This is a genomic window from Alistipes sp. (assembly GCF_048465575.1).
Taxonomy (GTDB): Bacteria; Bacteroidota; Bacteroidia; order Bacteroidales; family Rikenellaceae; genus Alistipes.
Genome location: NZ_DBFWLG010000022.1, coordinates 1 through 56,274, shown reverse-complemented (window position 1 = coordinate 56,274; position 56,274 = coordinate 1). Strand labels below are relative to the sequence as shown.

Sequence of the window (56,274 nt, the reverse complement as noted above, 5' to 3'; positions counted from 1 at the left end):
CCCTTGTGGCGGATATAGACCCCCTCGATTCCCCTGAAAGGGCCGTCCGTAATCCGCACGCGGTCGCCGCTGCTCAGGTCGACCGCTTCGGGCGGTACGATTTCGACATGCTCGTTCAGCGTGGCTACGACGGCGATAAAGTCCTGCATCTCGCGCTCGGGAATCACGGTAGGGGTGTTGGTCTCGCGGTTCATGATGTAGCGGATCGGCAGCGCCGATTCGCTTTTGATGCGTTTCAGTTCCCCGGCCGATGTGCGCACGAAGATCAGGTTGTGTACCAGCGGTTCCCACACTTTGCGCGAGGTGCCGTTGTAAGTCCGTACGGCCGTATGCATCGGGATGTAATTCTCGATGCCGATGCCGTCCAGATAGCTCTTTACCAGCATTTCCCGGCTGTACGTTACACGGATGGCAAACCACGCCTGGCTCTTGTCGGATCGTTCTATTATGGACATTCCCTGGGGACACCGCCGCTAAAGAGCGGCAGTCGATATTGTTGAAATCGTATGTGAATCCATCTCACGCGCATCCCTACGATAGGGCCTGCGCACCCTCTTCTATCGCACGCAAAGGTAGTAAAAATTCCGAAGCAGCCTTCGGCTCCGCCATTCGGACTCTACTCCAAAACGTCCGGGGTGTAAACAAAAAAGGACATAAAAAGGGCTGACAATGTCTCTTTTGCGCCTCTTTATGTCTTGTTTGCATGGAATTGCACCAAGGGTGCTTTCTCCCGTTTGCAGTACAAAGATAGCTATTTATTTCAAAAATAAAAACGAAAAGGGAGATTTCGTCTCTTTTTATCGACCGTAACGATCATTTTCCGAATGCCGCCCTCGCCGGAACGGTCCGAATCGTGTAAGAACCGGTCCTTTCAACTGTTGCAACCGGACGGAGGGTGCTGCCGCACGCATACAAAAAATCATTTGCCGCAGTTTTTCGCACGGTTTACCTTGCCCGGAATTCCTACATTGTACCTATCTTTGTTGGGAAACCAATACTTATGTAAAAGATGAAATACCTGCTGACTCTTTTCTTGGCTGCCGCAGCCCTCGCGGCACGGGCCGGACAGACATTTCCCGACGGCACGGCCGTCGATCCCTGGTTCGACGCATGCGTGAAGATCGATCCCGCGGCGTTGGGCGAACAATTCGTCGTAACGGATTATGGCGTGGTGCGCGACAGTACGCTTATCCAGACCCGAGCCTTGCAGGCCGTGATCGACCGCGCGGCCGAACGGGGTGGGGTAGTCGTGATTCCCGAGGGCGTCTACCTCACCGGGTCGCTCTTCTTCAAACCGGGAACCCACCTGCGCGTGCTCGAGGGCGGCGTCTTGAAAGGCAGCGACGAAATCTCGAACTTCCCGATCGTCGACACCCGCATCGAGGGCCAGTCGCTCAAATACTTTGCCGCCCTGATCAATGCGGACAGCGTGGACGGCTTCACCATTTCGGGCGCAGGTGCGATCGACGGCAATGGCGAACGTTACTGGCGTTCGTTCTGGCTGCGCCGCAAAGTCATCCCCAAATGCACCAACATGGACGAATTGCGGCCCCGGCTGGTTTACATTTCCAATTCACGGAACGTGCATCTGGAGGGCGTGACGCTTCGCAATTCGCCGTTCTGGACCACGCACATCTACCGTTCGGAGTTCGTGCGGCTGTCGGGGCTGCGGATTCTCGCGCCGTTCGAACCGGTCAAGGCGCCCAGTTCCGATGCCATCGACCTGGACGTTTGCTCCAATGTCCACATCAGGGGGTGCTACCTCTCGGTGAACGACGACGCCGTGGCGCTCAAAGGGGGCAAAGGTCCCTGGGCGGACACCGAACCCGGGAACGGGGGCAATTACAACATCGTCATCGAAGATTGCACCTACGGCAAGTGCCACAGTGCGCTGACCTGCGGCAGCGAGTCGGTGCACAACCGCAACATCGTGCTGCGCCGCTGCACGGTAGACGGCGCCAACCGCCTGCTGTGGCTCAAGATGCGCCCGGATACGCCGCAGAATTACGAATATATCCTGGTCGAGGATATTACCGGAAACGTCGGTTCGTTTCTGTTCGTGAAGCCCTGGTCGCAGTTCTTCGACCTTAAAGGCCGCCCGGACAGGCCCATGTCCTACTCCTCGCACGTGACGATGCGCAACATCGACCTCGATTGCGAGACGTTCTTCAACGTCCGCCGGGCCGAAGATCAGTACCTGCTGTCCGATTTTCGGTTCGAAAACCTGACGATTCGTGCCCGTGACACGACCTGCCGCCGCGATTACGTCCGCAATTTCGAGTGGAAGAACGTGGACGTGTCGCCCCGGCCTTGAAACCCGTGGTCGAGTGGCAATAAAAAACAGAGGTAATCGACCGATTGCCTCTGTTTTTCGTGAACCCGCTGGGGCTCGAACCCAGGACCCCAACATTAAAAGTGTTGTGCTCTACCTGCTGAGCTACGGATTCTCCGTGTACCAATCGGAATTTCTCCGTTTTGGTGGTGCAAATGTACGGATTATATTTTAATTTCCAACATCCGGACCGGAATTTTTAACCCATCCGCCGATTTTTTGCGGCCAGGGTCCTGCCAAACGATTCGGGTGCTTCCGCGGTTGAATTTGCAGTTGCGGGATTTTATTGCTAATTTTACTCAGCGAATTTTCCCTAAACCGATCCGACCATGCGTACGTTAGCTCTTTCGATCGCCTTTATACTCTTCATTGGCACCGTAACTGCCCAGTCCACCGCGACCCTCGACCAGCTGGCCAGTAAAATCGAAAGTCTGGAAACCAAATTCGAATCCTTGAGAGGGCGTGACGCAGGCCCGTATAATCCCTATTATCAAACCAGCGTCGACGACTTGGCGAAAAAGACTGACGAGCTGCAAACCAAACTCGACCGGTTTTCGGGCAGTTCCTACTCCTCCTACGGCACGGGCAGCCTTTCGGACCTCTCGAAAAAGTACGACGAATTGAGACGCAAGGTCGAAAGCCTTTCGGGCAGTTCGTATGGTACGCCCAGCCTTTCCGACCTCTCGCGGAGGGTCGAACAGCTGGAGCGCAAGGTGAACGAAACATCGTCGCTCGGATCGAATCTCCGCAGTCTGGAGGATAAAGTCCGCTCGCTGGAAAGCAAGGTTCGCAGTCTCTAATCGAAAGTCCGATAAAGGATGATTTGGGATTGCCGAAATAATGTCTAATTTTGTATCCCAAACGAATCAAATTTCAAAACGATATGAAAGCATTAATTATCGGTGCCGGAGGTGTCGGAACGGTGGTAACCCAGAAGATCGCCGCCGATCCCGTCTTCACGGACGTGATGCTGGCCAGCCGCACCAAATCCAAATGCGACGCCGTAGCCGCTGCAATCGGAGGCAACCGCGTGAAGATCGCCGAGGTCGATGCCGACAATGTGGCTGAATTGTGCGAACTGTTCAGCGCGTTCCGACCCGACATCGTGGTCAACGTGGCTCTCCCTTACCAGGACCTCACGATCATGGACGCCTGCCTGGAGTGCGGCTGCAACTACCTCGATACGGCCAACTACGAACCCAAGGACGAGGCGCATTTCGAATATTCGTGGCAGTGGGCCTACCAGGACCGCTTCCAGGCGGCCGGGCTGACGGCCATTCTCGGCTGCGGCTTCGATCCCGGCGTCACGGCGATCTTCACGGCCTATGCCGCGAAGCACCATTTCGACGAAATTCACTACCTCGACATCGTCGACTGCAACGCCGGCAACCACGGCATGGCTTTCGCCACCAATTTCAACCCCGAGATCAACATCCGCGAGGTGACGCAGAAAGGGCGCTACTACGAGGACGGCCGCTGGGTGGTCACCGAGCCGCACGAGATTCACAAGCCCCTCAACTATCCCTGCATCGGCGAGCGCGAGTCGTATGTGATCTACCACGAGGAGCTCGAATCGCTGGTGAAGAATTACCCGACGATCAAGCGTGCCCGCTTCTGGATGACCTTCGGCCAGGAGTACCTTACGCACCTGCGCGTGATCCAGAACATCGGCATGGCGCGCATCGACCCGATCATCTACAACGGGGTCGAGATCGTGCCCATTCAATTCCTCAAGGCCGTGCTGCCCGATCCCAAGTCGCTGGGCGCCAACTACCACGGTCAAACCTCGATCGGCTGCCGCATCCGCGGCATCAAGGACGGCAGGGAGCGCACCTATTATATTTATAACAACTGCGACCACGAAGAGGCTTTCCGCCAGACCGGCACGCAGGCCGTCAGCTTCACGACGGGCGTTCCGGCGGCTTTAGGGGCTTCCATGTGGGCCAAGGGGCTGTGGCGCGGCGCCGGGGTCTTCAACGTCGAGGAGTTCGACCCCGATCCGTTCCTGGCGGAATTGGGCAAGCAGGGACTGCCGTGGGTCGAAGAGTTCGACATCGACCTGGAGGTGTAGTTTTTCCTCGCACGCAATGCTGCGGACCGTTAAGAGCGGTCCGCTTTTTTTGCGGCCCCATCATTAAAGAATCGGATCTACGAATTTTCCGTAGATCTTTCCGGATCGCAGCCATTCCAAGTCGATCTGGGGATAGTGTTCGTGAATAAGCCGAGCCAGTTCCAAGGGGATGGGATCGTTGCTCCGTGCAACCCGGTAAAGTTCCCCTGAATCGGGAAGACCCAGGCGGCGTGCCAGTGCTACGGGGCCGAGACCCGCGGCACGCATGACGAACGAAAGACGGGCCGCAGCGGTTTCGTAACTCTCGCTGATGGTAAACAAATATTTGGGACGATTCATAAAATACGAACGCGGACTAATGTTACTCATTCTACAAAAGGCTCTGGTAAGGCCCCGCTAAAAACAAGCACATATAGCCCGCGCCGTAATGACGTAGGAGATACACACCCTGTGCCATCCGGCGCGAGCTGCGCCGCAAAGGCAGGATATGCGCTCGACCGAGTCAACAATTTACCAGATTCCAGCACGGTCAAGTCAACCCGCTCCTGCGGATTGCACGGCAAAGATAGCAAATTAGTCTGTCAATCCAAAACATGCGGTCGGGCAATCGCTGTCGGGGTAAGTATAAATACCTATTTCTGCGAAATCCCGCCTGCGGCAAGGCGGTTTTAGCAATGATTTTGTTAATTTTGCAACGTTTTGAACTCCATCCGCTTCGGCGACCGTTCCGCTTGCCGCAGCCAATTTGAACGACTGAACTTTGAAAGCTGAAATACTTGGCAGACTGCCCTCCCCGTGCTATGTGCTCGACGAGGCGTTGCTCGACCGGAATCTGGAGACGATCGACCGCGTGCGCCGCGAGTCGGGGGCCGAGATCATCGTGGCGCTGAAAGCCTGCGCCATGTGGAGCATCTTCCCCGAATTGGCCCGCCACTCCGACGGTGCTACGGCCTCTTCCGCCGCCGAGGCCCGCCTCGTGCTGGAGGAGTTCGGCCGCCCGGCCCACACCTATGCCCCCGTCTATACCGACCGCAATATCGACGAGATCGTGCGGTGCAGCGACCACATCACGTTCAACTCCCTGGCGCAGTTCGAACGTTTCGGACAAAAGGCCCTTATCAACGGCATCTCGTGCGGTCTGCGAATCAACCCCGGCTATTCACCCGTCGAAACCGACCTCTACAACCCCTGCGTCGCCGGTTCTCGTTTGGGAATCACCGCGGAGCAGTTGGGTGAACTGCCCGCAGGCATCGAGGGGCTGCATTTCCACGTACTGTGCGAATCGCGGCCCGAGCATCTGCGGCTGGCGCTGGAAGCCGTCGAGCGCCGTTTCGGAAAGTACCTCGACCGCATCGAATGGCTCAATATGGGCGGCGGCCACCTGATGACCCATGCCGATTACGACTGCGACGCGCTTATCGCCGTATTGCGGGAGTTCCGCGCGCGGCATCCGCACCTGCGGCTCATCCTCGAACCCGGCAGCGCCTTTACCTGGCGGACGGGTTACCTGGTCTCGACCGTCGAAGACATCGTGGAGAACGGCGGGGTGCATACGGCGATGCTCGACGTTTCGTTCGCCTGTCACATGCCCGACTGCCTCGAGATGCCCTACAAACCCGCCATCGTGGGTGCGCACGAACCCGCCCCGGGCGAGAAGCGCTGGCGCATGGGCGGCACGAGCTGCCTGGCGGGCGACTACTGTGGTGACTGGGCTTTCGACCACGAACTGCGGGTGGGGGAGCGCATCGTATTCGAGGACATGATCCACTACACGATGGTCAAAACCACGATGTTCAACGGCGTGCAGCACCCCGCGATCGTCATCGTGCGCCGTGACGGGCGCATCGACCTCATCCGCGAATTCGGCTACGAGGATTTCCGCAACCGCATGTCATAGACTATTACACTCAAACACAGATAGATGAAAGATTTTACACCCTCAGCCTACACTCTCGAATGCGTCGCCACGGGGCGCGAGTTCGCCGACGAAGGCTGGACCCTCGAAGACCGCATGTGCAAAACCCCCTCGCTCGTCCGGACCCGTTATGCGAAGAAACAACTCGACGTAAAGCCGGCTGAATACGGACTCTACCGCTTTGCGGACTGGTTACCCGTGCGGCGGATGCTCACGGGCTCGTCCGCACCGGTCACCTACCGCAGCAAGGGGCTGGGCAAACACCTGGGACTGGAGAACCTCTGGATCACGTTCAACGGCTACTATCCGGCCATCGGTGCCACGATGACCACCTGCTCGTTCAAGGAGACCGAGGCCTATTCGGTCTGCGCACGCGCTGCGGCGGACGAAGAGCGCGTGCTGGTGGTGGCTTCGGCCGGCAACACGGCCCGCGCATTCGCCAAGGTCTGCTCCGACAACCACATCCGCCTGCTGCTCTCGGTGCCTTACGACAACATCGAGGCGCTGTGGTTCGACCAGCCGCTCAACCCCTGCGTGAAGCTGATTTCGTGCGAAAAGGGGGGAGACTATTTCGACGCGATTCACCTTTCGAACATCGCCCTGAAGGGTCCGGGATTCTATGCCGAGGGCGGAGCGAAGAATGTCGCCCGCCGCGACGGCATGGCCACGACGGCCCTCTCGGCCGTGACGACCATCGGCCGCATTCCCGACTACTATTTCCAGGCCGTCGGCAGCGGCACGGGCGCCATCGCAGCCTGGGAGGCCAACATGCGATTGATCGAAGACGGGCGTTTCGGTACGAACACCATGAAACTGATGGTCTCGCAGAACGCGCCGTTCGTTCCCATGTTCGACGCCTGGCGTGCCAATTCGCGCAAGATGCTCCCTTACGACGACGACAAGGCCCGCCGCGACGCCGAGATCATCGACGCCAAGGTACTCTCGAACCGCCGTCCTCCGTATGGACTCGCCGGCGGGTTGTACGACGCCTTGAAAGCTACCGATGGAGAGGTCTTCGCCGCCACGAACGCCCAGGCCCGCAAGGCCCGCAAACTCTTTCACGAGTTGGAGGGGGTCGATATTTACTCGGCCGCGGGCATTGCCACCGCTTCGCTGATCAAGGCCGTGACCGACGGACGGGTCGGGAAAGACGCCACCGTCATGCTCAACATCACGGGCGGCGGCGAGGAGCATTTCAAGGAGGGAAAGGAGCTGTGGTACCTCAAGCCGAGCCACGTCTTTCCGCTCGAACCCGATGTGGACGACGTGGTGGCTAAGGTCGAAGCACTGTTTAACTGATCCTTCAAATACAAGGGCTTATGAAAAAGATTCTGATCTTGCTGGCTGCGTCGTTCGCGGCCGCAGCAGGAAACTCGCAGGAGCTTCCGACCCATCGGTTTGCCGATGCGGTCAACCATTTTCGCATGGACCACGACAAGGGAAGCTACGAGCGCTACCGGCCCGACCAGTTCCGCGAGATCGCCGACAACATCGTTGCCTACCAGAATGCCGACGGAGGCTGGCCGAAGAATATCGACATGCTTGCCAAGCTCGACCCCGACTCCGTCAAGCAGGCGCTCGCGCCGTTCCGCCGCAAGAGCACGCTCGACAATTCGAACGTCTACACGCAGGCCGAATTTCTCTCGAACGTCTGGTCCCTTACCCGGGACACGACGTACAGCGGCTCGGCGCGCCGCGCTTTCGAATACATGCTCTCGACGCAGTACCCCAACGGCGGCTGGCGCGGCTGGGACGTGGATGCCGTGACGTTCAACGACGGAGTGATGGAGGGTGTGCTCGACACGTGGCTCGACGTGCTGGAGGGCAACCCGATCTATGCGTGGGTGGACGATGTGCTGAAGGCCCGTATCCGGACCTCGTTCGATCGCGGCATCGAAACCGTGCTTAAATGCCAGTATGTTCAGTATGGCGTCAAGACTGTCTGGCCGCAGCAGAGCGACCATGAGACGCTTCAGCCCTGCAAGGCCCGATCGTACGAATTTCCGTCTCTGTCGGCGGGCGAAAGCGCCGGATTGGTGATGCTGCTCATGCGGATCGAGAATCCGTCGCCCGAGGTGGTCGAAGCCGTTAAATCCGCCGTCGCGTGGTTCGAACGATCAAAGATCACGGGCAAGAAGATCGTAACGGTCTCCGTACCCGAGGGGCTGGAGGAGGACCGCAGCATCAAGCGCGACCGCCTGCTGGTCGATGATGCGGAGGCTGCGCCCATCTGGGCGCGCTTCTACGAGCTGGAGACCAACCGCCCGTTCATGTCCACGCGCGAGGGCAAGATCGTCTACAACCTCTGCGAGGTCCCGGCCGAACGGCGCACCGGCTACGCCTGGTATGGCGGCTGGGGCAACAAGGTGCTGAAAAAGTATCCCTCATGGTTGCGTAAAGTCGAGAAAAAAAGCGGCAAATAGTCCGAATTTACTATCTTTGCAGCGGTTTGGAAGAAGGCATGCAGCCGGACCTCTCCAAACCGCTTTTTTATTAATTAATTATTCAAGACAAGATGAAAAGCATCAGAACAAACCGGATTCCCTGTTTTCGCCGGTGGTGCCGCAAGGGCTGGGCAGCCTTTGCGAGTCTGCACCGCTGCGTGATGATCGGAGTCCTCCCGTTCACGATGTCCATTCTCTTGCTCACGACGCAAGGCGCATCGGCGCAGGCTTCCGACACCGCGGCCGTCCTCAGGACGCTGCGTATCGACGAAGTCGGCGTTTCGGGGACTCAAACCTCCCCGTCGCAGAACGCCTTGTCGCACACCCCGCTTTTCGACCGGAAAGCACAGACTGCGGAGCCCGTCCAGACACTGGAAGCCGCTCTGCGTCTGGCACCTCAGGTCGATCTGCGGGAGCGCGGGAGCAAGGGCACACAGGCGGACATCTCCATTCGGGGAGGCTCTTTCGACCAAACCATGATTCTATTGAACGGCATCGACTTCACGGATGCCCGCACGGGGCACCAGTCCCACTCGCTGCCCGTTGATCTGGACTGCATCTCGGGCGTCGAATTGCTCGACGGCGTGCCGGGCGTGGGCGCTTACGCGGGGGCGGTGAATATCCGCACGGCGCCGCTGCGGCCGCGTTACCTGCGCTTCGAGGGCGCCGGCGGCCAGCACGGCTACGCCTATGCGAACCTCTCGGGTGCCGTTACGACGGAGCGCCTTTCGGTGCTTGCCGCGGCTTCGTACCGCCGCAGCGACGGCTACATGCACAACACCGATTTTACCACGTACAACGCTTTCGTCCGCGCCTCGTACGAGACCGTTCGGGCCGGCTATTTCGACTTTCAGGCCGGGTATCAGGACCGCGCATTCGGCTCCAACGGATTCTATGCCGCCTACAACCCCGACCAATGGGAGCGTACCTCCACGGCCCTCGCATCGCTGCGCTGGCAGGGCGGGGCGGGGCGCTTCTCGTTCGGAGCTTCGGCGAGCTACCGCAAGAACTTCGACCGCTACGACTGGACGCGCGGTGAAGCCATGAACCGACATGTCACGGACAACGCGGGTGTCCGGGCATGGGCCGACTGCGACTGGACGGGCGGCGTGACCACCCTTGGCGGTGATTATGCGTTCAATCACATTTTCAGCACCAACCTCGGCGAACCGCTCCCGCATCCGCATGGCCGCTACACCCACGCCACCTCCCGCCATACGGGCAACCTCTGGCTGCGGCACGTCAAGCGCTGGGGAAGGTTGTCCGTGACGGCGTCCGGGGGCCTGAGCCTTACCTCCTATGGCAGTTCGGTCCTGTGGAACCTGGCGGGCGAATACACACCCGTCGACGGGCTGCATCTGGAAGCCGGCGTGTCGCAGTCGATGCGCCTTCCGACCTTCACGGACCTCTATTACACCTCCCCGGCGCAGATCAATAACCTCGATCTTGGACCCGAGCGGGCCATTACGGGGCGTCTCGGAGCCGCGTATGCAAAAAACCGCTGGAATGTCTCGCTGTTGACCTACTACCGGGCCGGGCGCGACGTGATCGACTGGGTTTTGCGCGAGGATATGGAGGGCAAATGGCACTCCGAGCAGTCCAGCCGGCTCAACACTTACGGCCTGGAGCTGACTGGCGGCTACTCTTCTGGCGCGGGATTCCTGCGGCGCCTGACGCTCTCGTATGCCTATGTTACCACCAGCCGCAACGAGGAGGTGATTGCCCGCAGTGCCATGGATTTCATGCGGCACAAGGCCGCCCTTGCCGTGGAGTTCCGCTTCCTCAGGCGCATGTCGCTCGCGCTCACCGGGTCGGTCTCGGACCGCAACGGCAGTTACACGCACTATCCCGTGTCGGGCGATTCGTCCGTGAGCGAGGTGCGCGATTATGCACCTTACCTGTTGCTCGACGGACGCCTTGCGTGGGAGAAGGGCATCTGCCGTCTCTATGTCGATGCCACGAACATCACCGACACCAGCTACTGCGACCTGGGCGGTATCCGCCTGCCGGGTGCCTGGGTCGTCGCAGGCGTCACGTTGACCATCGGCAGGTAAAACTTTTATCCGGCTGCATTCGGCCCGCTGCATAACCTGCGGCGGGCTTTCTGTTTTTTTTATTAGGGCGGTTTTCCCGTTACGATTTATCGCTGATCTGAGAAAAAATCGCTATATTTGAAGCATAAGAATCCAATAGATAACCCATATGGAGAAAAGAATCGTAGAATGCGTGCCCAATTTCAGCGAGGGGCGCGACCGGAACGTCATCCGGCAGATCACTGACGCCATCGAGACTTCGGGCGGCGTGAAGCTGCTCGACGTGGATCCCGGCGAGGCTACCAACCGTACTGTCGTTACGTTCGTCGGCGAGCCCGAAGCGGTTGTGGAGGCCGCTTTTCAGGGCGTAAAGCGGGCCGCCGAGCTGATCGACATGCGCAGCCACAAGGGGGCGCATCCCCGCATGGGCGCCACCGATGTGCTGCCGCTGATTCCCATTGCAGGCATCACGCTCGAGGAGTGTGCCGCCCTGGCCCGTACACTGGCCCAACGCATTGCAGACGAGTTGCGCATCCCGACCTACTGCTACGAAGCCGCCGCGTTTACGCCCCAGCGGCGCAACCTGGCCGTCTGCCGGGCGGGCGAGTATGAGGCGCTGCCCGAAAAGCTGGCGCACCGGGAGTCGGCTCCCGATTTCGGTGCGCGGCCCTTCGACGAGGGCGTGGCCCGTACGGGTGCCACGACCGTCGGCGCCAGGGACTTTCTGATCGCTGTCAATTTCAACCTCAACACCACCTCTACGCGCCGGGCCAACGCCATTGCGTTCGACGTGCGCGAAAAGGGGCGTCCGGTCCGCGAAGGCAATCCCGTAACGGGGAAGATCGTCAAGGATGTCTCCGGAAATCCGGTCATGCAGCCCGGGACGCTCAAAGCTACAAAAGCCATCGGCTGGTTTATCGAGGAGTACGGCATCGCCCAGGTCTCGATGAATATCACCGACATTGCCACTACACCGCTGCACGCGGCTTTCGACGAGGTGTGCCGCAAGGCCGACGCCCGCGGCGTTCGGGTCACGGGCACCGAGATCGTGGGGCTTGTTCCCAAACGGGCGCTGCTCGATGCGGGACGCTATTTTCTGGGGAAGCAGCACCGCTCGACGGGTATCGCCGAGGAGGAGATCGTCCGCATCGCCGTCAAGTCGATGGGGCTCGACGATCTGAAACCGTTCAAACCCGAGGAGAAGGTGATCGAATACCTGCTGGAAGCGGAAGATCGAAGGAAGCGGCTTATCGACATGACCTGCAAGGATTTTGCCGCAGAGACGGCCAGCGAATCGCCCGCCCCCGGCGGCGGCTCGATCGCGGCCTACATGGGGGCTCTGGGCGCGGCTTTGGGTGCGATGGTCGCCAACCTTTCGGCGCACAAGGCCGGCTGGGACGACCGCTGGGAGGAGTTCTCGGACTGGGCCGAAAAGGGCCAGAGGCTGCTTGCGGAACTGCTGCATCTGGTGGATGAGGACACGGAGGCTTTCAACCGCATCATGGCCGTATTCGCCATGCCCAAAACCACCGACGAGGAGAAAGCCGCCCGCGGTGCGGCTCTCGAAGCGGCCACCCTCTATGCCACCGAGGTGCCGCTGCGGACGATGAAGGCCGCTTCGAAAGTATTTGAAATCGTGCGGACAATGGCCTCGGAGGGTAACCCAAATTCGGTGTCGGATGCAGGAGTGGGCGCTTTGGCGGCCCGCAGCGCCGTGCTGGGGGCTTTGCTGAACGTGAAGATCAATGCCGCCGGGCTGAAAGACCGTGCCAAAGCGGAAGCGCTTGTTGCCGAGGCGAATGCCCTTGCGGAGGACGCCGTGCGGCTCGAACGGGAGGTGCTGGAGATCGTCGAACAAAAAATAGGATAGATATGACACTGACCGAATTTCAGAACGACATCCGCGCAGGTATTCCCGATCGGCTGCCTGCCGCCAAAGCCTACGACAAACAGATCAACCATGCTCCCAAACGCAAGAGCGTCCTTTCGGACGAGGAGCGGGCGCTGGCGCTGCGAAACGCCCTGCGTTACTTTCCCGCCAAACATCACGCCGTGCTGGCCCGGGAGTTTGCCGAGGAGCTGCGCAAGTACGGGCGCATCTACATGTACCGCCTGCGTCCCGATTACGACATGTACGCCCGGCCCATCGACCACTATCCGGCCCGGTGCCGTCAGGCTGCGGCCATCATGTTGATGATCCAGAATAACCTCGACCCGAAAGTGGCGCAGCATCCGCACGAACTGATTACATACGGGGGCAACGGCGCCGTGTTCCAGAACTGGGCGCAGTATCGACTGACCATGCAATACCTGTCGGAGATGACCGACCAACAGACCCTTGCCATGTATTCGGGTCATCCGCTGGGACTGTTCCCTTCGCATCCCGACGCGCCGCGCGTGGTGGTTACCAACGGCATGGTGATCCCGAACTATTCGAAGCCGGACGACTGGGAGCGCCTGAACGCCCTGGGGGTGTCGCAGTATGGGCAGATGACCGCCGGGTCCTACATGTATATCGGTCCGCAGGGCATCGTCCACGGCACGACCATCACGGTGATGAACGCTGCGCGCAAACGCTTCACCGACGGCCGCACCGATCCGCGCGGCATGTTGTTCGTCACCTCGGGTCTGGGCGGCATGTCCGGAGCGCAGCCCAAGGCCGGAAATATCTCGGGTGTAGTTTCAGTTACGGCCGAGATCAATCCCAAGGCAGCTCGGAAACGTTACGAGCAGGGGTGGGTCGACGAACTGCACGAGTCGCTCGACGAACTCATTCCGCGCATCCGCCGGGCCGTAGCGGACAAGGAGGTCGTCTCGCTGGCCTATGTGGGCAATGTCGTGGACCTCTGGGAGCGGCTGGCCGCTGAGCAGATTCCAGTGGATTTGGGTTCCGACCAGACCTCGCTGCACAACCCCTGGGCGGGCGGCTACTATCCCGTCGGCTTGAGTTACGAGGCTTCGAACAAGATGATGGCCGAGGAGCCGGTGCGTTTCCGCGAGTGCGTGCAGGAGTCGCTGCGCCGCCAGGTGGACGCCATCAACAAATTGACCGCCGCGGGCATGTATTTCTTCGATTACGGCAATGCGTTCCTTCTGGAGGCCTCGCGCGCTGGGGCCGCCGTGATGGGCGAGGGCGGACGTTTCCGCTATCCCTCTTACGTGCAGGACATCATGGGCCCCATGTTCTTCGATTACGGCTTCGGGCCGTTCCGCTGGGTCTGCACCTCGGGCCGTGCGGAGGACCTCGAAACCACCGACCGCCTGGCCGCCGAAGCGCTGGAGGAGATTCGCCGAACCGCTCCCGACGAAATCCGGGGACAGCTGGACGACAACATCCACTGGATACGCGAAGCGGGCCGCAACCGCCTCGTCGTCGGCTCGCAGGCCCGCATTCTCTATGCCGACGCCGAGGGACGCACGAAGATCGCGCAGGCTTTCAACCGTGCCATCGCCGACGGCCGCATCTCGGCGCCCGTGGTGCTGGGGCGCGACCACCACGACGTGTCGGGCACCGATTCGCCCTACCGCGAAACGTCGAACATCTACGACGGTTCTTCCCGGACGGCCGACATGGCCATTCAGAACGTCATCGGCGATGCGTTCCGCGGTGCGACGTGGGTTTCGATCCACAACGGCGGCGGCGTGGGCTGGGGCGAGGTCATCAACGGCGGCTTCGGCATGATGATCGACGGCTCCGGGGATTCCGACCGCCGCATCCGCGACATGTTGTTCTGGGACGTCAACAACGGCATTGCCCGCCGCAGCTGGGCCCGCAACGAGGGCGCCTTGTCGGCCATTCGGCGCGAAATGGAACGCACGCCCGGCCTGCGGGTCACGCTGCCCAACGCGGCAGACGACGAAATTGTCAGGAAAGCCCTCGAAGAGTAGCTATAATTGTTAATTATGAAATTTGAATTGTGAATTGTATGGAACCTCACCATATCACGGCGGACCACCTTTCGATAGACCGTGTCCGCGAAATCCTCGAACGCCGACTGTCGCTTGTTTTGAGCGAAGACGCCCGCGAGCGCATCGTTCGCTGCCGCGAGTACCTCGACCGCAAGATGGAGAATCCCGAGCGGCCCATCTACGGCATCACCACCGGCTTCGGCTCGTTGTGCAATATCTCCGTCGACCGCGACCGGCTGGCGCAGTTGCAGAAAAATCTGGTCATGTCCCACGCCTGCGGCACGGGCGAGCGCGTCCCGTCGGAGATCGTCAAACTCATCCTGCTGCTTAAAATTCAATCGCTCTCCTACGGCCACTCGGGCGTGCAGCTGGCCACGGTCGAGCGGCTCGTGGAGTTTTTCAACCGCGATATTTTGCCCGTAGTCTACCAGCAGGGGTCGCTCGGCGCTTCGGGCGACCTGGCGCCGCTGGCCCATATGAGCCTGCCGCTCCTGGGCCTGGGTGAGGTGGAGTACAAGGGCCAGGTGCGTCCGGCCGGGGAGGTGCTCTCCGAACTGGGATGGCAGCCGCTGGAGCTGCAATCCAAGGAGGGACTGGCCCTTTTGAACGGCACGCAGTTCATGAGCGCCTACGGTGTCTGGTCGCTCATTCAGGCCCTCCGCCTGAGTGCATGGGCCGATACGATCGGCGCCTTGTCGCTCGATGCGTTCGACGGCCGCATCGAACCTTTCGCGGACGAGGTGCATCGGATCAGGCCGCACCGGGGCCAGCTTGCGACGGCGCGCAACATCCGCCGGCTGTTAGCGGGCAGCGAGCTGATCGCCCGGCCCAAGCAGCATGTGCAGGACCCCTATTCGTTCCGTTGCATTCCGCAGGTCCACGGGGCCTCGAAAGACACGATCGATTACGCCGAAAGCGTGCTCACGACCGAGATCAACAGCACGACGGACAATCCGACGGTCTTTCCCGAGGAGGACCTGGTCGTCTCGGCGGGAAATTTCCACGGACAGCCCATCGCCCTTGCGATGGATTTTCTGGCCATTGCGCTGGCCGAACTGGGCAATATCTCCGAGCGGCGCACCTACAAGCTGATCTCCGGGACGCGGGGGCTTCCGGCTTTTCTGGTGGCCGAACCGGGGCTGAACAGCGGCTTCATGATCCCGCAGTACACCGCGGCGTCGATCGTCAGCCAGTCCAAGGGGCTCTCGATGCCCGCTTCGGTCGACTCGATTCCCTCGTCGCAGGGGCAGGAGGACCATGTGAGCATGGGATCGAACGCCGCCACCAAACTCTACCGCGTGGTCGGCAACACCGAGCGCGTGCTGGCCATCGAGCTCTTCAACGCCGCCCAGGCACTCGAATTCCGCCGCCCGGCCCGCTCGTCGGAGCCGATCGAGCAGTTGCTCGCCGACTACCGGCACCATGTACCCTTTATCCGCAACGACGAGGTCATGTACCCCCATATCGAATCCTCGGTTCAATTCCTGCGCCATGAGAACGCTCGTTAGGAACATCGGCAAGATTGTCGGCATCGAGACCTCGGGCCGGCTGCGGCTGTGCGGCGGGGAGATGGCCGCGCTCGGCACGCTGGACGATGCGTGGCTGCTGACCGAGGGCGACCGCATTGCGGCGTTCGGCCGCATGGACGACTGCGGCGAGATGGCCGTGGACCGCACGGTGGATGCGGGCGGCGGGATGCTCTTTCCCTCGTTCTGCGACTCGCATACCCACCTGGTCTATGCCGGCAGCCGCGAGCAGGAATTTCTGGACAAGATCAACGGTCTCTCCTATGAGGAGATCGCCCGCCGCGGAGGGGGTATTCTCAACTCGGCGGACCTCTTGCACAACACCTCCGAGGAGGAGTTGTACGAACAGGCGATGGAGCGTGTCCGCGAGATCATCGGCATGGGCACGGGCTGCGTGGAGATCAAGAGCGGCTACGGCCTGACAACTGCCGACGAACTGAAGATGCTGCGGGTCATCCGCCGCATTCGGCAGACGGCGCCGCTGGCCGTGCGTGCCACCTTTCTGGGCGCACACGCCGTGGCCCGCGACTATATCGGCCGCCAGGGGGAGTATGTAAATCTGATTATCGACGAGATGCTGCCTGCGGTGGCAGCCGAGGGCCTGGCCGATTTCGTCGATGTATTCTGCGACCGCGGGTTCTTCCGCGTCAGCGAAACCCGCCGCATCCTCAAGGCGGCCCGCCGGCTGGGTCTGCAACCGAAGATTCATGCCAACGAACTGGCCGTCTCGGGCGGCGTGCAGGTCGGGGTCGAGGAGGAGGCCCTTTCGGTCGACCACCTCGAACGGATGGGTGCCGAGGAGATCGAGGCGCTGCGCGGCTCGGCGACCATGCCGACACTGCTGCCCGGTGCGGCATTCTTCCTCGGTATGGACTATCCTCCGGCCCGCGAGATGATCCGCCGCGGGCTGGGCGTGGCGCTGGCGTCGGACTACAACCCGGGCTCGTCGCCCTCGGGCAATATGCGCATGGTGGTATCACTGGCGTCGATCCGGATGCGGATGACTCCGGCGGAGGCGATCAACGCCGCCACGCTCAACGGCGCTTATGCGATGGGATTGGCGCGCGACTACGGTTCGATCACCGCGGGCAAGGTGGCCAATTTCTTTCTCACGCGGCCGATGCCCTCGGTCGAGTTCTTTTCGTATGCCTACCAGACGCCGCTTATCCGGCGCATTTTCCTCGCGGGCGAGGAGGTCGTGGCGTAGTTTTTGTCCAGGCAGCCGACATATGCGACTGATTGTTATATGTACGGCCCTGCTCGTAAGCATGGCCCTCAATGCACAGAATATGAAACCGTTGACACCGGAAGAAAAGCACGTAATCGTGGACAAGGGCACCGAAGCTCCGTTCACTGGACGCTATTACGAACACAAGGAGGCGGGCACCTACCGCTGCCGCCAGTGCGGTGCGCCGTTGTACCGTTCGTCCGATAAATTCGAATCGGGTTGCGGATGGCCCAGTTTCGACGACGAAATTCCGGGCGCCGTGCGGCGCACGCCGGACGCCGACGGGCGGCGTACCGAGATCACCTGCGCCGAGTGCGGCGGCCATCTGGGCCACGTCTTTACAGGCGAGGGTTTCACGCCCAAGAATACGCGCCACTGCGTCAACTCCCTGTCGCTGGATTTCGAACCTGCCGGCGCGAAGATGGAAAAGGCCGACACGGCGATCTTCGCCGGCGGCTGTTTCTGGGGCGTGGAGCACATGCTCGCGCAGGTTCCGGGGGTGCTGGACGTGCAGTCGGGCTACACGGGCGGGCGGACGGAAAATCCCACCTACGAGCAGGTTTGCAGCCACCGCACGGGGCATGCCGAGGCCGTGCGCGTGGTGTTCGATCCCGCGAAGGTCTCCTATGAAACGCTGGCGCGCCTCTTCTTCGAAATCCACGACCCGACCCAGACCGACGGGCAGGGCCCCGACATCGGCGACCAGTACCGCTCCGAAATCTTCTACAATTCGCCCGGGCAGCAGGCCGTGGCCGAGCGGCTGATCGCCGAATTGCGGGCCAAGGGGTACGACGTGGTGACGCGCCTGACGCCCGCCACGCGGTTCTGGCCCGCCGAGGGGTATCACCAGGACTACTACCAGCGCAAGGGGACGCAGCCCTACTGCCACAGCTATACCAAGCGATTCTGAACGCAAAACCGGACCCCTGCCGAGAGGTCCGGTTTCTATTCCGACAGCTCGTCCACGCGGCCCTCGATGATGGCGCGCAGGTTGCGGCATATCCGCTCCTCGGGCCAGTTCCACCATTGCAGTTCGAGTAGCCGCGCTGCGGTCCGCTCGTCGAAGCGCGGGCGGATCGTCCGGGCCGGAACCCCGCCGACGATGGTGTAGGGCGGAACGTCGCGCGTGACGACCGCCCGCGCACCGATCACGGCGCCGTCGCCGATCCTCACGCCCGCCAGTATGACCGCCTCGTAGCCGATCCACACGTCGTTTCCCACGACGATGTCGCCCTTGTTGTCCCAGGCCGACGCGACCTCGGCTTTCGGCAGGCCCCACTCCTCGAAAAAGAGCGGAAAGGTGTAGTTCGCAAGGGACCGGAGCGTGTGGTTGGCGCTGTTGAACAGAAACTTGGCCCCGCAGGCGATGGAGCAGAACCGGCCGAACACCAGCCGGTCGCCGTTGATGGGGTAGTGGTAGAGCACGTTGTTCCTTTCGAACTGCGTGGGGTCGTTGACGAAATCGTTGTAGATGGTGTAGTCTCCGACCTCGATCAGCGGATTGTCGACGACCGCGCCGAGATAGACGGTCTGCCGGTCGTTGGTTCGGGGGTAGATTTTCGGGTTCATGTCGTTCAGGTTGCTTTTACGGTGATAATATCCCGCCAGTCGGTGGTATAGTTGGGCGACAGGTGCTGCCGGTTCATCTTCAGCGGCTGGAATCCCTGCGAGGCCACCACGACCTTGTTGCGTCCGTAGGCCTTGTTGGTCGCATCCACGGCGCTCATCAGCCGGGCATGCCGCGTGCGGTCCACCGTATCGAACAGATCGGTCTGCCTGCCGCTGCGCGAAGAGAGCTCGGAGAAGATCACCCCGGCTTTCTTGTAGCCGTACCCCGGGCGGAAGATGCGCCGGAGCGCCTGCGAGGCCAGGGGCACGAGCTCCAGCGTGTCGTCGGTGGGCACCGCGGGCCGGACGATCGCGCTCTCGAAATACTGGGGCAACTCCTCCCGGTGGCGGTTCGTGAGGATGAAGACCGTCATCTCGGCGCAGAGACTCTGCTGGCGGCGGAGCTTCCCGGCGCACATCGAGGTGAACGTCGCCACCGAGGCATGGACCTCGTCGAATGCGGTCAGCTCGTGCGCGAAGCTGCGCGAGACGCAGATATGCTGCCGGGGCTGCGGCGCATTTTCGAAATCGATGCACGCCACGCCCTGCAACTCTTTCCAGGTCCTCAGCCCCACGACACCCATCTTCGCGCGAACCCATACGTCGTTCATCTGCGTGAAATCCCACGCGGAGCGAACGCCCGCTCCGTGCAAGAGGCGGCGGAAATTGCGGCCTACGCCCCAGACATCTTCGACCGGAAATCGCCGCAAAACCTTTTCGATGTCCTCCGGGCGGTGCATCACGCATGCACCCCGGAGCTTGGGGTACTGCTTGCAGAGTTTCGAAGCGATCTTGGCCAGCGTCTTGGTGGGGGCGATGCCGATGCTCACGGGGATGCCCGTATTGCGGCGCACCGTGCGGCTGATGCGGTGCCCCAGGCTGTCCAGCTCCGCGAGGTCGATTCCCCGCAGATCGAGGAACGCCTCGTCGATGGAGTAGACCTCGGCGGCGGGCACCATGCCTTGCAGGGTCCGGATCACGCGGCTGGACATGTCGCCGTAGAGCGCGAAATTACTCGAAAATACGTGAACTCCGTTCTGCTCGCACAGCCGTTGAATCTGAAAGTAGGGGGCGCCCATTGCGATCCCCAGGGCCTTGGCCTCGTTCGAGCGCGCGATGACGCAGCCGTCGTTGTTCGACAGCACGACGACGGGCCGCCCGTTCAGTTCGGGGCGGAATACGCGCTCGCAAGAGGCGTAAAAGTTGTTGCAGTCGCAGAGCCCGTACATGTTTTTTGAACTCTCTCCCGGCCCGCCTGCACGCTTGGCGGGTCAGATCTTTTTGATCGCATAGGTGGCGACGCCCCAGATCGAAAAGTCGTCGTCCTTACTGATTTCTATCGGTTTGTAACGTTTGTTCGCCGGCATGAGGACGATCCGGTCCGCCTCCATCCGCACGCGCTTGAGGGTGAACTCCCCGTCGAGGAAGCAGACCGCCACGCAGCCGTCGTAGGGCTCCACGGACTTGTCCACCACCACCAGGTCGCCGTCCGTGATGCAGTCGTCTTTCATCGAATCGCCGTCCACGCGCGCGAAGAACGTCGAGGCCGGATGACGCACGAGCGAACGGTTCAGGTCGAGCGGCGGTTCGAGGTGGTCGTCCGCCGGCGAGGGAAACCCCGCGGAGACGCCGCTCGAAGCCACCGGGACCTCCACGTGCGATTCGGCGTCGGGCCGGATAAACCTCAGGCGTATCTCCCGCTTGCCCATGATGACGGCCCAACGTTACAAAATTGCAAAAATATTCCGGATAATCGGGCTTCGGCCCCGAAATTATTTCGGGGCTTGGAACCGGGCTGCGGGGTGCGAATGGATAAACGGCTCATGCGGTGTCGGTTTAGAGAGTGCGACCCGAATGCCGCAAAAACCGTTCCCGCGGTCGTTCTCGTCGAATGCTGCGCCCCGTGGCCTGTTATGCGCTCTCGATGGACCGGACCATCTGCCCGGCAAGGCAGCCTATTCGATATTTTCCCACCAGGCGGCGAACCGCTGCGTCGTATCGGCCAAATGGACCCGTTCGCCCGGCCTGGGGGTTACGAGCCGGAAGCCCTCGCTTCGGGCCGCCTCGGCGATCTTCTTCAGCGGTTCGTCCCAGGGGTGCTTGCTCAGGGCGTATTTCGAATGGTGTACGGTCAGGACCCGTCCGGGCGCGAGGTCCCGGATGACCTGCGCCTGCTGCCCGGGCAGCAGGTGGATGGTGCGCCAGTCGGGATTGTACTGCCCGTTTTCCAGGATGGCCAGGTCGATGGGGGCGAACCGGCGGCCGATCCGGGCGAAATGGGTGTCGTACCCGCCGTCTCCGGCCAGGAAGATACGCCGCGTGGGGGTTTCGAGCAGGAACGAGGCCCAGAGGGTCGAGTTGGGATGCAGCCCCCGGCCCGAAAAGTGCCGCGCCGGCAGGCAGTGGATCGTGAGCCCGTCGCCCGCGTCGAGCGTCTCGTCCCAGTCCATCTCGGTAATGCACGCGGGATCATAGCCCCAGCGTTCGAGGTGTTCGCCTACACCGAGCGGGCAAACGACCCGCGCGATGCGCTCCCGCAACTCGCGCACCGTCCGGTAGTCGAGGTGGTCCATGTGGTCGTGGGTGATGAGGAGGTAGTCGATGGCCGGAATCGCCTCGGGCGTATAGCTGTCCATTCCCCGGAACGGTTTGAAGAGCAGCGACATGGGTAGTCCGCTGCGGAGCACCGGGTCGACCAGCAGCCGCTTGCCGCCGCTCTGGATGAAGCAGGAGGAGTGCCCGAACCAGACCAGCACCTCTTGGTCGCGGTCCAGCCCGTGCAGATCGACTTTCTCGGCCGGAAGAGCCGTTCGGGGGTAGAGCCGGGGCGGTTTGTTGAACAGAAAGTCCAGCATGGTCCCGACGAATCCTTTTCGGGAGACGATGCGCGGGGTCGGTTGGAGGTTTTGAAACTTTCCGTCGCGGAAATTCGGAGAGCGCCGGATGCGTTCCAAGCGTTCACCGCGTGGGGCGCGCCCGAAGACCGGATGGTTTACGATTAACGCACCGGCCAGTGCCAGCGCGAGGAAGATGCACGAAACGATCAAGAGCATACGGCGTATCTTTTTTCTCATTTTTTCGGAGTTGACTGCTGCAAAGGTACGCTGTCGGCGGCAAAATCCGCTATCCCGATTCCGGTTGTTACTACCTTTTTCACTGTATCGCACCGCCCGGACGCGCATGACCGTGTGCGGATGTCCCCTAACAGAGGTCTTGCACCGGCTTGGATTGGAATTTGCAGCAATTCCCTATATAAAATGCGATAAGTATGACCCGCTTGCTATTCCATAAATCCAGGCGTAAAGCCGTTGTCGTGACCGTCCTCGGTTTTGTGATCGGCGCGGGCGGCGGCCTGTGGCTGCAATATATGGACAACGACGTCCTGGGGTGGTGCTTTGTCATCACGGCCGTCTTCGTGCTGATCTACGGTTTCGGTTCGCTGTTCGACCGCAGGCCCTACCTGATCCTCACCGAACGGGGCATTACCGAACCGTTCTCGATCCGCGAGGAGATCGAGTGGGAGGCGATCGAACATGCCGACGATTTCTACTACCGGGGTCAGTACGTCGTCCGCCTGCTCCTCGACCGCCGGTACAAGGCCGGAATCATCACGCCGACCTGGTTCTGGCGCTTCGACCGGATCTATGCCCGCGAGGGCGTCAAGGCCCTCTACATCCGCACGAGCGGGCTGGAGATCAATTCCATGCGGCTGGTTGCGCTGATCGACTCGCTCCGAAAGGCGGACGCGGCGGAAAGAACCGCTATTCTCACTCAGTATCGCACCAAATAAAGCGGCTTTCGACCCGGGGCCGAGAGCCGCTTTGCAAGCAAGCGAAGCGCTATTGCGCCTCTCCGTCGCCTCCGTCGTTCGAGCCGTCCCAGGACGAATCCACATCCACCTCGAATTCGATCTGCAAATCGTTGAACCGCGCCGTCAACTCGAGCAGTTGGTTGCGCTCGATGCGCAGGGTGTCGGTGACCAGTCGCTCGTAAACTGGGGTCGTCTGGTCTTCGGCAAAGAGTTTCAGCCGCCACGAACTCTTCAGCCCCGGCAGCGTGGAGAAAGTCCCCAACGTAAACGCTCCCTCGCTGCGCGTCCCGAGGTCTGCGGTACGGACACGCCGGACCACCTCGCGCGGCTGATCGGGTTCTCCGTTCAGGGGAATGCGTGCTCCCACGTTGTCGAGCGACACCTCGACGGCCGAAATCTCCGGCGGCAGGTTCTCGAACCGGAAGCGCGTCACGCCGTGTACCCGTTGCAAAACGGTTTCGAACTCGTTGCTGCACGGACAGGTCACCTCGAACGGCAGGTACGAGCGGAAATGGTCGTCTCCACCGTCCCGATAGACGATAAACCGGGATTCGGGTGCGTCCGTCGTGCCGGTCATCGTTTTGGGCTCGGTGTTCGCCACCAATGCCAGCCGGTAGGCTCCGAACGGCAGCGGATCGTGGCGGAAGAGGTAACTGCCGTCGTCCGCTGTCCGCGCCTGAATCAGCTCGCCCTCCTCGATAAGCTGCCGCTCGTCGTAGAGCAGGTAGCGAAGCGAATGGATGCGACTGTTGAAACTCGGCTCCAGCTCCTCCGGATCGTAGGGCGGCCGGGTCCGGAACTTTTCGACCCGCACCGTGATCGCAACCCCGCCTCCTTCGGGCGGACAGGCGTCGAGGTCCTCCTCGATGCACGACACGCCGGCCAGCAGGCCCAGTAACGCAAATGGTATGTAATTCAAACTTTTCATGGCTTCGTAATTAATCTTCGGACGCTGCATTCCATTCGAAGAACGGGTCGAACAAATCGGCTGCATCGATCCAATTCCCGTTCGCATCGGTCGCCTCCACCAAATGGATGAGAAAGGGCTTTGCCGGTAAATCGTGTTCGTCGGTGGTCTGGAAGACGATACCCGTCATGCGACTCGCTGCCAGCGTGCGGGAGATCACCTGATCGGTCTTGTAGTTGTAGCCGCCGCTGGCGCCGGAGACGCGGATGTCGGATATTTCGAATCGCTGCTCCCTGGCCGGATCGACGAACAAAAAAGGCGAAAAGGCCGTCGAATTACTCTGGCATAGCTGGTAACGTTCGCCATTCAGATCATGGAAATCCACAGTGGTCGTACACCACGGCAGCACCCAAAGCCCCTCTTCGGAGTAATACATGTTTCCCATCGCATCGATCCCCTCGGCAAAGGGTCCGTCGAGCGGGGTAAGTGTCAATTCGAATGTATGCGGCGTCGGAGCGAACAGGAACCCGTCCGGAGAGGTGTGTTCCTTGACCATCGTCCGGAGCTTTCCCACGCGCCTTTCGGCCTGCAACGGCACGGACGGCATGGCGGAGTCGTGGAGGTCCGAACTTTTGGGAACCAGAAAGTCGGCCACGGCAACGTAAACCTCCCGATTCAGCATACGATAACCCGCGTTGATGTATTCGCCGGTTATGACCGTGTAGGTGATAAAGGGCGGGGTCCGCAGCGTGGGATCGTTCTCGTCGGCGACCACCGTCCCGGGAATCAGCGCCTTGTTCGTCGTGGCCGATCTCCAGTTGAGCAAGGCGACGATCCGGTATTCGCCCGGTCGCAATTCAACGCTGAAATCGACGGGAGAGAGACTGTTTTCCGTAAGATACATGTCATTGCCCCACCTCGAAGGTTTGCCGTCCAGGTAGATGGTGTCGGCGCAGTCCACGATCCAGCGTCCGTCCTGTTTCTTGAGAAGCAGGGCGAGTCCCTGGTTGAAGATCACGTTCCGGTATTCGGTTACGCGCGTCATCGGTTCGAGCGAGGTGTCGGTGTCGATGCGGGCTTTCAGGCTGAAGCGGACTCCGACCGTAGGCTTCTCAGCCGCCGGTGCTGTTTCTGCTTCCGGCTCCGAACAGCCGCCCAGTGCGAGCAGCGAACAGGCGAAGAGTAGGATGAGTTTTTTCATAGCCATGCGTTTTTAATTTGTCAGCCAGCCGAACTCTGCTTCGATACTGCTGTTTACCGGCACGTCGATGATCCGGTCGCAGCGCAGGCCGGCCCGGTTGACCGTAAAGCAGTCCGCAGCCACCGGAAGCCCCGCACCGGCCGTCGAGGCCGGAAGGAAGAGTTGCAGCTGCTTCGGTGTAAAGCAGGAGGCGACATGATCCCCAGTATGGTCGTTGCCGCAGATCGGCGTGGTGTCGTAATAGTCGAAAGTCATCCGAATTTGGAGCTGCGAATCGGAGGGGAGCAGAAAAGCACCCTCGATGCGCAGACTGCCGCGCAGATCGGTCCGATAGACTTGCAGCCCCTTGTCGGCCTGCGGCAGCGAGACCTTGAAATCGACCGCTTCGGGCTCGATCGTCTGCGTGAACGGTTCGGAGGCGTAGCCATCCGCCGTCAGCACGCCGTCGGCGCCGAAACGCAGCACGGTGGTTGGGTTGTCGTACTCGATGACGATCTTCGAAACCCGGTCGATCACCGACTCGACGTCGGCCGAGACCACGCTTTGGGGCTGCGACAGCGAACCCGCCATGCGGAAGATGTCGAAAACCACCTGCCCGGCGACGCGCGTAAGCGTCAACTGGATACGGCCCTGCTGCAAGAGCTCCTCGCCGCCCATGTCGATATAGCCGCAATAGCCGTCCGAGGCCGCTTCGCCCGTAGCGCACGCCAACCGCAGGTCGTTCCATCCGTCTCCGGCAGCGAAAGCCGTTCCCGCGGCCGTCTGCATCCCGAGCCACGGGGTGCCTTCGGGCTGGGCGATCATCAGAAACCGGTAATCAGATGCCTTCATCTCCGCGAGCGGCAGCTTGAGCATCTGTCCGTCGGCCACCGATTCAAAGCTGCGATCGTAGCGGTATTCATCCTGAGTGCCTGCGCTGCGCCGGAAGATGTAGAGCGGCGTTGCAAGCCCCGAGACGGGTGTCTTGGCAAGCCGCACGTCCACGGAACGGACCTCTTTGCAGGGAACGCACTCCTCTTGTCCCTCCTGCGTGCAGGCTGTCGTCAACAGCAGACAGAGCGGTGCGAAAATCCGATATATGTTGCGTCGTTTCATTTCGATTGATCTGTTATTCCCAAATTCCCGAATCTCCGTCCTGCTTCCGATCGATCGGAGCGTATCCGATTTCGACCCCTACGACGGGATAACCCGCCGTGATCCAAAGCGTCACATCCAATATCTCGTTGCGTTCGACTTTCTCCCAAAGGTCCAGTCGGACCGGTTGCAGACCCGCGCCCTCCACCGGTACGACCTCCACTGTCAGGTCGAGATCGGCACCGCCGGCAGGCGGGAGGATCAGGGGGCCTTCGAGCGTGGCGAAGCCCGTCTCGGTCAGTTGAACATAATCCGCTGCCGCAAGCGTTGCCTCCACGGCGGCCGAACCACTTACAGCGTCTGGCGTAACGCGCAACCCCGCATTTTCGGCCCGCAGCTCGACCCGCTCGATCTCTTCGAGAATGGAGTGCGGGGCGGTGTAAGGCACCTCGACGTATTGCACACCGTCGTGGTAGCCCCGCTTGAGGTGGATGTCGATCCGCGAGACGGCGCGCGTCAGACGGGCCGGAACCGTCTGATCGCTGCCGCCGAGGATGTAGACCCGATTGGCGTCCGAAGCCGGGTATTGCAGGAACAACTCGTCGGCCGAACCCCACATGGACGGGTCCTCCGGTTTTGGATGCATTTCGAAAGCGACCTCATCCCAATTTGTCCCGGGGGTGAGCGGCGCAGGTTCGAGGGTAAGAATTTCGCCCGATCCGCTTGCGAAGAGAAACTTGTAGCGACCGTTGGGCATCCGTACCGAGAGCGTGCCCCGGGGAGTCCAGCCATCGCGGAAAAGCGTATCGAAAAGGAAATCTTCGCCCTGCTGGCGGAATGCGTAGACCGCAATAGGCCGCGCTTGCTCCTGCTCCTGTTTCAATACGACACGCGTCTTCCCCGCAGCGGAAACACTGTCCGGCGCTGGTTCCGTATCCGTGCAGGCCGCCAGAGCGGCTGCCGTCAGGAAGATAGTGGTGAGTATCCGGTTATTCATGGCAGGTCGTTTTCTGTAATTGTCAGTCTATCTCTTCGTTTACGTAATTCGAGCCGTCCCAAACGGTATCGACCTCCACGTCGAATTCGACACCCGTCGTAAAGACGTTCTCGCCCAGCACGTAAACACGTATCAGCGTGGCCTTGTTGCGTTCCACGGGAATCTTGTTCTGAAGCGCGATATGGCGCACGTTGCCTTCGCCCGAGGTAAGCTCGATCGCCAGACCCGTCGAGGCGGTATCGTCGGCATTTGGGATCAGGTAGGTGCCCTTGAGGTGCGCCGAACCCGCGATCACGTCGGTGGGTTGTACGTTCTCGAAATCGTATTCCGGATCGCCTACGCGCGTTTTCGTTCCGGTACCCATCGTCAGAGCGTCTGCCGGAGCGGCGATCGTGTGCTCCGAATCGAATACGCCCGCCGCTTTCTCGCCCGAGAGACCCAGGAAATGGTTGGCATCGGTGTAGGCGAATTTGACCTTGGCCAGTTTTTCGGGACCGAATACATCGTCGCCGGGCTTCTCGTCATAGGCACCCGTAGCGGCATCCTTGTCGGCCCGCACGAAGAGTATGTCGACGCGCGATACGGCGCGGCGAAGCGTGGCGCTTACGGTCTGCTTCGGACCGTCGAGCGATATGGTGTAGGGAGCAACCGCATCGAGGGCCTTGTTGAGCATGAACGCCGCCGGGAAGCTCCCGCCCGTATGCGTCACGTAGAGGCCATCGGAGAGTACGGCACCGGCAAACTCCGGCCACGTGTAGTTACCGGCCGTCACCAGTCCGTAGGAGGGCAGAAACTTGTAGTCGCCGGCAGGCAGCTGGACGCTTCCCGAAAGCGACTTGCCGTCGTATTGCATGCCGCCGACCGGAATGTCCTGCACGTAGACGTAATCCGTACCGTTGTTCTTGAATGCGAGAATGCGGAATTCGTCAGCCGAATAGACCGGGCCGCGGGCACTCTGCGGTGCGCGGAGTGCGAACTGCACGTTTCCGGCGGTTTCCGGCGCGGCGAATTCCGGTTCCGCACCGTCGTTGGAGCAGGCCGCAGCAGCGGCAAAAGCAGTAAAGACAAAGAGGTTGTAAAGTTTTTTCATGATTTTTTTGATCTATAATAAGTTAATAAAGGTTTACCAGTCGAAACTCAGGTCGTCGAACCAGGCCAGGTTCCAGGCGGCGTCCGCCGAGCCGTTTTCCGACGCCAGCATGAAGCAGTACTCCGCTTTTTCGCGGTCTCCGTCGATCAGATAGAGTACGCCCAGGTTGTTCAGCGAGCGCGGATCGTCGGCACAGCGGCTCAGACACTGACGTGCCGTCTGCACGTCGCCCCGCCGAAAGGCAAGCGTGGCCATGTTGTTGCAGGCGCACGGATCGTCGGGGTAGTACTCCAGCGCCACGGCGCAGACATAGGCCCGCTCGGGCGAATCCACCGGATAGGAGGCCGCCAGCCGGCACATCTCGCCGATGCTCAGCCACTCGGGGTGCGAACGGATCAGCTCCCGGCACTGCTCCACGGTGAAATCGGGCAGCGTGTAGTCGATCCGGTAGTCCACTCTGCGCAACTGCGGATAGACCTCGCGCAGCAGCTTGTTGTAGGTTTTGCCGTTGTCGATCCGGCGGATGAACGCATCCCGGGCATCGGGGTCGGCCACCGTGTCGATCACGGCCAGCACGTCGTCGCGGGCAGGCAGTTCGGAGACGACCACCCAGCGGCGCAGGCTGTCCCAGTCCTCGGGTACGGTCGCGGTGGTGAAATCGGCATCCGTGAGGCCGAACTGCTCCTTGAGGTAGCTCTGGATCGAACGGACGCGGTTGGCCGCAAGACGCGTGTTGAATGCGTAGGTATCTTCGGGCGAGGCATAGCCTTTCAAAAAGACGTTGTCGACCGAAAGCGTATCGTTGTGCAGGACGCCCGTCGTCAGGCTGTCGATGCGTTGGAGCTGGCGGCGGTTGTCGGCGAATCCGCGCAGCAGCACCGAACGACCCTGCGGAAAGTGCACGACGGCGGTGATCTGTTCGCCCCGGCGCTTCGCCGGCCCGGGAGCGGGCACCAGAAACGACAACTGCGGTTGTACGGGTGCGGCGATCCGGTCGAGAACCAGCGGCGAAAGGCTCCATTCGTGTCCGGCGCATCCCAGCAGATCGCGGTAGAGGACCAGTTTCCCGCCCGCCATCCACGATTCAAAGGGAATGTGTCCCGTGTAGCGGAGCGTATTTTCTGCCGGACTTTTGCGTTTGTGACGCACGACGACATTGCCGAAAGCACCGTCGGGCACGGCCGGCGTTCCGTAGAGCCGCTCGCGGCGCTCGTTGACTTTCTGACGGATACGGCCCGTGAAAACCACCGGAGCGAGCTGCACCCGATTCTCGCCGTTCATCACCACGGGCGTCAGCACCAGCTGCTCGTTGGCTGTCAGCTGGGGCGCGTCGGCTCCCACCGTGAACGCTACGTGCAGGCGATCGCCCTCCCGGAAGACGGCCGGTTTTCCCTCCTGGCCGTAGGCTGTCACGGAGATGAGCAGCCATGCGGCCAGTAAGCCCGGAATGCGGTATTTTGCAGTGTGTTTCATATGCTTATTTGATTATGAAAATAAGGCTCAGTCCTATCTTTGTCGGGCCGAAATAGTTGCGCGAACGGGTCCGGATCGCCTCGCCGCATGCGGCGATGGGATACTTGCGGTCCCAAAGGCGGGCATACCCCACGCCGATGGTCGCTTCGAGGTTCCAGCGTCTGCCGATCAGCCATTGATAACCGTACGAAAGGCCGGCCCCGTAGAGGTGTCCCTGGTAGCGGTTGTGGTGGAAATTGGAGTTGAAATTGATTCCGCCCACATTGTATTCGGCATAGTGGGCGTGCAGGCCGAAGAAATGGCCGTTGAACCGCTCGCAGAGCCAGTAGCGCACCTCGGGCTGGATCAACCAGTGCTTCCACCGCGCATCGCCGAATTTCCACGGGTTGTAGTTTCCCGAAACGTCGAGCGTTACGCGGGGTCCCAACCCGGCTTCGACGCCCAGGTTGATCGTAGCCGTTGCATCGTAGAGCAGGTTGCTCTTGACAGCCCATTTCTGGGCATGCGACGAGTTTATGGAGGCCAGCAGCAGCGCCAGCATTAAATAATACTTATTCATTCCATTCGAAATTATGGTCTCCGTCTGCGTGGAAACGTGCCTGTTCCAAAAGACCGCAAACACGGTCGGAACGTGCAAATGATTTGCCAAAAACGGGCGCGATGCAGGCTGAATTTTTCGCCTCCCGGAGCGGCTGCCCGGGCGACTCTTTGATACGCAACTCGTTGGGGGATGTTCTCAGGCCCGGTTTTTGTTGCGGATCGAGGCAAATCGACCGACATTGAAAACTGTTATCATCGGGGCGGGCTTTTCGGGACTTTCGGCCGCCTGCTACATGGCACGCGCAGGGCACGAGGTCGTCCTGCTGGAGAAGAACGCCGCACCCGGTGGCCGGGCGCGCCAGCTGGTCCGCGACGGCTTCCGGTTCGACATGGGACCGACTTTCTACTGGATGCCCGACCTGATCGAGGCGTTCTTTGCCGATTTCGGGAAAACCCCCAAAGACTATTACGAGCTCCTGCGGCTCGATCCCTCCTATGAAATCGTCTTCGGTCCGGACGACCGGCTGGCGCTGCCTGCCGGGCCGCGTGCCGTCGGGGAGCTGTTCGAGCGGATCGAACCGGGCAGCGGGCGCTTTCTTTCGGACTTTCTCCGCTCGGCCCGCTACAACTACCGCGTGGCCGTCGACAAGGTGATCCATAAACCGGGGGACTCGGCGCTGGAGCTGCTCATGCCCGAGACGCTTGCGCGGGTGCCGCAATTTCTCCTCAGTCTCCGGCATACCGTCCGCCGCGGGGTGAAAGACGAACGCCTGAGGCGGATACTGGAGTTTCCGGCGCTCTTTCTGGGTGCCCGGCCGGATAATACGCCCTCGTTCTACCGATTCATGAATCATGCGGACATGGGGTTGGGCACGTGGCACATCGCAGGCGGCATGGTGCGGCTGGTCGAAGCGCTGAAACAACTGGCCGAGAGCCTGGGGGCGCGCATTCTGACCGAACAACCTGCCCGCGAGATCGTCGTTGCGGCGGATCGGGCCGTCGGCGTGCGGACCCCGCAGGCGTTCTTCGAAGCGGATACCGTCATTTCGAGCGCCGATTACCGCCATACCGAGCGGCTGCTGCCGTCGGCTTGCCGCAACTATTCGGAAATGTACTGGCAGCATCGCGTTTTCGCGCCGTCGGCTCTGATCTATTACATCGGTTTCGGCCGGCGCCTCGAACGGGTCAGCCACCATACGCTCTTTTTCGACACCTCCTTCGAGGAGCATGCCGCCAAGATATACGACTCGCCCGGATGGCCCGACAAGCCGCTCTTTTACGCCAGTTTTCCCTCGCAGAGCGATCCGACCCTCTGCCCGGCCGGTTGTGAAATGGCCATTATCCTGATTCCGACGGCTGCCGGGCTGCCGGATACGCCCGCCGTGCGCGAACGCTACTACCATCAGGTGATGGACCGGATGGAGGCGCTGACCCGTCAGAAACTGCGCGGACACGTCCTTTTCCGCGAGTCCTATGCCGCATCGGATTTCGTGCGCGACTACCATGCCGCCAAGGGCAATGCCTACGGCCTGGCCAATATCCTCACGCAGACCGCTTTCATGCGGCCCAAAATCCGCAACCGCAAACTGCCGAACCTCTTTTATACCGGCCAGCTGACCGTTCCGGGCGCGGGCGTTCCGACGGCCCTCGTCTCGGGCAAGCTGGCCGCCGGGTGTGCGCTGTCACGAATAGCAATTCCCTGTCCACATGAAACATACGATTATGGATCCACTCTACGATAAGGTCTGTTTCGCCGCGAGCCGCCTCGTGACCCGCCATTACAGCACCTCGTTTTCGGTGGGCGTGCGCTGCCTGGGACCCGAGATACGGGATGCCGTCTACGGGGTTTACGGTTTCGTCCGCCTGGCCGACGAGATCGTCGATACGTTTCTCGACCAGGACCGGGAGCGGCTGCTGGACGAATTCGAAGCCGAATATTACCGTGCCCTCCGACGGGGCGTGAGCACCAATCCGGTAATCCATGCTTTCTGCCGGGTCGTGACACGTTACGCAATCGACGACGAACTGGTACGGGCTTTTCTCCGCAGCATGCGTTGCGATCTGCATCAGTCGCGCTACTCGGAGGAAGAACTCGGGCGGTATATCTACGGTTCTGCCGAGGTCGTCGGGCTGATCTGCCTGCGGATTTTCGTGCAGGGCGATGGAAACCTGTACCGCGAACTCGAGCCCCACGCCCGCAGTCTGGGTGCTGCTTTCCAGAAAGTCAATTTCCTGCGCGATCTGCGAAGCGACAGCCTGGAACTGCACCGCCACTATTTCCCCCATCTGAAAGACGGACCGCTGACCGAGCGGACCAAGCAACTGATCCTCGACGACATTTACCGCGATTTCGCGCATGCCCAGGAGGGCATTCGCCGCTTGCCGGAGTGTGCGCGGCTGGGGGTCTATACCGCTTACCTCTACTATCTTTCGCTTGCCCAGACCATTGCCGCAACCCCCTCCGAACGGTTGCTGGACACGCGAATCCGCGTCTCGAATCTGCGTAAGGCGCTGCTGTTCGGCCGGGCCTACGTCACCCGTAAATCCCTGCGCGCATGGTGATACTGGTCGATACAGAGGACAATCCCATAGGAACGGCGTCCAAGATCGACGCGCACCGGCGGGGCCTGCTGCACCGGGCCGTCTCGGTCCTGCTGTTCAACAGCCGGGACGAACTGCTGATCCAGCGCCGTGCCGCCTCGAAATACCATTCGGGCGGTCTGTGGGCCAACTCCTGTTGCAGCCATCCGGCGGTAGGGGAGCCGGTCGCCCGGGCCGCCGAGCGGCGCCTGCGGGAAGAACTGGGCATTTCGGCCCGGCTTCACCACCTGCGGACGTTCATTTACCGGGCCCGGCTCGACCGGGGGATGGTGGAGCACGAACTGGATCATGTTTTCGTGGGACGGAGCGACCGGGTTCCCGCGCCCGATCCGGCCGAAATTTCCGACTGGCGCTATGTCTCCTTGCCTTGCGTTTGCGAGGATATGCGGCTGCATCCCGAGCTTTATGCGGTTTGGTTTCGGATCATGCTGTGCGGTTACGAACACGGGGAGCGATGAGAACGGCAATCATAGGAGCCGGAATCGGCGGACTGGCAGCGGCCATCCGCCTGGCCGCCGCAGGGGACGAGGTGACCGTCTGGGAGCAGAACCCCGTGCCGGGCGGGAAAATGGGGGAGTTGCGCCTGGGACCCTACCGCTTCGATACGGGGCCCTCGCTGTTCACCTTGCCCGAACTGGTCGGCGAGCTTTTCGCGCGCTGCGGCGAGCGGATGGAAGATCGCCTGCCCGTGCGCAGGCTCGACGCTTCGTGCCGCTACTTTTTCCCCGACGGGAGTGGATTCGTATTCTACGACGACCCGCAACGCCTGTCGCACGAGCTCGCGCGGCAGGGGATCGACGGCTTTCCGGCTATCGCCAAGCGGCTCGAAGCGGCCCGCGAGACCTACCGTCTGAGCGCTCCGGTATTTCTCTTCAGCAATTTCCACCGGCTTTCGAATTTCAATACGCCGCCCTATCGGGCGATCGCTTCGAAATTGGGCCGCCTCGATTTTCTGAGGACCATGCACGGTGCCGACCGGCGCGATTTCGACGATCCGCGCCTCGTCCAACTCTTCGACCGTTACGCGACCTACAACGGTTCGAGTCCCTACCGCGCTCCGGCCACGCTGAACATGATCGCGCATTTGGAGCACAACCTCGGCGCCTGGTTTCCCGACAACGGCATTTATTCCATCGCCGAAGAGCTCTGTGCGCTCGCCCGACGGCAGGGGGTGCTGTTCCGCTTTTCGTCGCCCGTCGAGCGGATCGTCGTGAAGCAGGGCCGGGCCGTCGGTTTGGTGGTCGGCGGCGAAACGCTCGGCTACGACCGGATCGTTTCGGATGTCGATGTCCGCGGCCTCTCCGAGCGGCTTCTTCCGGAGCATCCCCTGCGAAAACGGCTGCATCGGGCCGAACCCTCCTCTTCGGCCCTGATCTTTTACTGGGGTATGGCGCGGCGGTTCCCGCAGTTAGGGCTGCACAACGTCCTCTTTTCGGCCGACTACCGGGCCGAATTCCGGCACCTGTTCCGTGCCGGCGACATCGCCTACGATCCGACCGTCTACCTGTTCATCAGCTCCAAGGTCGTGGCAGGGGATGCTCCCGCGGGGTGCGAGAACTGGTACGCGATGGTCAACGCTCCGGCCGACCGCGGGCAGGACTGGGCCCGGATCGTCGCACGCACGCGCGAACGGGTACTGCAAAAGATCGGCAAGATGCTCCATACGCCTGTCGAAGACGCGATCGTGACCGAGAAGATTTGCACGCCGCCCGATATAGCCGCACAGACGATGAGCGCCTGCGGGGCCCTCTACGGCACCTCGTCCAATTCGCCGCTGGCGGCGTTCCTGCGCCATCCCAACTCGCTCCCATCCATCCGCGGGCTCTATTTCGCGGGCGGCAGCGTCCATCCCGGAGGCGGCATTCCGCTGTCGCTGGCCAGTGCGAAGATCGTGTGCGACGAAATTGCAGCCGGAAGATGACCTGTGCCGAACACATACGGACACTGGAACCCCGAATGGCCGGGATTTTCGCCCGCTTCTATGCCGTGGGACTGCTGCTCTGGCTGCTGCCGCCGACGCGCCCCCTGTTCGTGGCGATCACCTCGCCGTCGCTGCTGCTGACCGTCGCCACCGCGTTCGTTTTCCACCGTCGCTGGAACGGGCGGACCGTCGTTTGGTTTGCTTTTATCGTAATCTCGGCGTTCATGCTTGAGTGGGCGGGCGTGCATGACGAGCGCCTTTTCGGTCGTTACGCCTACGGACCCGGGCTTGCGCCGATGGTGGATGGGACACCCCTGATTATCGGGCTGAACTGGCTGTGGCTCGTCTATGCTTCGCACGATCTGGCGGCCCGCGTGGCGAGCGGGCTGGTTTTACGGATCGTGGCGGGCAGCCTCTTCATGGTCGGCTACGACCTGGCGATGGAGTGGGCGGCCCCGGCCATGCGCATGTGGCGATTCGATACGGACTACGCGCCGCTGCGCAATTTCGTCGTATGGTTCGCGGTGGCGCTCGTTTACCAGAGCGGCTCCGAAGCGCTGGCTCTTGAAAGCGACAACCGCCCGGCCCGCATCCTGTTCTGTTTGCAAATCGCTTTCTTTGTCTTAATCGGTCTTCTTTCGCAACTCTTTCCGCTGTGATTCCCGCCCGTCATACCCCTTTCGGCCGGCTTGTCGCCGGTGTCTGCGCAGGTCCGCTGCTCGACCGTGCGTTCCGCGAGGTGCGCATTCAGGACCTGGTCGAGGACCCCGGTTTGCCCGTTCTGATGCTCGCCAACCATTTCAGCTGGTGGGACGGTTTTATCCAGTACCGGATCGACCGGATGCTCTTTCGGCGCAAAATATTCGCCATGATGCTGGAAGAGCAACTGCGGCAGCACCGGATTCTGGCCCGCTGCGGCTGTTTCTCGGTCCGCAGGAGCAGCCGCAGCATCCTCACGTCGCTCGACTATGCGGCTGATCTGATGCGCTCGGCAGAAAACATGCTGCTGCTCTTTCCCCAGGGGAAGATCGAGAGCATCCACCTCGCAACGCCCGGTTTCGGGAGCGGGATCGATTACCTGCGGGAGCGTATCGGATGCGACTATGCCATTCTTCTGAACGTCAATCTCCCCGACTACGGTTCTGAGCGCAAACCGACGCTCTACTGCTACCTGCGGATACTCGACGGCCCGTCGGCCGGCGACGGACATGCACTCCGTGGGGAGTGGGAGCGCTTCTACGCCGATTGTAAAAAGCGTCGGACGGAGGCCCTATGATCGTCCTGGGCTGGATTTTCTTCGCTTTCGGGCTGGTGCGCCTCGCGGTCGGTTTCGTAAACTGGGCGAGCAGACCCTACCTGCCCCGGAGCAGGGAGCTGTTCGCGCCGCAATCGGAGGTGTCGGTGCTGATACCGGCCCGCAACGAGGAGCTCAATATCGGTCATCTGCTGCAAGACCTCGGCCGGGAGCGCGCCGCGATCCGTGAAATCCTCGTCTACGACGACCATTCGACCGATGCAACCGCGTCCATTGTCCGGCGCTTCGCCCGGAAGAACCCGCTGGTGCGGCTGCTCCCTGCCGAGCCCCTGCCGGCCGGCTGGCTGGGAAAGAACCACGCCTGCCACTGCCTCTCCCGCGAGGCTGCGGGGCGTTACCTGCTTTTTCTCGATGCGGATGTCCGCATCCGCGGACAGGCGGTTGCGCGTGCGTTGGAGTACGTGCAGCGGACGGGTGTCGAGCTGCTGTCCGTTTTCCCGCACCAGCTGATGCCCGATCCCGGGACGCGGATGGCCGTCCCGCTGATGAACTGGATCTTGCTGAGCCTCTTGCCGCTCGACGCTGTTCGCCGGGCACCGCAGGAGGCGCTCTGTGCGGCCAACGGGCAGTTTCTCTTTTTCGAAGCGGCCCTCTACCGCACCGTGCAGCCTCATCGGAAATTCCGGGCGGCGCCCGTGGAAGACATGGCCATTGCCCGCGAATACAAACGCTGCGGCCATCCGGTCGCCGTGCTGCTCGGGTGCGGCGATGTCGAGTGTACCATGTATACGAGCCTCGGGGATGCGGTGGCCGGGTTTTCAAAAAACTTTTTCAGTTTTTTCGGCGGCAGCGAATGGCTCTGCTACCTCTTCGTAGTCGCCACCACGGCGGCTCCCTTTCTTGTTTTTCTCTTTTTGGGGACGCTTCCCGGCCTGATCTACCTTATCGTAATCGTTTTGATCCGCATCTTCGTGAGCCTTGCAAGCCGCCAGTCCGCCCGGATGAATGTGCTGCTGCTGATTCCGCAACAACTCGTCCTGTGGCGGATCGTTGTGAACGCCTCCGTCCGCAAACGGAAAAGGCGTCTGCTATGGAAAGGTCGCAATATTTACATCGAGCAGTAGGGTGTCGCCTTGAAATCGGCCGCATTTTCCTATCTTTGTCTCGGATAAGAAATTTTTGCGTATCTGTCTGAATGACAGCGTTGAGTAGTGAGAAAGAAAGTTGTTGGTAACGATTTAGCGACCATGTAACTGCGCTGAACTGCTGCGCTTTGCATCTCGTCAAACAACTCTATGCAAATATACATCAAATATCGGATATGGCAAAAGATTTCCATATATTTGTGGACAACAATACTCTTTTATTATGGGAACCTCGATTTTTGAAGACGCTGTAAAGGCTTACGCCAAATATTGTGAGAGGAATGGTTATATATTTAGCCAGCCGAATGAACAATTGTCTATGGTAGGGCGTAAATATGTCCATCTGGAGAATACCAACGGAAAGTTAGCTAAATATGAAATAGCGACCAAGAAGATTATAACCAACGATAGAAAGCAGGCTTAAAACCTGCTTTTATTTTTATCGTCCTTTCGTCTTTTCCCCAACAACGGTATAACCATATTAAGGCTCCCTGCTTCATTTAGAAACGGAGAGCTTTTCTTTTTTTCAGGTCGGGATTCCCCGATCCATAGCTGCGAATAGTGCAGGCACTATTCTTACTTTCTCGAATCTGCCTAATAATTCGTTTACCTCCATTTTTGCTGTCTTCCCATCGTATCGTGACGTCGTTACGTTGCAGGTGCAAAGGTGTTTACGAGGTCTTCACGGACGTACAAGGTCGAGCCTTGCGGTTTGGCAAAAAATCTTCCCTGCGCCCTGCGGTTGCGAGGTATTTTTCGTCAAAACCTTGTACGTCCTAACCTCTACACCGAAAAGCCCCTGAAACGAAACGACCGATACGACCGAAAGACGCATAAAAAAAATGTCGGATAAACGAGCGGCAGATTAGGATAAGAAACTCACTCCCTCCACTCTCAAATCCGCATTAGATTCAAAAACAACAATAGTTATGAAACCAATTAAGATTATCAAAACAGTATTACGCGCCCTTGTAGCCGTTCCGTGTGCCATTTTTCTTTGGGTGGTGTATTTCACCGTCGGAATGTTTGAAGCCCTGATAAGCGGCGTGTTGCAGATTGTGTGGGGCATCGTCCTGTTCGGTTTTTCCCTCGTGTGCATCATCGGAGTTTTTGTTTGGATATTAACGCTTTAATAAGATAGAATATGAAACGATATGGAAAGACAGTAGCACAGCAATGCAAGTATTACAAAGTGGGAAACATCTTCGAGTATATGGTGGAAACCTATCTGAACGGCAATATCAGCACGTTTAAGGCACTCTATAAAGAATTATGCGGGGAAGCGAAGCGGGATTTTATACAATACGCTTTTAGCGAGGTTCATCCTCAATACCTGCAAGAGATTATCGTGGCGACCGTGCGATAAAACACTCCAAAAACAAGAGTATTAACAATCAAAATAACAGCATTATGAACGTAACGATTGAATCCTTTTTCTGCTCTTATAGCGCAGAGGTTACGGAGGCTTACTTCCGACTGATAAATACCATCCTTTTCGCCGTCGATGAAGACGGATTGCGACGAGGTATCGAACATCTGAAAACCCAAATCCCGCTCGACGATTATTTCGTGTACGGCTTCGGTGCTCATCATCTATGGGTACACCAGCGCAAGGCCAGCGACCGGACAAAGTATTTTGAGTGCAGACTAATGAAAGCGGAATTTTAACCCCTCAAACAGACAGGACAATGAAAACGAAGATGACAGTAAACGGCGTGTCGGTTTGCCCGACAGGAGAAGAAAGACACGAGTATTTCACCCCTGCTTTTGCCCGCAGGACGAGGAAGCAACTTTGCCAATACGACTACCGCCATACGGACAGCGAACTGTTCTCCTGCGTCGCACCCACATTGGAGGAGTGCCGCAATAAACGAGATAGATGGCTGAATAATAGAAACAATAAATAGAATGACTTATGAAAACGACAACAGCAAATTACGAAACATTGATAGTAACTTTCACAGAGCCGATCCGCTCATTGGATTACATTTTCGACGACGCAGAAGCGTGGGGCGCGGCTTCGCTCAAAGAATGGATCGACAGCTATGAAAGTACCCGTTTCACGCCGACGGACGACCGGACGGCAGTCATTACCTCCGAATACAACATGGACTGCGTGAGAGAGTGGCTCGAACGTTATATGCCTATTGGCAGTCTTGTTTCAGCTTAATCCCCAATATTAACCCCATAAATTCGGAAGCCATGAAACCTATACAGGAATATACCAAACAAGAGAAAATAGCGGCCATATTGGAATACAATCCGTGCCGGACAGAGCGTAACGCAGTTTTGCGTTACCTCTTGGCCGTCCGCAGGGACAACGCCGAGGAGATTGCCTATTTCGAGGGCTTCGGCGACAGCGTGCACAAAATCATCCTGAACGTGCGGACATACGAACGCGGCCTGCTGTTCGGCTATACTGCCAAACGGTTCGACAAGTACGGTTGGATTCGGGGTATGCTCCCTATTGTGGAGCGCATCGAGTTGGATATACTTAACACAATCCATATCGGGCAGTCGATAGACGGAACGTATGCCGTTACGGTCGATTGGAGTACGGGCGGCGCAGGCGGTGGCAGTCATCCGTCGGTGTGGGACGAGCCGATAGCCGATTACAAGGAAGCGGTAAAACGAGGCATTGCTGAATTGGAAAAACGATATGCCTATGCGTGGGAACATATTTCCGACAGTTGTAACTACAACGCCCGGAAAATCCGGCAACTTACGGCCAAACTCAAAGAGGTTAAGCGGCACTATCTGGAGCCGAAACAGCTATCCCTGTTCGATTGCGCCTGAACCCCTTGATTAAACGAAGCCCTCCGGCGGCTCGAAGCTGTCGGAGGGCTTTCTCATTTCTGTTTGCAAGCCGGATTAAATCGGGCGTAACTTTTCCATATCCCGCCACATGCGGCTCTTTTCCCCTTTGACCGTCGCAAGGTTTTCAAAGATGATTTGCTTGGGCAGCACCTTGTGGCAAAAGTAGCTCGAACCGAAGAAAACGGCGTTCTTGTCGGAGTAGTGGATGCGCTTGTCGAACAGAAGCATCTGCATTTCCCGCTGCTTGAACAAACGGCAGGGAGCGTTGCTGTTCAGCCATAGATTCGACAGCAGGAGGGCGAACGGCTTTCCCAGCGTAAGACAGCGTTCCACGACCTCCTGTTTGCGGCTGAACGGCGGGTTGGACACGATGATGTCCCACCGCTGCGGCTCATACTCGAAGAAGTCCTGCCCCGTGAAGATATGCGAATACTCGACCTTGTAACCCGCCTCTTTCAAGGCGAGGACAAACTCGCTGTTTTCGGTATCGAACGGACACCAGACAACGGCGTTCCGGGGCAGGTATTTGATGATCGGCAGCACCGCATGATGCGGTGTGTACTGCTCGTCGCCCTGCGGACGTTTCTTGTATCCGGCATAAATCATTTCAGAACCTCCTCTTTTTCTTCGTTCTCGTTGTTGAAGCTGAAAGACAGTTCGGTGCATTGCCCGAAGTTGTCCTCGACGTAGATGTCGATGGTCTGCTGATCCGACGAGGCGGAGGTGTAGTAGAGCCTGAACACCTCCCGTTCGAGCGTGTAGCGGTCGTTGGGCAGGAACACCGTGCCGTCGTCCATGCGCAGCTCACCTTTGCCGTCGGGTTGGAAGTAGCGGATCGTGTACCGCGCCTCGTCGTAGCGGCCTGCGCGTTTGAGTTCGCACCGTATCTCGGCGGTTTCGCCCCGCACGATTCTCTCCTGCACGGGCATCGTTTCCACCGTGAACGGATATGCCTGCTGAATGTCCACCTCGTTGTCGCAGGAGGAGAGCAAACAGGTTACCATGCCGATGAAAAGAAAAAATCCCGTTCTTATAAAGCTGATACTTTTCGTCATAATCTGTTTTTTACTGATTTGTTGTTCGTTACTTTTTCACTCAATTTCATTTGTAGATGCTCGTTCAGGTCTTTGCTTCCGGCATATACACCCGAACAATCTACTGCTCTTTCCTTGTACCGGGCACGCAGGGCTTCAAACGTCCTCCGTCCGGCCTCGTCGTTGTCCAGATAGCAGTTTATTTTCCCGTATCCGTCCAGATGGCGGAACGCTCTGGCAAGGTTGCCGACCGAATTAAGCACCACCGCATCGTTTCCTTTGGAGAGGCCGAGCGTCGCGGCGGAAAGGAAGTCGAAGAAGCCCTCGAACACGTCGCAGGCTCCCGTCGGGCTTTGCTGCCGCGACACAAGGGAGATGTCTTTCGGCGGTATGCACCCCTTGAACTGCCTGCTTCGCAGCTCCCATCCTCCGGCCACGTTCGGGAAGCCGATAGCGAAATACGGTTTCCCATGCACGCGGTAGCTGACTTCCCGACAATGCCGGACGGCCACATCGGGCGGTATGCCCCGCTCGGAAAGATAGCCTTTCAGTACGTCGTAGGCCAAAGCCTTTTCCTCGACCTGCTGGAATGCAGGCTCCGACACCTTTTCCCGGACAGGTGGCGGCAGGCCGACCGGAACGGACACCCCCGCCGCCGTGTCCGAGATATAGCGCGTCTGCGCAAGAAAATCCGTGCTGCGGATCAGCTCTCCGGCAAGGGTGAAGATGTCGCCGCCGCGTCCCAGACCGAAATCGAACCATATATTCCTGTCGGTATTCACTTTGAACGAGGGCGTCTTTTCCTCGCGGTAAGGGGCATTGTACCACAAGTCGTTTCTTTTCTGCCACACCGGATTGCACCCCAGCCGTTGAAGAAAGACGCTCAACGGCAACCGACGCATTTCCTCTATGGTCATATCAGGCCGTCAGTTGATGATGAATTTCAGCCCTATGCCGTATTGCGTATGGAACCGTCCCGTCGAGCCGCCCCACAAGCACCGCTCGCGCACGTTCACCACAAGGGCGATGCGGTCTGCGAGGTAGGCTTCCGCTTCGAGCGACACCGCCCCGCCGTAGATGAACGCATCCTTATCCGTGAGGCGCGAGCCGTCGAACAGCACCTTGTCGCCCCAATTCACCGTTTCGTACCCCGCGAGTGCGGAGCCGCCGAGGTAGAGAAAGAAAATCTTGCGGGCGTCGGAGAGGAAGTTGTAGTAGAACCCGCCCTCCGCCGTAAACTGCGCCGTCGGAATCCGTGTGCCCTTGTAGGGGTTGTAGCGTTGCAGGTACTCACCGCCGAACACCCACTTGTTGCCGCCTTTGGTATAGGACGCCAACGCCGCTCCGACGTAGTAGCCCGCATCGTTGCGGTTGGCGTGCGAATAGAACCCGTCGGCCATGCCGCCCCGAAGCTCGATGCCCCGCATCTTGGGGAGGCATCGTTGCGCGTCGGCCTGCCCCGTAAACAGGGCAAGCGACGCGACGAGAAGAAACAAAAACCGCTTCATGGTTACTGCACTTTGAGTTCATTGATGACGTTGGCACGCACGAGGTCTTCGTTCTCGATGGTGAACGACTGATGGCGGCCTCCGTTCTTTTCGTTCAGCTCCACGACGAGGCACTTATCGTCGGGAATGGTGAATTTCTCCATCGTGAACACCGTGCGCTCGTCTTTCTTTCCGGCCACGCGCGTAGCATAGTTGTAGGCACGCAGGGGGAAGATCACCTGCTCCTGCATGGCGGTACGCTTGGCGACTTTTTTATCGACGATTTTGAACGTGACGAAATCGACGTCGAACGGCACGTTGGAGCCGTTCTTGATCTGCGTGTGGAAATAGAGCAGCCCGTTGTGGGTGTAGATGCCTTTGAGAAGATACTGCACGCCGAACCGCTTGCAGCCGATGTGCTTGACCTCGCGCTTGTCCTGCTTGTGGATGGACTTCATAATCAGACGCACGAGCAGCGGCGATTCGCTTCCCAGCTCCGTCAGGTACACCTCCATTGCGTTATTCGGGCGGTTCACCGTGCTGCCGTCATGGATGAAATCGTGCATCTCGACGTTGAGCAACAGCGGCTCCGTGGCATAACGGACGTTGAACGTGTAGAACGAGCCGTCCTCGGTAATGACCGACATATTGGTTTCCGCCCGGAAATCGCGCACGGTAGCCTTTACGCGGATGACGTTCTCCGCGCCGTCGGCCTTGCCCGCGATCAGGTTCGGGGAACCCAGATCGACGTAGCGCACTGCCGCCGGAAAGATGACGTGTACGGTCTTGTCGTAGGTTACCTCCAGCCCGTGCGGAGGGATCATGCGGTCGAACGAGAGCTTGCGCGTGAGGCCGTGAAAGAGGTCGCCGTCCTGCTCCGCCTGCGGATAGACCTCTTTGCAGAGGGACACGTCCTGCGGCTGCTCCGCCGCCTCGACGGTCTGCACCTGCGCGGCGTTCTGTTCGTTCGTTACTTCCTGCGCGTTTACCGCGCCCATGCCCAGCGTGAGGGCGAACATCATTACAAAATACTTTTTCATTTTACTGTGGATTTAGTGGCGGGGTTAAGAACCCCGATTTGTGAATAAATAAATGGTTACTTGTTGCTGCTTCTTCTAATCTTCCGGTTGGTAAAGCATGACCTTATACCCGGCTTTCAGATGCACCTTGACGGTGCGCATCTTCTTTGCGATATACTGGCTCGTGCCCTGAATCAACCCTTTGCCGAGGTCGGAGGCGAGCTGCGCCCCTGCATCGGTGGAGATGTTGATGCTGCTGCCGAGCGACGAACCCATGTTGGCCGCGACCTCTTTGGCCGCACTCACCTCCATCGAATTGGGGATGAAGATGCCCTCCTGTCCGTCGCTGTCGAAGACCGTCAGCTCGACGGGAATAATCGTCCCGCGATACTCCAGCGAGGTGATGTCGATACCGAGCCGCTCGCCCTGCACCCGTGCCGCACCCACGACGACCGTATTACGGGGGATGCGCATTCCGGCCACCTGCATCGGCTCCAGCAGCCGCAGGCGGACGGCCTGCCCGTCGGTGATGGTCTGGTTGCCGTGTACGCACGCCGGAATGGTGTTGCGCCCGGCTGCCGCCGCGCTTCCGATAGCCGTATGGAATCCGAAATTGCGTTCGGCGGTCTGTGCCCTGACGAACTCGCTGTCGGCCATCGGCTGCGCGAGCGTGGATACGACACGTTCCTCGACCTGCCCGACGGGTTGCGCCACCGCCTTGCCGTTGCGCACCGTCTTTTTGTCCTCCTCCTTATCGGCGGCGGTCGGCTGTTGCGCCGTGCCGCCCTGTCCGGCAGGCATATATTTCGCCGCCAATTCGTAGGACTTTTCGAGCAAGGCCACTTGGTCGTCGAGCGTGGAGCCCGACGGCTCCCCCTGCCGCGCCATGATTGCCTCCAGCTCTTCGATACGCTCGCGCAGCTCCTCCTTTTCGGGATCGTCTTTCGGCGGTTCGTAAAAGCTGCCCAGCGTGCGGTTGATGTTCTCGTAAGCCGCCGCTGAGGAGCGGATCGGCTGTCGCGGGGAGCCGCCTCCGTAGGAGCGGGCGGGTTGCTGCGGCGTGGGATTCAGCAGGTCGAAATCCTCCGTTTTTGTTTCGGCTTCGTCGTCCTTGTCCGAAAACAGGGCGGCGAGGTCGTTCATCTGTGCCCGCCGTTCTTTCTGCTTTTCCTCCAGCCGCGTCAGCTCGTAGGCGGTACGCTTGTCGGCGATGATGCCCGACTGGGCGGGCAGCGGCATTTCGGTGTTGAAACCGATGCCCTGCTGCGCCTCGTCCTTATCCTTGTCGGAGGGTGCGAAGATCAGCCACATGGAGCCGATGAAAAGCAGCCCCATCAGCGGGTACACGAGCATCTTGCGGCGTCGCTGCCGCTGCTCCTCCGTGAGCGGCGTTTCAGGCTTCCCCTCTTTCGGGGAGGCCGTGGGATTGCGGTTCTGTTCTTTCTCTGTCATAATCGTAATGTTTATAAGGGTGGATACTGTCCTGCTTTTGGGGCAGGTTGAATTGCCTGATATGCTCGATCTCTATCTGCCGCCCGTTCTCCCTGCCGATTTGGTAGAGTGCCGCCCCGAACGTAAAGAGGGCGCAAAGGGCGAAAAAGGTGAAGATCACCAGCACGACGACGATTTTCGTGCGCTGCGGGAGGGCTTCGAGCCGGACGCGCAGCCGCTCGTCCTGCCTGTCCGTCCAATCGTTGATACGCCTGATTAACTTTCTCATAGGCTTATCTCTCCAATGTTTGCAGGTCGCGGTTTTCCAGAATCGTGAAGCCCTCGATGGTAAACCCGTTCGGATTGTCGTCCGAACGCGAGGCGTTGAGCAGGCGGCACGATGTTACGAGGCTGCGCTCCGTGACGTTGCTCTCGCGGATAATCATCTGCCGGGCATAGGTGTTCACGCGGTAGGGATAGCGGTCGAAATCGCAGACCACCGAATCGACCTGCAACACCTGATTGATGTTGCCCGCGATGATGCGGTTGTAATAGCCTTTCTCGGAGAAATCCGAGTAGTAGTTGTAGGCACTCTTGTCCGAGAGCAGCAGGGCGCGTTTGATGTTGTGCTCGATGGCACTCTTTTCGGGCGAGAGGGTGAAGAACAGCTCGTGAAAGCGGCGCACATGCTCGCGGGCTTCGGCGGGACGGTTCTGCGCGAGGTCTTGCGAGAGGGCGAGCATCAGCGACTTGCCGCCGTCGAGCACGTAGATCTTCTCGCGCTGCCGCTCGGCAAAGCGGTAGGAACTCCACACCGAATACACCACCACGAGGGCGCAGAGCGCGAGGAAGACCATTCCGAACAGACGAATCTGCCGGAACGAGGATTCGATATTTTTCAATGACTTAAATTCCATCTTGTTACTTTTTATAGGTTATTTTCGTTTGATAAGCCGTCCGACGGTATGGTTCCATGCGGCCTCACCCGCATTCACTCCCGCACGTCCGGCGCGTCCGGACATATTTCCCGCAGCGGCTCCGGCCACGCCGCCCGCGATACCGGCTCCCCGTCCGGCGAGCTGCGTCACGGCACGTCCGTAGCTTCCCGAACCTCCGGCCTGAATGATCCAGCCCGCGACGGTCGGAATCGTGAAATACCCGATAATGCCGATAATCAGGAACACGATATAGACGCCGTTGGAGGCTTCGAGCGAGAAATTCGGGTTGTTCTGCAACTCCGAAATATCGCTCTGGAGCATCAACACCTGAATCTTCGCCAATATGGTACTGAACAGGTCGGCCACGGGCAGCCACAGGTAGATTTGCACGTAGCGGCACACCCACTGCGTGAGCGTGGAGTGAAAGCCGTCCCAGACGGAGATGGCGAACGCTATGGGGCCGAGAATCGACAGGACGATCAGAAAGAACGTCCGGAGCGTGTCGATCAGCAGCGCGGCAGCGGCGAACAACAGCTCCAGCACCTCGCGGAAAAAGTCGCGTATGGACTTTTTCATGTTGTACATGCCCCGCTCGATATACATTCCGGCCATCGTAATCATGTCGCCGGGCGACCAGCCCAATTCTTCTAACTGGCGGTCGAACTCCTCGTTGCTGACCAGATAGGCCGTTTCGGGGTTGCGCATCATCGCCTCGTATTCGAGCTTGTCTTTCTGCTCGCGGTACTTGTTCATATCCATCGTCTGCGTTTCGAGCATCCGGTTCGTGCCCTGCACGACGGGGCTTAACACCCCGTTGATCGTGCCGAGGACGAACGTCGGGAAGAACATAATACAGAATCCCACGGCGAAAGGCCGCAGCAGGGGGTACACGTCGATGGCTTCGGCGCGGGCGAGCGACTGCCACACGCGCACGGCCACATAGAACAGCGCACCCAATCCCGCGATGCCTTTCGCCACGCCCGCCATGTTGGAGCAGAGCGGCATCATCTCGGAATAGAGCGAGCGCAGGATGGCGTGCAGGTTGTCGAACTCTATGGTCATTAACATCATAAGCGTTTCAGGTTATGGTTACCAATAGCGTTCGTTACGGCTGCCGTAGAGAGCCAGCACCCTGTCCATGTCGTTCTTCTTGCGCGAGCGCAGGTAGCTCACCGAGATGTTCTTGTTGGTGTAGTACATCACCAGATTGCGGTATCGCCGCACCCGGTTGTAGCACCTGTCCACCACGTCCATGCGCTCCTTGTCGGTCATTTGCAGGGTGGTGATGTTCACCACGTCTTTCATCTCTTTGAGGATGTTGTTGCTCTCCTCCAAGAGCTTCGTATAGCCGAACGCAATGGCCGACAATTCTTCGGGCGTGTAATTCTCGTCGCGGAGCATAAGCTGGAAATTCGTCACGTAGATGTCCGAGATGTCCCCGATCAGCAGGATGGTGTTCCTGACCTTGATAGCGTCTTTGACGAGGTTGTTCACCGATTTGAGGGCATCGTAATATTTTTTGCCCTGCTCGTAAATTTTCACCGTTTCCTGAAAATTGCTGACCATGTTGGCCGCCGTCTTCGAGGTGTGGATGATGTTTTTCGAGGCATTGATAATGCCTTGCGCGAGGTTGCCCGGATCGCTGACAACCCACTGCGCCCGCGCCGTGCCCGCAAGCAGCAGGCACGCGCTGAAAAGCATAAGGATTCTTTGTTTCATTCTCTTGTGGATTTAGTGGTGGTTATTGTTTTTCGCTGGCGCGGGTGTAATCACCGTGCGGCGAAAAGGTCAGCACGTCCGTCGCCTCGTTGTAGGCGATGTCGATGCGGTAGCCCGTATGGATAAAGAGGTTGCCCTCCTCCTCGCGCAGCAGGTAGGTTTCGGGCTTCAGACGGCGGCGGAGGCCGCTGCGCTTGAACACCGTAACCTTGTAGGCGTCGCCCTCGCGGAAGATCAGCACGTCGGGCTTGCCCTGTACGCTCACCCAATTGCCGCAGAGCTTGCTGCAATCCGTTTCCTTTACCTCGGTGCAGGCTTGCAGCATCAGAGCCGCCACGCCCACCAGATAGCCGCTCAACGTAAGCAGCCGTTGTTTATTGATACTCATATTCTTTCTTGATTTAATGATGATTAATTCTTACTCCGGCGACGCTCGGCAAGCTGCCGGATCGCCGCCTCGATGTCGCCGCCCAGCTTCTCGGCAAGGGCATAGACCTCCATCTTTTCGGTTTCTTCCGTCGTGAACGCCAGATATTCCTCGGCACTAACTTCGGTGGCATAGACCGCCGACTGCGTGCCGCCCAGCCCGATCCACACCTCCTTGTAGAGCCGTGACGGGTGGTTGGCCATGTTGATGGAAAGGATTTGCCCTTTCTCCTTGTCCGTCAGGCCGAGCAACGCCTGTATCTGGTCGAACTTGTTCATGTATTTGCGCTGGTCGAGCAGGATTTTGCAGTCCGAATTGTTGATGATGGATTCCTTGACAATCGGCGAGGCGATGATGTCGTCCACCTCCTGAGTAACAACCACAGCTTCACCGTAGAACTTACGAACCGTCTTGTAGAGGTACTTGATGTAGGAGGCCATGTTCGCCGAGGCGATGGCTTTCCACGCTTCCTCGATCAGTATCATCTTGCGGATGCCTTTTAGACGGCGCATTTTGTTGATAAACAGCTCCATGATGATAATCGTCGTCACCGGAAAGAGAATCGGGTGATCCTTAATCGCGTCGATCTCGAAGACGATAAACCGCTTTTGAAGCAGGTCTAACTGTTTGTCGCTGTTCAGCAGGTAGTCGTACTCTCCGCCGCGATAGTACGGCTCCAGCACATTGAGAAAGCCCGCGAGGTCGAAGTCTTTTTCCCGCACTTTCTTTTCCTCCAGCACGGCGCGGTAGTCGGTTTTCACGAACTCGTAGAACGTGTTGAACGACGGCTCCACGCTTGTATCCCGCTTGATGCGCTCGATGTAGAGCGCGACGGCATTCGAGAGGGCGACCTCCTCGGCACGGGTGGCAGGCTCGGTGTCTTTCTTCCAGAGCGTGAGCAGCAGCGTTTTGATGCTCTCCCGCTTTTCGATGTCGAACACCTTGTCGTCCGTATAGAATGGATTAAAGGCTATCGGCGTTTCGTCGGTATAGGTAAAGTAAACACCGTCCTCGCCGCCCGTCTTGCGGCGGATCATCTCGCACAACCCCTGATAGCTGTTTCCGGTGTCGATCAAAACGATATGCGTCCCCTGCTCGTAATACTGCCGCGTGAGGTGGTTGGTGAAAAAGGATTTCCCCGAACCGCTCGGCCCCAAGATGAACTTGTTGCGGTTCGTGATAACGCCCTTTTTCATCGGCAGGTCGCTGATGTCCAGATGCAGCGGCTTCCCCGTCAGCCTATCGACCATCTTGATTCCGAACGGCGAGAGGGACGAGCGGTAGTTGGTTTCCTCGGTAAAGAGGCATACCGCCTGCTCGATAAACGTGAAAAAACTCTCCTCGGCGGGGAAGTCGGCCTCGTTGCCCGGTATGGCCGCCCAAAAGAGCGTCGGGCAGTCGGTCGTGTTGTGGCGCGGGGTACACTCCATCGCAGCGAGCTGCGAACCCGTGTCGTTCTTGATGCGTTTCAGCTCCTCCCGGTCGTTCGACCACGCCATGACGTTGAAGTGGGCACGGACGGAGGTAAGGCCGAGGCTGTGGGCTTCGTTCAGGTACTCGTCGATCCACTCCTTGTTGATTTGGTTGGAACGCGAGTAGCGCGAGAGCGACTGCATATTGCGGGCACTTTTCTCGAACCGCTGCAAATTCTCCTCGCTGTTGTCGATCAGCACATATTGGTTGTAGATATGGTTGCACGAAAGGAGCAACCCCACGGGCGAGGCGAACGACAGGCGGCAGTCGCTCCGGTCGGTCGAGAGCTTCTCGTAGCGGGTGTCGGTCGCCACGGCGGAGGGCATATCCTCCGCATCGGAAAGCGTATGCAGGCAGAGGATGTTGTCGCCCACGCGCATCTCGTCCGCAGAGAGGGCGATGTCCTGCAAGCAGGTCGTATTTTCCGGTGAAAGAGAAAAGTATTTCTCCACCAATCCGGCTTCGGTCGCCGTTCCGGTAATCTCGTCCGAGGTCAGGCGGCGCAGGCGGATGAAGCCCGAATCGTTCATGATGCGCTCGAACTGCTCCGTGGCCTCGATGAATTTCGCCGCAGCGTCCTTGTCGCGTATCTCTTTGGGGACGATGTGCCCCCGGCAGAGCGTGTTCCAATTGCTCTGTCGGCGGCTCCGCTCTTTGGTCGTCTTCGTCAGGAACAGGTAGCACGTATGGTCGAGGTACGGTCGCTCGTTGAAATGCCGCTCGAACGAACGGCTTAAAAAACTCATGTCTTCCTTGTGCAATTCAGGTTTATACTCCTCGCGCACGAACCAATCCTGCTTATGCACGATGCTGAAATCGGGCAGCACGCGGATCGCCTTGCACCACGCGGCGTGTATGGCCTCGTACTCGGCGGAGGTGACGGTGTACAGCTCCGGCAGCTCCACCTCGAACGCCACCGTGATGTCCGCGTCTTTGGAGAGGATGCACCCCTCCTCGACGGCCAGCAGCGGGAATTTCGATTCGAGCGTCGTGGCTTTAAGTGTATTTCTCATTCTTCTTCTTTTTTTAGGGTAAAAGTCGGTGCAAACCGAGCGGAAAGCGAATCTATTTGCTTTTCCGAGGTGCAGCCCGACTTATGGAATAATCGGGTGATACGGCGGCGGTTCAGGAGGTATCGGGGACGGCTGCGCTGTGCGCCCAGCTTCATCAGTCCGTGTTCGCCGTACCGGGCATTCAGGGCGAATGTCTGCCACACCAAGATGGAGGCCGACACCACCCCGAAGCCGATACAGAACCATTGGTTGATACCAACCATGTAGAGGATGACGAACAGGACGAACAAGGCGAGCAGACCTCCGCAGAAAATGAAAAGGTACTGCGCCTTTAATCCCTTGAACTCAACCGAGCGGCCGATCCCCTTGTTGATAGGGTATTCTGCCATAGCTCGCCGCGATTAGAGGAAGAACGAACGCAGGATGGTTGCCGCCACGATCAGGAAGATACACGCGCCGAACCACGAGGCGGCGGTCTTCGACGTGTCGGGATCGCCCGACGAGAACTTGCCGTACACCTTGACGCCGCCGATCAATCCCAGGACCGCGCCGATGGCGTAGATCAGCTTCGTGGCCGGATCGAAGTAGCTGGTTACCATGCTTGTAGCTTCGTTGATACCCGAAAGGCCGTTGCCCTGTGCAAAGGCCGAGGATGCAGCCATAAGGAGGGCTGCGGAAAAAGTCAGTGCAAAGCGAGAGCAATGCGAAAACTTGTTTTTGCGATTGCCGAGCTGCCGCCTGATTTGGCGCAGCAAAATAAAATGTTTCTTCGTCATAAATTGTTCTTGAATTGTGCCGGGCGGTTGGATAGGCCGCCCGGCGGGTTGATACTGATTTTTACTTGTGGATTTAGTGGTCTGCTTTTTCTGCGGGAGCAGCTACCCGTACTCTTTCTCTTTCATCGCTTGTTCGTTTTTAATCGTTATACAAAATCCCGAATGTCGAACCCGGCCACATCCTCCGGCGCATCGGTTCCGTTTGGGAGTTGGAGTGCTACCGTCCCCGCATCCCCGCTATTGGAGAGCGGCTGACTTAAATAGTAGTCCATTAACCCCGCTATTTTCTCCCCGACGGAGGTGGAGCTGTTCACGAGGCGGTCGAACAGCTCCGTTCCCTCGATTCGTCCGAAAACCTGTCCGGCCTGTCTGCGCTCCGCTTCGGTCGCCGAGGTGTCGGCGGCGGTTTTCACAGCCCGGTCGATCTCCTCGAAGCTCACGCCGGAGGCGTAACCCGCATGACCTGCCGCGAGCGGCATCTCCTCGTCCATAGCCTCCTCCGGCTCGTCGTCGTCCTCGTATTCGAGCGGTACGTCGGGAATCTCCAGATGCTCGAACGCCTCGTCCAGCTTGTCGTCGGGAATACGTGCCGACGCCTCTTTTCCGGTTTCGGGGGCGAATGTAGGCACATTTCCAATCGGTTTTTCATTTCCGCTTTCCGTGGCAGCTTGTGGCGTCGGAATGGCATCGTTTGGCGTTGTCGGCTTCATGCGGAAGCTGCTTTTGCCCACAATATCCGGCACATCGTCCGTGCGTGTCGGCGGCGGAACTTTCGCCTGCGGCGTCGGTCGTTTCCGCTGCCGTTTCTCCCAAAGCAGATACGCCGCCAGCCATACGCCATAACCTGCGAGCAGGCATACCAATAGTGTTTCCATCATCAAATCAAATTTTCGAGTTGTTTTTTATACAGTTCCTTTATCTCGTCCTTATGCTGTTCCAGATGACAGGCGAGGACGGTATCTATATATCCGCCGACGGTTATCTCCTTGTCGGAAATGATATTCACGATGCGGGAAATCTGGTTGTGTATTTCCCGGCTGATATAGACGCATTGGCGCGTTTTGATCTCGTTGCGTTTGAGGAATGTCGCCGTATAGTCGGCATTCTGCCGTTTGCGGCGGCCACTCTCTTTCGGCGGTTCCGCTGGGGTGGCGGATTGTTCCTGCTCCGCTTGCGGGGCGGGTGCAGCCTCCTGCGGTTGCGACTGTACGCTGCCGTCCTGCTTGCGCCTGCCGATGGAATCCAACAGCAGGGCTTCGTCTATTGCTTCGGTAGCTGCTTTGCGACTGCTCATAGGCATTAGATTTTCATGATGGAACAAATCTCCTCGGCGAGTTCCTTGATGTTGCTGCCTTTCATCAGGGCATTGTCCATCGGGAAGATCGTCGAGCGGAATATGGCTTTGCGCTCCTCCGACAAGTCGCGGCGGAAACGCTTGCTATCCGGCAGTCGCGTTTCCAGCATGGGGATATTCATCTCGTCGATGACCTGCCGGTAGAGGTCGTATAATTCGCTCTTTTCGCGCCCGTCCACCATCGTCCAGAACAGATGCAACCCTTTGGTCTTGGCAATACCCGTCGTAATCAGGTTTTCATGGAACAGGGCGGCGAATTGCAGGGAGCTTTCGACCACGAGGCGGTCGGCACTGATGGGCGTGAAAATGTAATCCATTTGCGAAAGCGTTTTTACCACGCCCTCGCTTTTGAGCGTCCCCGGCAGGTCGAAGAAAACGAGGTCGGGTTTTGTCGCCTCCTCACGCAGCATCTTGTCGGCGTCGTCGAGCGCATCCACGGCATTGCTCGCAATGACGGGATAGGCTTTTTTCTTCACCCGCCGGAAATGGTCGCAGGCAAGAGCCTTGAAATAGGTGCTCTCGCCGATCACTTTGATTTCCCGCGCCCGCAGGTCTGCGATGCTGTTCTGCGGAGCGTCGCAATCGACGACCGCCACGTTGTAACCTTTCACGTAATGGAGGTAGCTTGCCGTAAGAACGGTAAGCGTCGTTTTCCCGATGCCGCCTTTCTGGGTGGCGAATGCAATAAAGATTTCCTTACTCATGGTTTCACTTTTTTAAGTTATTGATTCATTATATCCGTATGTTTCCGGTTCATTACTTACCCGCAGATTCATGGCTTTACGTACCTGTTGCACCAGCGATTGAACGGCATACGTAAGTATGGCCGTGAATCGGGGAAGCAGTACGACAGCACGACGATACGACGGCAAATCCGTAAATCTGTACGACACCGCGTCCTTGCCGCATCGACTACCCGAACCGTCGGTGAGGTATGGCGGCACGGGTTCACTCCGGTAAATCCGTAGTGCTTCAATCCGCTGTTTCTTCCGTTCCATAATTCTATCGTTATTCAAATCCATGCGGCAAATAAACAAGGAAAAAACGGCACTTGTACCGCTTTGGCCGCAGGTGGCAGCTTGTGGCGTCGGAATGGCAGCGTTTGGCGTTTTCGGCCCCGGAAAAGCAGCCCCCGAAGCCTCTACCTTTGCCCCCAAGCGACAGGGCGCACCACGGGCTTATAGCTGCGGCGTGTGATCGGTTCCCCCGCAATCCGTCTTCGGACGGATTTTTATGTTCGTCAGAACATAGCATCCTAAGTTAATATGCAAGTAAAATGGAGAAAAAATGAATAATAACAAACACAATATAATCTTATCTCCTAATAAGGGATTTAATTCTTGTCGAAAAGGTTCAGGTTGTATTTTCTTTGTGCTCGTCGGGATGAATGATCTTGTCCCTTGCCGCACTGCTCTCCAGCCGATGAGTTTTTATATTGTGATGTTACCCAACGGCGTATCTTTTAATATCGACAAACGGAGTTCCTCGTTTTACTACAGCAAAAACACGAGCAACCAATTTATTCCTTATTATATTGATAATAGCCATTTTAGATTTTCCATCGGCTTGTCTTCTGATATAATATTCACGCAGTTCTGTATCAAAGTGAATAGCTGTCATAGCAGCCAAATGCAACATCCTTTTAACTTGCTGGTTGGCAATAGAACTGACTTGTGTTTTTCCATATACGCTCGTACCGGACTGAAACTCAAACGGAGCAATGCCAGAATAACATGCAAACTTTCTCCAGTTATCAAAACGAGTGAAATTATAGGTATATACAATCAAGAAAGATGCGATGACAAACCCAATGCCTTTGATGGTTGTGATCAGCTCGAACGTCCTCCGTAACTGTTCATTTTCTTTAATGATGGCTTTTATTGCTTGTTCCATGTTGTTGATTTCAGCTTGTAAAGAAATTATTGCATTTTCATAGGAAGAAAACAATACAGGGAAATCTTCCTTCTGCATAACTCTCAACATTTCATTTCGAGACACAGCGTATCCTTTCATATTTGTTATTAGCCTATCTCTTAAGGTCAATAGAGAATGTATTTTACGGATATCGGTAGCAGGAAGCCTTGTTGTGGATATTTTGTCACTGAACCGATAAGCAAACTCGGCAATACGCTTGGAGTCAATGCGGTCATTTTTACCTCTGGTAATGCCTAAAGACCTTTTGATCTCTAAGGCAGGAACCATAGCAAAGGGAATCTGTTGTGCTTCAAGGAACATAGCTAATGGCAACGAATAAAGACCAGTGTGTTCAAAACAAATCAATACGGTATCCAAAGAATGACCGACTTGTTTTATTAGCCATTTGACAAATAACTCAAATCCAACGGATTCGTTCTTAAACTGTTTGTGAGTGTAGATTTCTCTAACAAAGACATCAAAACTCAACTTTGAAACATCAATGCCAACATAATTTTCAACCACCATGATTACTTAAACTTTTAATTAATAATTAGTTGCATGCAGCTAAAGCCATTAACAGACCTTAAGTCTAAAATCCTAACTGGTTCCGTGCAACGAAAAAGTAGCGTACAGGGACAAATGCTATGTGAAGGTCGTAAACCTGGCAAGGTGTTATGTTCACCCCGTAGCTACTTTTCAAATATAACTTTATAATAATATTAATGATTACGACAAGCCACAATGCGATCTGCTGACGTTGAAGAGCTTTGCTCTTTCATTACTGCAAAGTAATGGCAAGGTGTGTATCGAGTAACTCGATACTTTTCGGGTTACTCCCGAAAACCTTGCCCTTGCAGGGGGCGGGGCTGTCCCTCCGAAGTCGGGCAGCCCAGATCTCGAACCTGCGGTTGGTCGGGGTGTGGTGGCTTATGTCGCGCAACCATTAAATCCACAGATGTATGAACGGAAAAAGAAGAAATGTCGGGGGCAAACCGCCTAAACCCGACAAGGCCAGCCACCAAGTGATGGTGCGCTTCACGGACGAGGAATACGCCCGGTTCCTAACGATGTACGAGCAGTCGGGCGTCTATGCGAAAGCGGTTTTTATCAAAGCCCGCGTCTTCGGAGCCGAATTTCGCGTGCTGAAAGTCGATAAAACGCTCGTCGATTATTATACCCGCCTCTCCTCCCTGCACGCTCAATACCGTGCCGTCGGGGTGAATTACAACCAGACCGTGAAGGAGTTGAAAAGCCGCTTTTCGGAGAAAAAGGCGATGGCTTTGCTTTTCAAATTGGAAAAAGCGACGGTAGAATTGGCCGCTTTGAGCCGCCAAATTCTCGACTTAACCCACGAATTTCAGCAGCAATGGTTGCCAAAATTAACGTAGGAAACTCCCTTTACGGGGCGTTGGCTTACAACGGCGAGAAGATAAACGAGGGGCAGGGACGGTTGCTTGCCACGCACAAAATCTTCGACGAGGGGACGGGACGGCTCGACATCAGGCAGGCTGCGGAGGACTTCACCCGCTACCTGCCGGAGCAGCTGCGCACGTCGAAGCCCGTGGTGCATATATCCCTCAATCCGCATCCCGACGACCGTCTGACCGATGCGGAGCTGACGACTATTGCCGAGGAGTACCTCGCACGGCTCGGTTACGGCAACCAGCCCTATGCCGTGTTCAAACACGAGGACATCGACCGCCACCACCTGCATATCGTAACGCTCGCGGTGGACGAGGCGGGACGCAAGATCGGCGACAGCTTCATCCGTCGCCGCAGCAAGAACAT

60 protein-coding genes and 1 tRNA gene (1 of these 61 only partly in view) are annotated in these 56,274 nt (G+C 58.6%); 29 read left to right on the top strand and 32 right to left on the bottom strand.

The window, feature by feature from the left end; translation table 11 throughout:
• Positions 1-455: the 5' portion of a UpxY family transcription antiterminator gene (locus tag ACMQ11_RS06680; protein WP_418991985.1), read on the bottom strand. It extends 94 nt beyond the left edge of the window; 455 of the gene's 549 nt are visible here — the first part of the coding sequence; the start codon lies at positions 453-455; its stop codon lies off the left edge, out of view.
• Between the two features lie 554 nt (positions 456-1,009).
• Between ACMQ11_RS06680 and ACMQ11_RS06675 the strand changes: the two genes are divergently transcribed.
• Entirely contained in the window at positions 1,010-2,314 is a 1,305-nt protein-coding gene (locus ACMQ11_RS06675; RefSeq protein ID WP_418991984.1) for a glycoside hydrolase family 28 protein, read from the top strand.
• Between the two features lie 60 nt (positions 2,315-2,374).
• Here the strand turns inward: ACMQ11_RS06675 and ACMQ11_RS06670 are convergent.
• Positions 2,375-2,447 (bottom strand) — tRNA-Lys (locus ACMQ11_RS06670).
• Positions 2,448-2,841: 394 nt separating this feature from the next.
• Between ACMQ11_RS06670 and ACMQ11_RS06665 the strand changes: the two genes are divergently transcribed.
• Entirely contained in the window at positions 2,842-3,132 is a 291-nt protein-coding gene (locus ACMQ11_RS06665) for a hypothetical protein (RefSeq protein ID WP_418991983.1), read from the top strand.
• 83 nt (positions 3,133-3,215) lie between these two features.
• On the top strand, positions 3,216-4,403 hold the full coding sequence (locus ACMQ11_RS06660; RefSeq protein ID WP_418991982.1) for a saccharopine dehydrogenase family protein: 1,188 nt from the start codon (positions 3,216-3,218) through the stop codon (positions 4,401-4,403).
• A 63-nt stretch (positions 4,404-4,466) separates the two neighbouring features.
• Here the strand turns inward: ACMQ11_RS06660 and ACMQ11_RS06655 are convergent, their stop codons facing one another.
• Positions 4,467-4,724 carry a hypothetical protein gene (locus tag ACMQ11_RS06655; RefSeq protein WP_418991981.1) on the bottom strand — a complete coding sequence of 86 codons (258 nt, stop codon included), beginning with the start codon at positions 4,722-4,724 and terminating at the stop codon, positions 4,467-4,469.
• A gap of 439 nt (positions 4,725-5,163) precedes the next feature.
• Here ACMQ11_RS06655 and nspC point away from each other — a divergent pair, with 439 nt between their 5' ends.
• From nspC to ACMQ11_RS06610, 9 genes are all read left to right on the top strand, one after another.
• Positions 5,164-6,300: a carboxynorspermidine decarboxylase gene (gene nspC, locus ACMQ11_RS06650; RefSeq protein ID WP_418991980.1), complete on the top strand. Its 1,137-nt coding sequence runs from the start codon at positions 5,164-5,166 to the stop codon at positions 6,298-6,300.
• 24 nt (positions 6,301-6,324) lie between these two features.
• Positions 6,325-7,617, top strand: a complete 1,293-nt coding sequence (locus ACMQ11_RS06645) for a cysteate synthase (protein ID WP_418991979.1) — start codon at positions 6,325-6,327, stop codon at positions 7,615-7,617.
• 20 nt (positions 7,618-7,637) lie between these two features.
• The gene (pelA, locus tag ACMQ11_RS06640; RefSeq protein ID WP_418991978.1) at positions 7,638-8,741 is read left to right on the top strand and encodes a pectate lyase; all 1,104 of its coding nucleotides are present in this window, start codon (positions 7,638-7,640) and stop codon (positions 8,739-8,741) included.
• Between the two features lie 92 nt (positions 8,742-8,833).
• Positions 8,834-10,816, top strand: a complete 1,983-nt coding sequence (locus ACMQ11_RS06635; RefSeq protein WP_418991977.1) for a TonB-dependent receptor plug domain-containing protein — start codon at positions 8,834-8,836, stop codon at positions 10,814-10,816.
• A gap of 148 nt (positions 10,817-10,964) precedes the next feature.
• Positions 10,965-12,665, top strand: coding sequence for a glutamate formimidoyltransferase (gene ftcD, locus ACMQ11_RS06630; protein WP_418991976.1), 1,701 nt, complete (start codon positions 10,965-10,967; stop codon positions 12,663-12,665).
• Positions 12,666-12,667: 2 nt separating this feature from the next.
• Positions 12,668-14,683, top strand: a complete 2,016-nt coding sequence (locus tag ACMQ11_RS06625) for a urocanate hydratase (protein ID WP_418991975.1) — start codon at positions 12,668-12,670, stop codon at positions 14,681-14,683.
• A gap of 38 nt (positions 14,684-14,721) precedes the next feature.
• A complete protein-coding gene (gene hutH / locus ACMQ11_RS06620) occupies positions 14,722-16,212 on the top strand; it encodes a histidine ammonia-lyase (protein ID WP_418991974.1) in 1,491 nt (496 codons plus the stop codon).
• Entirely contained in the window at positions 16,196-17,437 is a 1,242-nt protein-coding gene (hutI, locus tag ACMQ11_RS06615; RefSeq protein ID WP_418991973.1) for an imidazolonepropionase, read from the top strand. The genes hutH and hutI overlap by 17 nt, the downstream gene beginning before the upstream one ends.
• Before the next feature lie 82 nt (positions 17,438-17,519).
• Positions 17,520-18,368 carry a bifunctional methionine sulfoxide reductase B/A protein gene (locus ACMQ11_RS06610; RefSeq protein ID WP_418991972.1) on the top strand — a complete coding sequence of 283 codons (849 nt, stop codon included), beginning with the start codon at positions 17,520-17,522 and terminating at the stop codon, positions 18,366-18,368.
• A 35-nt stretch (positions 18,369-18,403) separates the two neighbouring features.
• Here ACMQ11_RS06610 and ACMQ11_RS06605 read toward each other — a convergent pair whose 3' ends face one another.
• The 4 genes from ACMQ11_RS06605 to ACMQ11_RS06590 all read right to left on the bottom strand — a co-directional run bounded on the left by ACMQ11_RS06605 (position 18,404) and on the right by ACMQ11_RS06590 (position 22,140).
• Positions 18,404-19,027: a CatB-related O-acetyltransferase gene (locus ACMQ11_RS06605; RefSeq protein WP_418991971.1), complete on the bottom strand. Its 624-nt coding sequence runs from the start codon at positions 19,025-19,027 to the stop codon at positions 18,404-18,406.
• Between the two features lie 5 nt (positions 19,028-19,032).
• A complete protein-coding gene (locus ACMQ11_RS06600; protein WP_418991970.1) occupies positions 19,033-20,295 on the bottom strand; it encodes a Y-family DNA polymerase in 1,263 nt (420 codons plus the stop codon).
• A 42-nt stretch (positions 20,296-20,337) separates the two neighbouring features.
• On the bottom strand, positions 20,338-20,775 hold the full coding sequence (locus ACMQ11_RS06595; RefSeq protein ID WP_418991969.1) for a LexA family protein: 438 nt from the start codon (positions 20,773-20,775) through the stop codon (positions 20,338-20,340).
• A gap of 246 nt (positions 20,776-21,021) precedes the next feature.
• Positions 21,022-22,140 (bottom strand): MBL fold metallo-hydrolase, encoded by a 1,119-nt coding sequence (locus ACMQ11_RS06590; RefSeq protein ID WP_418991968.1) that lies wholly within the window; start codon positions 22,138-22,140, stop codon positions 21,022-21,024.
• 194 nt (positions 22,141-22,334) lie between these two features.
• Between ACMQ11_RS06590 and ACMQ11_RS06585 the strand changes: the two genes are divergently transcribed.
• The gene (locus ACMQ11_RS06585) at positions 22,335-22,856 is read left to right on the top strand and encodes an STM3941 family protein (protein WP_418991967.1); all 522 of its coding nucleotides are present in this window, start codon (positions 22,335-22,337) and stop codon (positions 22,854-22,856) included.
• A gap of 49 nt (positions 22,857-22,905) precedes the next feature.
• Here ACMQ11_RS06585 and ACMQ11_RS06580 read toward each other — a convergent pair whose 3' ends face one another.
• The 7 genes from ACMQ11_RS06580 to ACMQ11_RS06550 are packed head-to-tail and all read right to left on the bottom strand — an operon-like array spanning position 22,906 to position 30,178.
• Positions 22,906-23,805, bottom strand: coding sequence for a hypothetical protein (locus ACMQ11_RS06580; RefSeq protein ID WP_418991966.1), 900 nt, complete (start codon positions 23,803-23,805; stop codon positions 22,906-22,908).
• A gap of 10 nt (positions 23,806-23,815) precedes the next feature.
• A complete protein-coding gene (locus tag ACMQ11_RS06575; protein ID WP_418991965.1) occupies positions 23,816-24,985 on the bottom strand; it encodes a hypothetical protein in 1,170 nt (389 codons plus the stop codon).
• A 12-nt stretch (positions 24,986-24,997) separates the two neighbouring features.
• Positions 24,998-26,080, bottom strand: coding sequence for a DUF5031 domain-containing protein (locus ACMQ11_RS06570; protein WP_418991964.1), 1,083 nt, complete (start codon positions 26,078-26,080; stop codon positions 24,998-25,000).
• A 13-nt stretch (positions 26,081-26,093) separates the two neighbouring features.
• The gene (locus ACMQ11_RS06565) at positions 26,094-27,056 is read right to left on the bottom strand and encodes a hypothetical protein (protein ID WP_418991963.1); all 963 of its coding nucleotides are present in this window, start codon (positions 27,054-27,056) and stop codon (positions 26,094-26,096) included.
• A 22-nt stretch (positions 27,057-27,078) separates the two neighbouring features.
• Positions 27,079-28,146 carry a hypothetical protein gene (locus ACMQ11_RS06560; protein WP_418991962.1) on the bottom strand — a complete coding sequence of 356 codons (1,068 nt, stop codon included), beginning with the start codon at positions 28,144-28,146 and terminating at the stop codon, positions 27,079-27,081.
• A gap of 33 nt (positions 28,147-28,179) precedes the next feature.
• Positions 28,180-29,619: a hypothetical protein gene (locus ACMQ11_RS06555; RefSeq protein WP_418991961.1), complete on the bottom strand. Its 1,440-nt coding sequence runs from the start codon at positions 29,617-29,619 to the stop codon at positions 28,180-28,182.
• A gap of 4 nt (positions 29,620-29,623) precedes the next feature.
• A complete protein-coding gene (locus ACMQ11_RS06550; RefSeq protein WP_418991960.1) occupies positions 29,624-30,178 on the bottom strand; it encodes a DUF3575 domain-containing protein in 555 nt (184 codons plus the stop codon).
• 220 nt (positions 30,179-30,398) lie between these two features.
• On the opposite strand from ACMQ11_RS06550, the gene ACMQ11_RS06545 reads away from it, so the two are divergent.
• The 14 genes from ACMQ11_RS06545 to ACMQ11_RS06480 all read left to right on the top strand — a co-directional run bounded on the left by ACMQ11_RS06545 (position 30,399) and on the right by ACMQ11_RS06480 (position 39,877).
• Complete coding sequence (locus ACMQ11_RS06545; RefSeq protein WP_418991959.1) at positions 30,399-31,901, top strand: phytoene desaturase family protein; 1,503 nt, start codon at positions 30,399-30,401, stop codon at positions 31,899-31,901.
• Positions 31,882-32,721, top strand: coding sequence for a phytoene/squalene synthase family protein (locus ACMQ11_RS06540; RefSeq protein ID WP_418991958.1), 840 nt, complete (start codon positions 31,882-31,884; stop codon positions 32,719-32,721). Before ACMQ11_RS06545 ends, ACMQ11_RS06540 begins: the two co-directional genes overlap by 20 nt.
• The gene (idi, locus tag ACMQ11_RS06535) at positions 32,715-33,218 is read left to right on the top strand and encodes an isopentenyl-diphosphate Delta-isomerase (protein WP_418991957.1); all 504 of its coding nucleotides are present in this window, start codon (positions 32,715-32,717) and stop codon (positions 33,216-33,218) included. The genes ACMQ11_RS06540 and idi overlap by 7 nt, the downstream gene beginning before the upstream one ends.
• Complete coding sequence (locus tag ACMQ11_RS06530) at positions 33,215-34,681, top strand: phytoene desaturase family protein (protein ID WP_418991956.1); 1,467 nt, start codon at positions 33,215-33,217, stop codon at positions 34,679-34,681. The genes idi and ACMQ11_RS06530 overlap by 4 nt, the downstream gene beginning before the upstream one ends.
• Positions 34,678-35,340, top strand: coding sequence for a carotenoid biosynthesis protein (locus ACMQ11_RS06525; protein ID WP_418991955.1), 663 nt, complete (start codon positions 34,678-34,680; stop codon positions 35,338-35,340). Before ACMQ11_RS06530 ends, ACMQ11_RS06525 begins: the two co-directional genes overlap by 4 nt.
• Positions 35,337-35,957: a lysophospholipid acyltransferase family protein gene (locus ACMQ11_RS06520; protein WP_418991954.1), complete on the top strand. Its 621-nt coding sequence runs from the start codon at positions 35,337-35,339 to the stop codon at positions 35,955-35,957. Before ACMQ11_RS06525 ends, ACMQ11_RS06520 begins: the two co-directional genes overlap by 4 nt.
• Complete coding sequence (locus ACMQ11_RS06515; protein ID WP_418991953.1) at positions 35,954-37,060, top strand: glycosyltransferase family 2 protein; 1,107 nt, start codon at positions 35,954-35,956, stop codon at positions 37,058-37,060. Before ACMQ11_RS06520 ends, ACMQ11_RS06515 begins: the two co-directional genes overlap by 4 nt.
• A gap of 244 nt (positions 37,061-37,304) precedes the next feature.
• The gene (locus ACMQ11_RS06510) at positions 37,305-37,505 is read left to right on the top strand and encodes a hypothetical protein (RefSeq protein WP_418991952.1); all 201 of its coding nucleotides are present in this window, start codon (positions 37,305-37,307) and stop codon (positions 37,503-37,505) included.
• 505 nt (positions 37,506-38,010) lie between these two features.
• Entirely contained in the window at positions 38,011-38,214 is a 204-nt protein-coding gene (locus ACMQ11_RS06505) for a hypothetical protein (RefSeq protein WP_418991951.1), read from the top strand.
• An 11-nt stretch (positions 38,215-38,225) separates the two neighbouring features.
• On the top strand, positions 38,226-38,447 hold the full coding sequence (locus tag ACMQ11_RS06500) for a hypothetical protein (RefSeq protein WP_418991950.1): 222 nt from the start codon (positions 38,226-38,228) through the stop codon (positions 38,445-38,447).
• Between the two features lie 44 nt (positions 38,448-38,491).
• Positions 38,492-38,749, top strand: coding sequence for a hypothetical protein (locus tag ACMQ11_RS06495; protein WP_337757996.1), 258 nt, complete (start codon positions 38,492-38,494; stop codon positions 38,747-38,749).
• Between the two features lie 20 nt (positions 38,750-38,769).
• A complete protein-coding gene (locus tag ACMQ11_RS06490) occupies positions 38,770-38,988 on the top strand; it encodes a DUF3873 family protein (protein ID WP_418991949.1) in 219 nt (72 codons plus the stop codon).
• An 8-nt stretch (positions 38,989-38,996) separates the two neighbouring features.
• Positions 38,997-39,251 (top strand): DUF6956 domain-containing protein, encoded by a 255-nt coding sequence (locus ACMQ11_RS06485; RefSeq protein WP_418991948.1) that lies wholly within the window; start codon positions 38,997-38,999, stop codon positions 39,249-39,251.
• A gap of 32 nt (positions 39,252-39,283) precedes the next feature.
• A complete protein-coding gene (locus ACMQ11_RS06480) occupies positions 39,284-39,877 on the top strand; it encodes a hypothetical protein (protein ID WP_418991947.1) in 594 nt (197 codons plus the stop codon).
• Positions 39,878-39,952: 75 nt separating this feature from the next.
• On the opposite strand, the gene ACMQ11_RS06475 is transcribed toward ACMQ11_RS06480, so the two are convergent.
• The 18 genes from ACMQ11_RS06475 to ACMQ11_RS06390 all read right to left on the bottom strand — a co-directional run bounded on the left by ACMQ11_RS06475 (position 39,953) and on the right by ACMQ11_RS06390 (position 55,011).
• Positions 39,953-40,504 carry a tRNA (adenine-N(6)-)-methyltransferase gene (locus ACMQ11_RS06475; RefSeq protein WP_418991946.1) on the bottom strand — a complete coding sequence of 184 codons (552 nt, stop codon included), beginning with the start codon at positions 40,502-40,504 and terminating at the stop codon, positions 39,953-39,955.
• Positions 40,501-40,953, bottom strand: coding sequence for a DUF3872 domain-containing protein (locus ACMQ11_RS06470; RefSeq protein ID WP_418991945.1), 453 nt, complete (start codon positions 40,951-40,953; stop codon positions 40,501-40,503). Before ACMQ11_RS06470 ends, ACMQ11_RS06475 begins: the two co-directional genes overlap by 4 nt.
• The gene (locus ACMQ11_RS06465; RefSeq protein WP_418991944.1) at positions 40,950-41,849 is read right to left on the bottom strand and encodes a toprim domain-containing protein; all 900 of its coding nucleotides are present in this window, start codon (positions 41,847-41,849) and stop codon (positions 40,950-40,952) included. The genes ACMQ11_RS06470 and ACMQ11_RS06465 overlap by 4 nt, the downstream gene beginning before the upstream one ends.
• A 9-nt stretch (positions 41,850-41,858) precedes the next feature.
• Positions 41,859-42,440, bottom strand: coding sequence for a conjugal transfer protein TraO (locus tag ACMQ11_RS06460; RefSeq protein WP_418991943.1), 582 nt, complete (start codon positions 42,438-42,440; stop codon positions 41,859-41,861).
• Positions 42,441-42,442: 2 nt separating this feature from the next.
• On the bottom strand, positions 42,443-43,459 hold the full coding sequence (gene traN, locus ACMQ11_RS06455) for a conjugative transposon protein TraN (RefSeq protein WP_418991942.1): 1,017 nt from the start codon (positions 43,457-43,459) through the stop codon (positions 42,443-42,445).
• A gap of 75 nt (positions 43,460-43,534) precedes the next feature.
• A complete protein-coding gene (traM, locus tag ACMQ11_RS06450; protein WP_418991941.1) occupies positions 43,535-44,890 on the bottom strand; it encodes a conjugative transposon protein TraM in 1,356 nt (451 codons plus the stop codon).
• On the bottom strand, positions 44,832-45,158 hold the full coding sequence (locus tag ACMQ11_RS06445; RefSeq protein WP_418991940.1) for a TraL conjugative transposon family protein: 327 nt from the start codon (positions 45,156-45,158) through the stop codon (positions 44,832-44,834). Before ACMQ11_RS06445 ends, traM begins: the two co-directional genes overlap by 59 nt.
• Before the next feature lie 4 nt (positions 45,159-45,162).
• On the bottom strand, positions 45,163-45,786 hold the full coding sequence (gene traK, locus ACMQ11_RS06440) for a conjugative transposon protein TraK (protein WP_418991939.1): 624 nt from the start codon (positions 45,784-45,786) through the stop codon (positions 45,163-45,165).
• 18 nt (positions 45,787-45,804) lie between these two features.
• Positions 45,805-46,863, bottom strand: a complete 1,059-nt coding sequence (gene traJ / locus ACMQ11_RS06435) for a conjugative transposon protein TraJ (RefSeq protein ID WP_418992056.1) — start codon at positions 46,861-46,863, stop codon at positions 45,805-45,807.
• Positions 46,864-46,896: 33 nt separating this feature from the next.
• The gene (locus ACMQ11_RS06430; RefSeq protein WP_418992055.1) at positions 46,897-47,508 is read right to left on the bottom strand and encodes a DUF4141 domain-containing protein; all 612 of its coding nucleotides are present in this window, start codon (positions 47,506-47,508) and stop codon (positions 46,897-46,899) included.
• A gap of 40 nt (positions 47,509-47,548) precedes the next feature.
• The gene (locus tag ACMQ11_RS06425; protein ID WP_418991938.1) at positions 47,549-47,914 is read right to left on the bottom strand and encodes a DUF3876 domain-containing protein; all 366 of its coding nucleotides are present in this window, start codon (positions 47,912-47,914) and stop codon (positions 47,549-47,551) included.
• Positions 47,915-47,937: 23 nt separating this feature from the next.
• On the bottom strand, positions 47,938-50,439 hold the full coding sequence (locus tag ACMQ11_RS06420) for a TraG family conjugative transposon ATPase (protein ID WP_418991937.1): 2,502 nt from the start codon (positions 50,437-50,439) through the stop codon (positions 47,938-47,940).
• Complete coding sequence (locus tag ACMQ11_RS06415) at positions 50,436-50,828, bottom strand: DUF4133 domain-containing protein (protein WP_418991936.1); 393 nt, start codon at positions 50,826-50,828, stop codon at positions 50,436-50,438. The genes ACMQ11_RS06420 and ACMQ11_RS06415 overlap by 4 nt, the downstream gene beginning before the upstream one ends.
• Positions 50,829-50,840: 12 nt before the next feature.
• Positions 50,841-51,101 carry a DUF4134 domain-containing protein gene (locus ACMQ11_RS06410; protein WP_418991935.1) on the bottom strand — a complete coding sequence of 87 codons (261 nt, stop codon included), beginning with the start codon at positions 51,099-51,101 and terminating at the stop codon, positions 50,841-50,843.
• Between the two features lie 260 nt (positions 51,102-51,361).
• A complete protein-coding gene (locus tag ACMQ11_RS06405) occupies positions 51,362-51,844 on the bottom strand; it encodes a hypothetical protein (protein WP_418991934.1) in 483 nt (160 codons plus the stop codon).
• 248 nt (positions 51,845-52,092) lie between these two features.
• Positions 52,093-52,509: a DUF3408 domain-containing protein gene (locus ACMQ11_RS06400; RefSeq protein WP_418991933.1), complete on the bottom strand. Its 417-nt coding sequence runs from the start codon at positions 52,507-52,509 to the stop codon at positions 52,093-52,095.
• Between the two features lie 5 nt (positions 52,510-52,514).
• The gene (locus ACMQ11_RS06395) at positions 52,515-53,273 is read right to left on the bottom strand and encodes a ParA family protein (RefSeq protein WP_175636718.1); all 759 of its coding nucleotides are present in this window, start codon (positions 53,271-53,273) and stop codon (positions 52,515-52,517) included.
• Between the two features lie 739 nt (positions 53,274-54,012).
• Positions 54,013-55,011 (bottom strand): IS110 family transposase, encoded by a 999-nt coding sequence (locus tag ACMQ11_RS06390; protein WP_418991932.1) that lies wholly within the window; start codon positions 55,009-55,011, stop codon positions 54,013-54,015.
• 434 nt (positions 55,012-55,445) lie between these two features.
• Between ACMQ11_RS06390 and mobA the strand changes: the two genes are divergently transcribed.
• Positions 55,446-55,874, top strand: a complete 429-nt coding sequence (mobA, locus tag ACMQ11_RS06385) for a conjugal transfer protein MobA (protein WP_418991931.1) — start codon at positions 55,446-55,448, stop codon at positions 55,872-55,874.
• Positions 55,853-56,274: relaxase/mobilization nuclease domain-containing protein (locus ACMQ11_RS06380; protein ID WP_418991930.1), on the top strand; the 422-nt coding region annotated here is incomplete at its 3' end. The genes mobA and ACMQ11_RS06380, both read left to right, overlap by 22 nt.

Coding starts and splice junctions, on each gene's coding strand:
- ACMQ11_RS06675 (WP_418991984.1), top strand. CDS start 1,010: ATGAAATACCTGCTGACTCTTTTCTTGGCTGCCGCAGCCCTCGCGGCA.
- ACMQ11_RS06660 (WP_418991982.1), top strand. CDS start 3,216: ATGAAAGCATTAATTATCGGTGCCGGAGGTGTCGGAACGGTGGTAACC.
- ACMQ11_RS06645 (WP_418991979.1), top strand. CDS start 6,325: ATGAAAGATTTTACACCCTCAGCCTACACTCTCGAATGCGTCGCCACG.
- pelA (WP_418991978.1), top strand. CDS start 7,638: ATGAAAAAGATTCTGATCTTGCTGGCTGCGTCGTTCGCGGCCGCAGCA.
- ACMQ11_RS06635 (WP_418991977.1), top strand. CDS start 8,834: ATGAAAAGCATCAGAACAAACCGGATTCCCTGTTTTCGCCGGTGGTGC.
- ftcD (WP_418991976.1), top strand. CDS start 10,965: ATGGAGAAAAGAATCGTAGAATGCGTGCCCAATTTCAGCGAGGGGCGC.
- ACMQ11_RS06625 (WP_418991975.1), top strand. CDS start 12,668: ATGACACTGACCGAATTTCAGAACGACATCCGCGCAGGTATTCCCGAT.
- hutH (WP_418991974.1), top strand. CDS start 14,722: ATGGAACCTCACCATATCACGGCGGACCACCTTTCGATAGACCGTGTC.
- hutI (WP_418991973.1), top strand. CDS start 16,196: ATGAGAACGCTCGTTAGGAACATCGGCAAGATTGTCGGCATCGAGACC.
- ACMQ11_RS06610 (WP_418991972.1), top strand. CDS start 17,520: ATGAAACCGTTGACACCGGAAGAAAAGCACGTAATCGTGGACAAGGGC.
- ACMQ11_RS06605 (WP_418991971.1), bottom strand. CDS start 19,027: ATGAACCCGAAAATCTACCCCCGAACCAACGACCGGCAGACCGTCTAT.
- ACMQ11_RS06600 (WP_418991970.1), bottom strand. CDS start 20,295: ATGTACGGGCTCTGCGACTGCAACAACTTTTACGCCTCTTGCGAGCGC.
- ACMQ11_RS06595 (WP_418991969.1), bottom strand. CDS start 20,775: ATGGGCAAGCGGGAGATACGCCTGAGGTTTATCCGGCCCGACGCCGAA.
- ACMQ11_RS06590 (WP_418991968.1), bottom strand. CDS start 22,140: ATGAGAAAAAAGATACGCCGTATGCTCTTGATCGTTTCGTGCATCTTC.
- ACMQ11_RS06585 (WP_418991967.1), top strand. CDS start 22,335: ATGACCCGCTTGCTATTCCATAAATCCAGGCGTAAAGCCGTTGTCGTG.
- ACMQ11_RS06580 (WP_418991966.1), bottom strand. CDS start 23,805: ATGAAAAGTTTGAATTACATACCATTTGCGTTACTGGGCCTGCTGGCC.
- ACMQ11_RS06575 (WP_418991965.1), bottom strand. CDS start 24,985: ATGAAAAAACTCATCCTACTCTTCGCCTGTTCGCTGCTCGCACTGGGC.
- ACMQ11_RS06570 (WP_418991964.1), bottom strand. CDS start 26,080: ATGAAACGACGCAACATATATCGGATTTTCGCACCGCTCTGTCTGCTG.
- ACMQ11_RS06565 (WP_418991963.1), bottom strand. CDS start 27,056: ATGAATAACCGGATACTCACCACTATCTTCCTGACGGCAGCCGCTCTG.
- ACMQ11_RS06560 (WP_418991962.1), bottom strand. CDS start 28,146: ATGAAAAAACTTTACAACCTCTTTGTCTTTACTGCTTTTGCCGCTGCT.
- ACMQ11_RS06555 (WP_418991961.1), bottom strand. CDS start 29,619: ATGAAACACACTGCAAAATACCGCATTCCGGGCTTACTGGCCGCATGG.
- ACMQ11_RS06550 (WP_418991960.1), bottom strand. CDS start 30,178: ATGAATAAGTATTATTTAATGCTGGCGCTGCTGCTGGCCTCCATAAAC.
- ACMQ11_RS06540 (WP_418991958.1), top strand. CDS start 31,882: ATGGATCCACTCTACGATAAGGTCTGTTTCGCCGCGAGCCGCCTCGTG.
- idi (WP_418991957.1), top strand. CDS start 32,715: ATGGTGATACTGGTCGATACAGAGGACAATCCCATAGGAACGGCGTCC.
- ACMQ11_RS06530 (WP_418991956.1), top strand. CDS start 33,215: ATGAGAACGGCAATCATAGGAGCCGGAATCGGCGGACTGGCAGCGGCC.
- ACMQ11_RS06525 (WP_418991955.1), top strand. CDS start 34,678: ATGACCTGTGCCGAACACATACGGACACTGGAACCCCGAATGGCCGGG.
- ACMQ11_RS06515 (WP_418991953.1), top strand. CDS start 35,954: ATGATCGTCCTGGGCTGGATTTTCTTCGCTTTCGGGCTGGTGCGCCTC.
- ACMQ11_RS06510 (WP_418991952.1), top strand. CDS start 37,305: ATGGGAACCTCGATTTTTGAAGACGCTGTAAAGGCTTACGCCAAATAT.
- ACMQ11_RS06505 (WP_418991951.1), top strand. CDS start 38,011: ATGAAACCAATTAAGATTATCAAAACAGTATTACGCGCCCTTGTAGCC.
- ACMQ11_RS06500 (WP_418991950.1), top strand. CDS start 38,226: ATGAAACGATATGGAAAGACAGTAGCACAGCAATGCAAGTATTACAAA.
- ACMQ11_RS06495 (WP_337757996.1), top strand. CDS start 38,492: ATGAACGTAACGATTGAATCCTTTTTCTGCTCTTATAGCGCAGAGGTT.
- ACMQ11_RS06490 (WP_418991949.1), top strand. CDS start 38,770: ATGAAAACGAAGATGACAGTAAACGGCGTGTCGGTTTGCCCGACAGGA.
- ACMQ11_RS06485 (WP_418991948.1), top strand. CDS start 38,997: ATGAAAACGACAACAGCAAATTACGAAACATTGATAGTAACTTTCACA.
- ACMQ11_RS06480 (WP_418991947.1), top strand. CDS start 39,284: ATGAAACCTATACAGGAATATACCAAACAAGAGAAAATAGCGGCCATA.
- ACMQ11_RS06475 (WP_418991946.1), bottom strand. CDS start 40,504: ATGATTTATGCCGGATACAAGAAACGTCCGCAGGGCGACGAGCAGTAC.
- ACMQ11_RS06470 (WP_418991945.1), bottom strand. CDS start 40,953: ATGACGAAAAGTATCAGCTTTATAAGAACGGGATTTTTTCTTTTCATC.
- ACMQ11_RS06465 (WP_418991944.1), bottom strand. CDS start 41,849: ATGACCATAGAGGAAATGCGTCGGTTGCCGTTGAGCGTCTTTCTTCAA.
- ACMQ11_RS06460 (WP_418991943.1), bottom strand. CDS start 42,440: ATGAAGCGGTTTTTGTTTCTTCTCGTCGCGTCGCTTGCCCTGTTTACG.
- traN (WP_418991942.1), bottom strand. CDS start 43,459: ATGAAAAAGTATTTTGTAATGATGTTCGCCCTCACGCTGGGCATGGGC.
- traM (WP_418991941.1), bottom strand. CDS start 44,890: ATGACAGAGAAAGAACAGAACCGCAATCCCACGGCCTCCCCGAAAGAG.
- ACMQ11_RS06445 (WP_418991940.1), bottom strand. CDS start 45,158: ATGAGAAAGTTAATCAGGCGTATCAACGATTGGACGGACAGGCAGGAC.
- traK (WP_418991939.1), bottom strand. CDS start 45,786: ATGGAATTTAAGTCATTGAAAAATATCGAATCCTCGTTCCGGCAGATT.
- ACMQ11_RS06430 (WP_418992055.1), bottom strand. CDS start 47,508: ATGCTTTTCAGCGCGTGCCTGCTGCTTGCGGGCACGGCGCGGGCGCAG.
- ACMQ11_RS06425 (WP_418991938.1), bottom strand. CDS start 47,914: ATGAGTATCAATAAACAACGGCTGCTTACGTTGAGCGGCTATCTGGTG.
- ACMQ11_RS06420 (WP_418991937.1), bottom strand. CDS start 50,439: ATGAGAAATACACTTAAAGCCACGACGCTCGAATCGAAATTCCCGCTG.
- ACMQ11_RS06415 (WP_418991936.1), bottom strand. CDS start 50,828: ATGGCAGAATACCCTATCAACAAGGGGATCGGCCGCTCGGTTGAGTTC.
- ACMQ11_RS06410 (WP_418991935.1), bottom strand. CDS start 51,101: ATGGCTGCATCCTCGGCCTTTGCACAGGGCAACGGCCTTTCGGGTATC.
- ACMQ11_RS06400 (WP_418991933.1), bottom strand. CDS start 52,509: ATGAGCAGTCGCAAAGCAGCTACCGAAGCAATAGACGAAGCCCTGCTG.
- ACMQ11_RS06395 (WP_175636718.1), bottom strand. CDS start 53,273: ATGAGTAAGGAAATCTTTATTGCATTCGCCACCCAGAAAGGCGGCATC.
- ACMQ11_RS06390 (WP_418991932.1), bottom strand. CDS start 55,011: ATGGTGGTTGAAAATTATGTTGGCATTGATGTTTCAAAGTTGAGTTTT.
- mobA (WP_418991931.1), top strand. CDS start 55,446: ATGAACGGAAAAAGAAGAAATGTCGGGGGCAAACCGCCTAAACCCGAC.